Annotated in this window: 47 protein-coding genes, 1 pseudogene and 1 riboswitch (1 of these 49 running past the window's edge); of the genes and pseudogenes, 17 read left to right on the top strand and 31 right to left on the bottom strand. The window is 62.6% G+C overall.

Going from position 1 to position 49,453, the window contains the following annotated elements; genetic code table 11:
- Positions 1 to 200 precede the first annotated feature (200 nt).
- Positions 201 to 965 carry an SDR family oxidoreductase gene (locus IE091_RS08820; RefSeq protein WP_189463444.1) on the top strand — a complete coding sequence of 255 codons (765 nt, stop codon included), beginning with the start codon at positions 201 to 203 and terminating at the stop codon, positions 963 to 965.
- Positions 966 to 1,027: 62 nt separating this feature from the next.
- Here the strand turns inward: IE091_RS08820 and IE091_RS08815 are convergent, their stop codons facing one another.
- Both IE091_RS08815 and IE091_RS08810 read right to left on the bottom strand, forming a co-directional pair.
- Entirely contained in the window at positions 1,028 to 2,092 is a 1,065-nt protein-coding gene (locus IE091_RS08815; RefSeq protein WP_308428123.1) for a 2,3-butanediol dehydrogenase, read from the bottom strand.
- A 15-nt stretch (positions 2,093 to 2,107) separates the two neighbouring features.
- On the bottom strand, positions 2,108 to 3,922 hold the full coding sequence (locus IE091_RS08810) for an NAD(P)/FAD-dependent oxidoreductase (protein WP_189463443.1): 1,815 nt from the start codon (positions 3,920 to 3,922) through the stop codon (positions 2,108 to 2,110).
- Between the two features lie 288 nt (positions 3,923 to 4,210).
- On the opposite strand from IE091_RS08810, the gene IE091_RS08805 reads away from it, so the two are divergent.
- From IE091_RS08805 to IE091_RS08795, 3 genes are all read left to right on the top strand, one after another.
- A complete protein-coding gene (locus IE091_RS08805; RefSeq protein WP_189463442.1) occupies positions 4,211 to 6,184 on the top strand; it encodes a sigma-54-dependent Fis family transcriptional regulator in 1,974 nt (657 codons plus the stop codon).
- 82 nt (positions 6,185 to 6,266) lie between these two features.
- On the top strand, positions 6,267 to 7,121 hold the full coding sequence (locus tag IE091_RS08800) for an AAA family ATPase (protein ID WP_039179688.1): 855 nt from the start codon (positions 6,267 to 6,269) through the stop codon (positions 7,119 to 7,121).
- A gap of 3 nt (positions 7,122 to 7,124) precedes the next feature.
- Positions 7,125 to 8,303 carry a vWA domain-containing protein gene (locus IE091_RS08795; protein ID WP_081138895.1) on the top strand — a complete coding sequence of 393 codons (1,179 nt, stop codon included), beginning with the start codon at positions 7,125 to 7,127 and terminating at the stop codon, positions 8,301 to 8,303.
- 120 nt (positions 8,304 to 8,423) lie between these two features.
- On the opposite strand, the gene IE091_RS08790 is transcribed toward IE091_RS08795, so the two are convergent.
- Together IE091_RS08790 and IE091_RS08785 are read right to left on the bottom strand one after the other, a co-directional pair.
- Positions 8,424 to 8,951, bottom strand: a complete 528-nt coding sequence (locus IE091_RS08790; protein ID WP_081138894.1) for a cytochrome b — start codon at positions 8,949 to 8,951, stop codon at positions 8,424 to 8,426.
- Positions 8,952 to 9,073: 122 nt separating this feature from the next.
- Positions 9,074 to 9,634 carry a hypothetical protein gene (locus IE091_RS08785; protein ID WP_189463441.1) on the bottom strand — a complete coding sequence of 187 codons (561 nt, stop codon included), beginning with the start codon at positions 9,632 to 9,634 and terminating at the stop codon, positions 9,074 to 9,076.
- A gap of 174 nt (positions 9,635 to 9,808) precedes the next feature.
- Here IE091_RS08785 and IE091_RS08780 point away from each other — a divergent pair, with 174 nt between their 5' ends.
- Positions 9,809 to 10,213 (top strand): RidA family protein, encoded by a 405-nt coding sequence (locus IE091_RS08780; protein ID WP_189463440.1) that lies wholly within the window; start codon positions 9,809 to 9,811, stop codon positions 10,211 to 10,213.
- A gap of 10 nt (positions 10,214 to 10,223) precedes the next feature.
- On the opposite strand, the gene IE091_RS08775 is transcribed toward IE091_RS08780, so the two are convergent.
- Positions 10,224 to 11,669, bottom strand: a complete 1,446-nt coding sequence (locus IE091_RS08775; RefSeq protein WP_189463439.1) for a cobyric acid synthase — start codon at positions 11,667 to 11,669, stop codon at positions 10,224 to 10,226.
- 157 nt (positions 11,670 to 11,826) lie between these two features.
- Between IE091_RS08775 and IE091_RS08770 the strand changes: the two genes are divergently transcribed.
- Positions 11,827 to 12,747, top strand: coding sequence for a glutaminase (locus IE091_RS08770; RefSeq protein ID WP_016914137.1), 921 nt, complete (start codon positions 11,827 to 11,829; stop codon positions 12,745 to 12,747).
- Positions 12,748 to 12,781: 34 nt separating this feature from the next.
- On the opposite strand, the gene IE091_RS08765 is transcribed toward IE091_RS08770, so the two are convergent.
- Together IE091_RS08765 and IE091_RS08760 are read right to left on the bottom strand one after the other, a co-directional pair.
- Positions 12,782 to 13,630 carry a bifunctional transcriptional activator/DNA repair enzyme AdaA gene (locus tag IE091_RS08765; RefSeq protein ID WP_100731384.1) on the bottom strand — a complete coding sequence of 283 codons (849 nt, stop codon included), beginning with the start codon at positions 13,628 to 13,630 and terminating at the stop codon, positions 12,782 to 12,784.
- 93 nt (positions 13,631 to 13,723) lie between these two features.
- On the bottom strand, positions 13,724 to 14,182 hold the full coding sequence (locus tag IE091_RS08760; protein ID WP_189463438.1) for a hypothetical protein: 459 nt from the start codon (positions 14,180 to 14,182) through the stop codon (positions 13,724 to 13,726).
- 135 nt (positions 14,183 to 14,317) lie between these two features.
- Between IE091_RS08760 and IE091_RS08755 the strand changes: the two genes are divergently transcribed.
- Positions 14,318 to 14,920 carry a YqaA family protein gene (locus tag IE091_RS08755; RefSeq protein WP_096922798.1) on the top strand — a complete coding sequence of 201 codons (603 nt, stop codon included), beginning with the start codon at positions 14,318 to 14,320 and terminating at the stop codon, positions 14,918 to 14,920.
- A 27-nt stretch (positions 14,921 to 14,947) separates the two neighbouring features.
- On the opposite strand, the gene IE091_RS08750 is transcribed toward IE091_RS08755, so the two are convergent.
- Both IE091_RS08750 and IE091_RS08745 read right to left on the bottom strand, forming a co-directional pair.
- Positions 14,948 to 15,355, bottom strand: coding sequence for a DUF4019 domain-containing protein (locus tag IE091_RS08750; RefSeq protein WP_039179653.1), 408 nt, complete (start codon positions 15,353 to 15,355; stop codon positions 14,948 to 14,950).
- Positions 15,356 to 15,462: 107 nt separating this feature from the next.
- Complete coding sequence (locus IE091_RS08745) at positions 15,463 to 15,876, bottom strand: GNAT family N-acetyltransferase (RefSeq protein ID WP_229800790.1); 414 nt, start codon at positions 15,874 to 15,876, stop codon at positions 15,463 to 15,465.
- Between the two features lie 98 nt (positions 15,877 to 15,974).
- Between IE091_RS08745 and IE091_RS08740 the strand changes: the two genes are divergently transcribed.
- Entirely contained in the window at positions 15,975 to 16,724 is a 750-nt protein-coding gene (locus tag IE091_RS08740) for a class I SAM-dependent DNA methyltransferase (RefSeq protein WP_016914144.1), read from the top strand.
- A 17-nt stretch (positions 16,725 to 16,741) separates the two neighbouring features.
- Here IE091_RS08740 and IE091_RS08735 read toward each other — a convergent pair whose 3' ends face one another.
- Together IE091_RS08735 and IE091_RS08730 are read right to left on the bottom strand one after the other, a co-directional pair.
- Positions 16,742 to 17,212 carry a YehS family protein gene (locus IE091_RS08735; RefSeq protein WP_016914145.1) on the bottom strand — a complete coding sequence of 157 codons (471 nt, stop codon included), beginning with the start codon at positions 17,210 to 17,212 and terminating at the stop codon, positions 16,742 to 16,744.
- A gap of 8 nt (positions 17,213 to 17,220) precedes the next feature.
- Positions 17,221 to 17,643, bottom strand: a complete 423-nt coding sequence (locus IE091_RS08730) for a Replicative DNA helicase (RefSeq protein WP_081138882.1) — start codon at positions 17,641 to 17,643, stop codon at positions 17,221 to 17,223.
- A gap of 195 nt (positions 17,644 to 17,838) precedes the next feature.
- Here IE091_RS08730 and IE091_RS08725 point away from each other — a divergent pair, with 195 nt between their 5' ends.
- Positions 17,839 to 19,035 carry a DEAD/DEAH box helicase gene (locus IE091_RS08725; RefSeq protein WP_189463437.1) on the top strand — a complete coding sequence of 399 codons (1,197 nt, stop codon included), beginning with the start codon at positions 17,839 to 17,841 and terminating at the stop codon, positions 19,033 to 19,035.
- Between the two features lie 49 nt (positions 19,036 to 19,084).
- Here IE091_RS08725 and rho read toward each other — a convergent pair whose 3' ends face one another.
- Together rho and IE091_RS08715 are read right to left on the bottom strand one after the other, a co-directional pair.
- On the bottom strand, positions 19,085 to 20,059 hold the full coding sequence (gene rho, locus IE091_RS08720; RefSeq protein WP_189463436.1) for a transcription termination factor Rho: 975 nt from the start codon (positions 20,057 to 20,059) through the stop codon (positions 19,085 to 19,087).
- 378 nt (positions 20,060 to 20,437) lie between these two features.
- A pseudogene (locus IE091_RS08715) lies at positions 20,438 to 20,647 on the bottom strand (Txe/YoeB family addiction module toxin).
- A 94-nt stretch (positions 20,648 to 20,741) separates the two neighbouring features.
- Here IE091_RS08715 and IE091_RS08710 point away from each other — a divergent pair.
- Positions 20,742 to 20,981 (top strand): type II toxin-antitoxin system ParD family antitoxin, encoded by a 240-nt coding sequence (locus IE091_RS08710; protein ID WP_016914150.1) that lies wholly within the window; start codon positions 20,742 to 20,744, stop codon positions 20,979 to 20,981.
- Positions 20,981 to 21,274, top strand: coding sequence for a type II toxin-antitoxin system RelE/ParE family toxin (locus tag IE091_RS08705; protein WP_189463435.1), 294 nt, complete (start codon positions 20,981 to 20,983; stop codon positions 21,272 to 21,274). The genes IE091_RS08710 and IE091_RS08705 overlap by 1 nt, the downstream gene beginning before the upstream one ends.
- A 69-nt stretch (positions 21,275 to 21,343) precedes the next feature.
- Here IE091_RS08705 and IE091_RS08700 read toward each other — a convergent pair whose 3' ends face one another.
- The 18 genes from IE091_RS08700 to IE091_RS08615 all read right to left on the bottom strand — a co-directional run bounded on the left by IE091_RS08700 (position 21,344) and on the right by IE091_RS08615 (position 40,132).
- Complete coding sequence (locus tag IE091_RS08700; protein WP_189463434.1) at positions 21,344 to 22,579, bottom strand: DUF4365 domain-containing protein; 1,236 nt, start codon at positions 22,577 to 22,579, stop codon at positions 21,344 to 21,346.
- 194 nt (positions 22,580 to 22,773) lie between these two features.
- Positions 22,774 to 24,201, bottom strand: a complete 1,428-nt coding sequence (locus IE091_RS08695) for a hypothetical protein (RefSeq protein WP_189463433.1) — start codon at positions 24,199 to 24,201, stop codon at positions 22,774 to 22,776.
- Position 24,202: 1 nt separating this feature from the next.
- Positions 24,203 to 25,057, bottom strand: a complete 855-nt coding sequence (locus IE091_RS08690) for a hypothetical protein (RefSeq protein WP_189463432.1) — start codon at positions 25,055 to 25,057, stop codon at positions 24,203 to 24,205.
- Positions 25,058 to 25,630: 573 nt separating this feature from the next.
- Entirely contained in the window at positions 25,631 to 26,242 is a 612-nt protein-coding gene (gene cobO / locus IE091_RS08685) for a cob(I)yrinic acid a,c-diamide adenosyltransferase (protein WP_189463431.1), read from the bottom strand.
- A 25-nt stretch (positions 26,243 to 26,267) separates the two neighbouring features.
- A complete protein-coding gene (locus IE091_RS08680) occupies positions 26,268 to 26,708 on the bottom strand; it encodes a YtoQ family protein (RefSeq protein WP_016914164.1) in 441 nt (146 codons plus the stop codon).
- Positions 26,709 to 26,814: 106 nt separating this feature from the next.
- Positions 26,815 to 28,125 (bottom strand): cobyrinic acid a,c-diamide synthase CobB, encoded by a 1,311-nt coding sequence (locus tag IE091_RS08675; RefSeq protein WP_189463430.1) that lies wholly within the window; start codon positions 28,123 to 28,125, stop codon positions 26,815 to 26,817.
- A 14-nt stretch (positions 28,126 to 28,139) separates the two neighbouring features.
- Positions 28,140 to 28,928, bottom strand: coding sequence for an ABC transporter ATP-binding protein (locus tag IE091_RS08670; RefSeq protein WP_081192021.1), 789 nt, complete (start codon positions 28,926 to 28,928; stop codon positions 28,140 to 28,142).
- Entirely contained in the window at positions 28,928 to 29,899 is a 972-nt protein-coding gene (locus IE091_RS08665; protein ID WP_189463429.1) for a FecCD family ABC transporter permease, read from the bottom strand. The genes IE091_RS08670 and IE091_RS08665 overlap by 1 nt, the downstream gene beginning before the upstream one ends.
- Positions 29,899 to 30,816, bottom strand: coding sequence for a cobalamin-binding protein (locus tag IE091_RS08660; protein ID WP_479694286.1), 918 nt, complete (start codon positions 30,814 to 30,816; stop codon positions 29,899 to 29,901). Before IE091_RS08660 ends, IE091_RS08665 begins: the two co-directional genes overlap by 1 nt.
- Entirely contained in the window at positions 30,797 to 32,602 is a 1,806-nt protein-coding gene (locus tag IE091_RS08655; RefSeq protein WP_189463428.1) for a TonB-dependent receptor domain-containing protein, read from the bottom strand. The genes IE091_RS08660 and IE091_RS08655 overlap by 20 nt, the downstream gene beginning before the upstream one ends.
- Before the next feature lie 143 nt (positions 32,603 to 32,745).
- Positions 32,746 to 32,982: riboswitch (cobalamin riboswitch) on the bottom strand.
- 73 nt (positions 32,983 to 33,055) lie between these two features.
- Positions 33,056 to 33,493, bottom strand: coding sequence for a bifunctional adenosylcobinamide kinase/adenosylcobinamide-phosphate guanylyltransferase (locus IE091_RS08650; RefSeq protein ID WP_189463427.1), 438 nt, complete (start codon positions 33,491 to 33,493; stop codon positions 33,056 to 33,058).
- The gene (locus tag IE091_RS08645) at positions 33,445 to 34,098 is read right to left on the bottom strand and encodes a histidine phosphatase family protein (protein ID WP_189463426.1); all 654 of its coding nucleotides are present in this window, start codon (positions 34,096 to 34,098) and stop codon (positions 33,445 to 33,447) included. Before IE091_RS08645 ends, IE091_RS08650 begins: the two co-directional genes overlap by 49 nt.
- On the bottom strand, positions 34,050 to 34,811 hold the full coding sequence (gene cobS, locus IE091_RS08640; RefSeq protein ID WP_189463425.1) for an adenosylcobinamide-GDP ribazoletransferase: 762 nt from the start codon (positions 34,809 to 34,811) through the stop codon (positions 34,050 to 34,052). Before cobS ends, IE091_RS08645 begins: the two co-directional genes overlap by 49 nt.
- Positions 34,808 to 35,356 (bottom strand): bifunctional adenosylcobinamide kinase/adenosylcobinamide-phosphate guanylyltransferase, encoded by a 549-nt coding sequence (locus IE091_RS08635; RefSeq protein WP_189463424.1) that lies wholly within the window; start codon positions 35,354 to 35,356, stop codon positions 34,808 to 34,810. Before IE091_RS08635 ends, cobS begins: the two co-directional genes overlap by 4 nt.
- Positions 35,340 to 36,452 (bottom strand): threonine-phosphate decarboxylase CobD, encoded by a 1,113-nt coding sequence (gene cobD, locus IE091_RS08630; protein ID WP_189463423.1) that lies wholly within the window; start codon positions 36,450 to 36,452, stop codon positions 35,340 to 35,342. The genes IE091_RS08635 and cobD overlap by 17 nt, the downstream gene beginning before the upstream one ends.
- The gene (cbiB, locus tag IE091_RS08625) at positions 36,452 to 37,459 is read right to left on the bottom strand and encodes an adenosylcobinamide-phosphate synthase CbiB (protein WP_189463422.1); all 1,008 of its coding nucleotides are present in this window, start codon (positions 37,457 to 37,459) and stop codon (positions 36,452 to 36,454) included. Before cbiB ends, cobD begins: the two co-directional genes overlap by 1 nt.
- Positions 37,456 to 38,547 (bottom strand): nicotinate-nucleotide--dimethylbenzimidazole phosphoribosyltransferase, encoded by a 1,092-nt coding sequence (cobT, locus tag IE091_RS08620; RefSeq protein WP_189463421.1) that lies wholly within the window; start codon positions 38,545 to 38,547, stop codon positions 37,456 to 37,458. Before cobT ends, cbiB begins: the two co-directional genes overlap by 4 nt.
- A gap of 109 nt (positions 38,548 to 38,656) precedes the next feature.
- A complete protein-coding gene (locus IE091_RS08615) occupies positions 38,657 to 40,132 on the bottom strand; it encodes an efflux transporter outer membrane subunit (protein WP_229800789.1) in 1,476 nt (491 codons plus the stop codon).
- A gap of 148 nt (positions 40,133 to 40,280) precedes the next feature.
- On the opposite strand from IE091_RS08615, the gene IE091_RS08610 reads away from it, so the two are divergent.
- The 6 genes from IE091_RS08610 to IE091_RS08585 form a co-directional block, all read left to right on the top strand.
- Positions 40,281 to 41,357: an efflux RND transporter periplasmic adaptor subunit gene (locus IE091_RS08610; RefSeq protein ID WP_189463419.1), complete on the top strand. Its 1,077-nt coding sequence runs from the start codon at positions 40,281 to 40,283 to the stop codon at positions 41,355 to 41,357.
- Positions 41,358 to 41,365: 8 nt separating this feature from the next.
- Positions 41,366 to 44,491, top strand: a complete 3,126-nt coding sequence (locus tag IE091_RS08605; RefSeq protein ID WP_189463418.1) for an efflux RND transporter permease subunit — start codon at positions 41,366 to 41,368, stop codon at positions 44,489 to 44,491.
- Positions 44,492 to 44,692: 201 nt separating this feature from the next.
- Complete coding sequence (gene edd / locus IE091_RS08600; protein ID WP_189463417.1) at positions 44,693 to 46,594, top strand: phosphogluconate dehydratase; 1,902 nt, start codon at positions 44,693 to 44,695, stop codon at positions 46,592 to 46,594.
- Positions 46,594 to 47,559: a glucokinase gene (gene glk / locus IE091_RS08595; RefSeq protein ID WP_189463416.1), complete on the top strand. Its 966-nt coding sequence runs from the start codon at positions 46,594 to 46,596 to the stop codon at positions 47,557 to 47,559. Before edd ends, glk begins: the two co-directional genes overlap by 1 nt.
- A gap of 17 nt (positions 47,560 to 47,576) precedes the next feature.
- Positions 47,577 to 48,446 (top strand): aldo/keto reductase, encoded by an 870-nt coding sequence (locus IE091_RS08590; RefSeq protein ID WP_189463415.1) that lies wholly within the window; start codon positions 47,577 to 47,579, stop codon positions 48,444 to 48,446.
- A gap of 45 nt (positions 48,447 to 48,491) precedes the next feature.
- Positions 48,492 to 49,453, top strand: partial view of a carbohydrate kinase family protein gene (locus IE091_RS08585; RefSeq protein ID WP_189463414.1) — the 5' portion only. Its footprint extends 4 nt past the window's final position; only the first 962 of its 966 coding nucleotides appear in the window; it begins with the start codon at positions 48,492 to 48,494; its stop codon lies beyond the right edge, outside the window.

Raw genomic sequence — 49,453 nt, 5'->3', positions numbered from 1 at the left:
GTAAAAAGGCCACCTTCCGTGGCCAGAAAGTGACCGTTGACGCGGTGAATATGCCGCCCAGAGTGCTTTAGCCGCTCAGAGACGAATTGATCAGCGGTTCCTTAAAGTAGGTGCTGTCTTTAGCTGTGTAGATATTTTACATTTGGCTCCGCGCACGCACGTTTCCCCCACTCACTAGGCCTTCAGGCAGTAAAATCATCATGATGCAGCGTAAAACAGTGTATGTGACCGGCGGTGCCCAGGGGATTGGTTTGGGCATCGCGGACGAGCTACTCTCCCACGGCCACCAGGTGGCCATCGTCGATATCGATGCAGAAGCGCTGCGCGCTGCGACGCAGCGGTTGAAACAGTACGACCAGCTACTGGCTCTGGAAGCTGACGTCAGCCAAGAGGAACACATTGCCCGCACGCTTGAACGCACCGTGGAACACTTTGGCAGGCTGGATGGTATCGTCCATAACGCGGGCATCGCCGACCCGTTTCATGGCACGATCGAACAGCTGCCACTGGAAACCTGGCAAGCCTACTTGAATACCAACCTCACCGGCGCATTCCTGTGCGCCAAGCATGGAGTGGCGTATTTGCGGCCTCATGGTGGCAGTATCGTGCTGATGGCCTCGTCCCGAGCCCTGCAATCCGAACCCGACACCGAAGCGTATGCGGCCAGCAAAGGTGGCATCGTGGCCCTCACCCATGCGCTTGCCGTGAGCCTTGGCCCGAACATTCGCGTCAACGCTATCAGCCCAGGCTGGATCGAAGTGGGCGACTGGCAAAAGCCCAGCCGCCAGCAGCCGGTGGAGCACCGCGCCATCGATCGTGACCAGCACCCGGCTGGGCGCGTGGGCACGCCCAAAGACATCGCTGCCCTGACGCGCTTTCTGCTATCCGACGAGGCCGGGTTCATCACCGGTCAGAACATCGTGGCCGACGGCGGCATGACCCGCAAAATGATCTACGCCGAGTAGTCAAACCCTCATACCAAAAAAGGCCATCCGAAGATGGCCTTTGCGGGTGACGAAAGGCGGCCCTAGGGCGTGACGATGATTTTCACCTGCGCCTTGTCGCTCAACAGCGCCTCGAAGCCCTCTTCGACGATGTTGGCCAGAGGAATACGCTGGGTGACCATGTCTTCGGCCCGGAAGTAGCCTCGCTGCATCAACGCCATCACCGCCGGATAGACATGCCGATAGGCAATGATGCCTTTCATGGTGCGCTCCTTGATGACCAGGTCATTGGGCTGGAAGCTGGCGTCCCCCTCCCAAATGCTCACCACCACCACTTCGCCGCCTTCGTGGGTACTGTGCAGCGCCTGGTTGAGCACGGCGGGAATGCCGGTGACTTCGAACGTCACATCGACCCCACCCTTACTCAATGCGTGCAGCTTCTCCACGGCGTCTTCTTGCTGTGGGTCGACCACGATGGCTCCCAACGTTTCGGCTTTGGCTTTGCGGGATGGCGCGACTTCTATCGCGTAGATCTGCGCAGCCCCAGCGGCCTTGAGGGCCTCGATGGTCATCAGGCCAATCGGCCCGGCGCCGAACACCGCAGCACTATCCCCAGCCTTCAGGCAGCTCTGGCGCACCGCATGCAGCGCCACGGCGGCGGGTTCTACCAGGGCCCCCTGCTCGAAGCTCAGGTCATCCGGCAGTTTGTGTACCATGTGCTCGCCCATGACGGTGAACTCGGAAAAGCCACCGCCGCCACCGGAAAGGCCGTGGAAGCCGAGCAGCGGCGTCAGGTTGTAGCGCTCCATCTGGTAAGCGCCATCCTTGTTGGGCGAAAGAATAGGCTCGATGGCGACGCGATCCCCCACTTTCACGCGGGTGACTTTTTCACCGACCTCCACCACTTCCCCCGCAAACTCATGGCCCATGATGATCGGCGCCTGTTCGCCGCTGATGGGGTGCGGCTTGCCCACCGGGATGAAAATCGGCCCGGCGGCGTATTCATGCAAATCGCTGCCGCAAATCCCACAGGCGGCCACTTTCACCTTCACCGAGTGAGGGTCGTTAATGGCTGGCACAGGCACCTGCTCCACGCGAAGATCCTTGGCCGCATACCATACCGCTGCTTGCATATTGGTTTGACTCATGACTAGCCCTTCCTATCAAGACACATGATGTACCGGCTGAAGCCCGTACACGGGGGTTTCCAGGCCTTCCATACGCGCTTTCAACTGCAGCGCCAGGTAGTGCGAGTAGTGCCGGGACTGATGCAGGTTGCCACCGTGGAACCACAACGCCTCTTGCTGAGTGGGCTTCCACATGTTGCGCAGCTCGCCTTCCCAGGGGCCGGGGTCCTTGGTGGTGTCGGAGCCCAGCCCCCAGCACTTGCCCACCTTGTCTGCCACCTCCTGAGAGATGAGCCGTGCCGCCCAGCCATTCATCGAACCATAGCCCGTGGCGTATACGATGAGGTCCGCCGGCAGTTCGCTGCCATCGGTCAAGGTAATGGAGTGAGGATTGATGCGCTCGATGCCGACGCCGCTGCGTAGTTTGATATCGCCGTTGGCAACCAGGTCACAGGCCCCCACATCGATGTAGTAGCCCGAGCCACGACGCAGGTACTTCAGGAACAGGCCTGAGTCGTCGTCACCAAAATCGAGCAGAAAGCCTGCGTCTTCCAGCTTCTGATAAAACGCCGCATCACGCTGCTTGATGGCGGCAAAGGCGGGCCGCTGGAAATCGGGCAGCACCTTGTAGGGAATCGATGCAAACAGCAGGTCGGCCTTGTCATGGGTCAGGCCACCCGCCACCGCGTTTTCCGAATAGAGCGGCCCCAGCACCTCTTCCATCAACGAGTCCGACTTGACGATATGCGTCGAAGAGCGCTGAAGCATGGTGACATCGGCATCGTGCTCCCAGAGAGCCGCCGCAATGTCGTGGGCCGAGTTGTTCGACCCCACGATCACGCACTTTTTACCGGCGTAGGCGTCTGGCCCCGGATGCTGGCTGGAGTGCTGTTGCTCGCCTTCGAAACACTCCGCGCCCGGAAATTTGGGGATGTTGGGCATGCCCGACATGCCGGTGGCCATCACCAGCTGTTTCGGACGTAGCGTGATCTGCTCACCGTTGCGCTTGACGTTCACCACCCACTCGCCTGCGGCTTCATCGAAGCGTGCATTGTCGCAGGTGGTGGAACTCCAATAGTTGAGCTCCATCACTTTTGTGTACATTTCCAGCCAGTCGCCCACTTTGTCTTTCGGGGCAAACACCGGCCAGTTGTCGGGAAACGGAATATAGGGCAGGTGGTCGTACCACACCGGGTCATGCAGGCAGAGGGATTTATAGCGCTTGCGCCAGGAGTCCCCCGCGCGTTCGTTACGCTCGATGATGAGGGTAGGCACGCCCATCTGCTTTAGCCGCGCCCCCAGGCCAATGCCGCCTTGTCCTCCTCCGATGATCACGCAGTAGGGCTGGCGCGTGTAACCCAGCTCAGCCTCTTCACGCTCGCGGGCTTCCAGCCAGGTTTCGCGCTGTTTATTGGCGCCATGCTCGGCACCTTTGGGGCGGTGGTGGTTACGCGGTTCGGGAAAATCATCCAGCGCCTGCAGGGTGGTGAGCAGCGTCCAACACTTGCCGTTCTTCAACCGCAGGTAGCCTTTGCCGCTGGCAATGGCCGTTTTAAACGTGAACCACGCCTCCACGGTATCGCCGTTCTCGCTGGCGTCGCCGTCTATCTGCCACTGGCCAGGCCGGGTATTCGCCAGGGTGGCCTCCAGCATCGCCTGAATCTCCTGTTTGCCTTCGCAGGTTTTGAGATTCCAGGTAAAGGATAAAAAGTCGCGCCAATAGCACTCGTCGTTGAACAGCGCTAATACGCGCTGAATATCCTGCGCCTGCAGCGCGTCATCCAGGGCCTGCAGCCATGCCTGAACGGAGGTGGTGGCGTTAGAGGGTGTACTTGCCTCGGTGTGAGTCATCGTGGGTACTCCAGGGTCGTTGTTATTGTTGAGCTGTCGATAAGACACCCACCCCTAAGCACCCGCCGTGCCAAACGCTCAAAACCGGTCATAAATGACTGAAAAACATCATCAATCAAGCATCTTCGAAGCGCTATAAAACCGCGCCAACCGCGTACAGCTGTCACGCCTTGTGTACGCGCCACGTTACAGGTGTAACGCGCGACCAACGGCGTAATACGCCCTCGTTGACACCCACCACAAAGCGCATAGGCTGGAGACACAACAAGAATTTTGTGTGGATACGCCATGCCAACGCCATCACTGCCACCGACCCGCCTGGCCCCGATGCAGCGCCAGCACATCGAACACATCTTTCAGCTCGGCGAAGGGCTGGATGTGCCCCAGCTACCGGCGCAGGCCACTATCCGCCGCTCCTGGCTGCGCTGCTTGAACGAGTATCGGCTCGACCCCACGCAGCCCCGCCCTGCCCGAGTAGTGCCCCAGCAAACACTGCTCGAGCATCGCGAATCCGTCGATGAACTGCTGCACGTTGCCCGAGCCGGGGTCGACCAGCTCTACGGGCAAATCGCCCAGCTCGGCTACGTGCTGTTGCTCACCGACCACCGGGGCATTACCGTCGAGTTTCGCGGCAACCCCAGCCAGGACCAGCAGCTACGCAAGGCGGGCCTCTATTTGGGTGCCGACTGGGACGAGCGCTTCGCGGGCACCTGTGCGGTGGGCACCTGCCTGCACGACCGCCAGGCGATCATTTGCCACCGCCAGGAGCACTTCGACGCCACGCATATTTCACTCACCTGCACCGCTGCCCCCATCGCCGACCCGCAGGGCAACGTCATGGCCGTGCTGGACATTTCAGCGCTCCACTCCCCGGCCCAGCACGAAAGCCAGAACTTCAGCCTCTCGCTGGTCACCCTTTACGCCCGCATGATCGAAGATGCCTACTTCTTGCAGCGCTACCGCGACTGTCTGATGGTGCGCCTGGATACCTCGCGGGAATTCGTGCATGTCAACGGGCGCGGTCTCATCGCCATGGAAGAGAACGGCCAAGTGATTGCCGCCAACGCCGTGGGCCGCGAGCTGATCAGTGCGCACCAGCGCCGCTGGCCGCCCTGGTCAAGCCATCACGCCCCCATGCTGGGTGAACTGTTCGAGTGCGACATGGCCGACGTACTGAGCATCAATGGCGCCAGCGACGACCAACTGCGAGCGTTTCGTGCCCGTGCCAGCAATACCATCTATTTTCTCAGCCTGCTGGAGCCAAAACGGCCCCGCCGAGAGGCAGCAGAGCGTTCCCAGACTCCCTTGGCCGCGCCGTTGGCACGGCTGGGTGGCGACGACCCCGCCATGCGCAAAGTCCAGAAGCTCGCCGATAGGTTGCGCAATGAGGTCAGCGTCAACGTGTTGATCACCGGCGAAACAGGCACCGGCAAGGAAGTCGTGGCGAGAGCCCTGCACGACAGCGGCCACCGGGCCAACGGCCCCTTCGTGGCGGTGAACTGTGCGGCCATTCCCGAAGCTCTGATCGAAAGCGAGCTGTTTGGCTACGAACCCGGCGCCTTTACCGGTGGCCGGGCCAAAGGCATGCGCGGGCTGATCCCCCAGGCCCATGGCGGCACTCTGTTTCTGGATGAGATCGGCGACATGCCGCTGGCGCTGCAAACCCGCCTGCTGCGCGTACTGGCCGAGCGCGAAGTGATGCCGCTGGGGGCGAACAAACCCGAAAAAGTCGATATTCGGGTCATTTCCGCCACCCACCGCCATATCGACGCCATGATTGCCCAGGGCGAGTTCCGCGAAGACCTTTATTACCGCCTGAACGGCGCCCAGCTCAGCCTGCCCGCGCTGCGTGAGCGAGCCGACCGGCTCTTCGTGATTCGTCAGGTGTTCGATGAGGTCGTCAACGAGCGCCAAGGCGCACACACGCCCCGCCTGAGAGCCGATGCCATCAGCGCTCTGCTGGCCTACACCTGGCCTGGCAACATACGTCAGCTCAAGAATGCCCTGGCGTTTGCACTGGCCACTGCCGAAAGCGACGAGATTACCGTGCATGACCTGCCGGAGCAGTGCCTGGGCGCACGCATCACCCGCCGTCGTCTCGACCAGACCCAGCAGGCCAGCCCACAGCACCACCCGCTGGCCGAACTGCTCCACCAGCACCAGTGGAATGTCAGTGCCGTGGCTCGCCATCTGGACGTGTCACGCCCTACCGTGTACCGCCAGATGCATCGTCTTGGGCTGGTACCGCCCAACAAGGCCTGAACCGTGGGCGCTTGGCCGGGAGGGCCAGCCTCACGTACACTTGTTTGAATCTGATCACGCTTTCGACAAGCCGAGGCCCAGCATGGCGTTTGACTCTACCTCTTCGTATATCGCAACCGATGCACTCAAGCAGGCGGTGAATGCCGCCGTGGTACTCCAGCGCCCGCTGCTCATCAAGGGCGAGCCGGGCACCGGCAAGACGCTGCTGGCCGAAGAGCTGGCGGCTTCGCTGGGCACTCGGCTGATCACCTGGCATATCAAGTCCAGCACCAAGGCAGCCCAGGGGCTCTACGAATACGATGCGGTGAGCCGCCTGCGCGACTCGCAGCTGGGCGTGGAAGGCGTCGAGAACGTCGGCAACTACATCAAGCCCGGCAAGCTCTGGGAAGCCTTCACCGCCGGTGAGCGTGTCGTGCTGTTGATCGACGAAATCGACAAGGCAGACATCGAATTCCCCAATGACCTGCTCCAGGAGCTGGATCGCATGGAGTTTCACGTTTATGAAACCGGCGAGACCATCCGTGCCGAGCAGCGTCCGATCATCGTCATCACCTCCAATAATGAAAAAGAGCTGCCGGACGCCTTCCTGCGCCGCTGCTTCTTCCACTACATCGAGTTCCCCGACCGCGAGACCATGCAGGCCATCGTCGACGTTCACTTTCCCGACATTGCTCCCAGGCTCGCCAGCGAGGCGCTGGAGGTCTTTTTCGACCTGCGCAGTGCTCCAGGGCTGAAAAAGAAGCCTTCCACTTCCGAGCTGGTCGATTGGCTCAAGCTGTTGATGGCCGACGAGCTGGCTCAGGAAGCGCTGTATCATCGCGACCCCGCCAAGGCGCTACCGCCCATGGCCGGCGCGCTGGTCAAGAACGAGCAGGATACCCACCTGCTGGAACGCCTGGCGTTCATGATGCGCCGCCAGAAGAACAGCGGGCGCTAAGCCATGTTCATCGGCTTGTTCGAGACCCTCAAACGCGCAGGCGTACCCGTTTCACTGCGGGAGCTTTTGGACCTTCACGCGGTGGTGGAGCGCGGCGTGGTGTTTGCCGATATGGAGGCGTTCTATCAGGTCGCGCGCACGGTCATGGTGAAGGATGAGCGCCACTTCGACCGCTTCGATCGGGCTTTTGCCGCCTGGTTCAAGGGCATCGAGGACATGGACGCCGCCATCGAAGCGCTGATTCCCGACGAGTGGCTGCGCCGCGAATTCGAGAAACAGCTCACCGATGAAGAGAAAGCCAGGATCGAGTCGCTGGGCGGGTTGGAAGAGCTCATCGAGACCTTCAAGAAGCGCCTGGAAGAGCAGAAAGAGCGCCACGCGGGGGGCAACAAGTGGATTGGCACCGGCGGCACCAGCCCCTTTGGGGCCTACGGCTACAACCCGGAAGGCATTCGAATTGGGCAAGACGGCTCCCGCCACCGCCGCGCCACCAAAGTGTGGGACGAGCGACGCTTTCGCGATTACGACGACTCTCTGGAGCTGGGCACCCGCAACATCAAAATGGCCCTGCGACGGCTGCGCAAGTTCGCCCGCCAGGGCGCCAGGGACGAGTTCGATGTGGACGGCACCATTCGCGAAACCGCCCGCGATGCCGGGCTGCTCAATATCCAGATGCGCCCGGAGCGCCACAATGCGGTCAAAGTGCTGCTGTTTCTGGACGTGGGCGGCTCCATGGACGACCACATCCGGGTATGCGAAGAGCTCTTTTCTGCGGCACGCTCCGAGTTCAAGCACCTGGAGCACTACTACTTCCATAACTGCCTCTACGAAGGCGTCTGGAAAAACAACCTGCGCCGTGGCAACGAGCGTATCCCTACCATGGACGTACTGCACACCTACGGCGCGGACTACCAGGTGGTCATCGTCGGCGACGCCGCCATGTCGCCTTACGAGGTCACCCACCGTGGCGGTAGCGTGGAGCACTTCAACGACGAAGCGGGCGGAGTGTGGCTCAAACGGCTGGCCGATAAATTCCCCCGGTTGGCGTGGCTGAACCCCATGCCACCCCGCGCCTGGGAGTACACCTACTCGACCACCCTGATCCGCGAGCTGATCGACGACCGCATGTACCCCATGACCCTGGAGGGGCTGGAAAACGCCATGCGTGACCTGGCCAAGTAGCGGACGTCTATTCACCACGACTATCCGCCTCAACTATTCACCAAAACTGCAGCGCACAAAAAACGGCGTGCCCAGGAGGCACGCCGTTTTTATGGACGCCATGTCGAACGGGCGCGCAGGCTATGCCATGCGGGTCATCAGGCTGTGGCCTGTCAAACGGCGGTGCAACACCGCCATGCCGATATGGCCCAGCACCAGTACCAGCAGTGCCCAGCCAAGCTCACCGTGCAGCAAGCCCCCCAGGTTGATCATCCACTCCACGCGCTCACCGCCTCCCGACATCAGCGGTACGCCGAATACCTCCAGCGGCCGCCCCGAGCCGTACTGACGAATCAGCGCAATGGTGGGTACCGCGATCATCAGGCCATAGAGTGCCAGATGGCCCAGCTTGGCCATGACGCTCACGGCAGGCGGGCGGCGCGAGGCATTGGCCAACGCCCAGAGCGCCCGCAGTACCACCAGCGTCATCAGCAGCACGCCAACGTTTCGATGAGTGCCCCACAAGAAGCTTTCAATGGCCGTATCTTCCAGTAGCACCCGTGCCCCAGCGCCACTGAATTGCCAAACGAACAGCAGGGCCATGCCCCAGTGCAACGCCCGACTCACCAGGCCGTAACGAGACGTCGAATCCATGATCGCAAGCGCCATGATGCAAATTCCTCATAACTATCACTATTGAGGAAGCCATTTTACCCTGAACTTGACGACGCTTCGTGACAACAACGTGCAAACAGGTTCTCAAACATGGAACACGCCGCTCCACCTGAAGGCTACAAAGACGTCGGGAACTGATTCAAGCCCGCCAGGAAGGCTTCCTTGGCCTGGCCGAAAGCGGCCGCGTCGTGCTTGAAACGACGCAGAATCAACGCCTCGTCCAGCTCCAGGGTGGGCGCCAGCTCATCCACATGGCTGGCAGGATGGCGCGCCACGAGCCCAACGCGCTGGCCCTGCGCCGTGGTCCACCAGCGCTTGAACCCGCACTGCTGGTAGAACGCCTCTTCCTGCTCACTGCTCACCTCGACACGTAGCGGCGCCTTCAGGCTCAGTTCGCTCAGCAGGCGGGCCTTGGCCCCTTCCACCAGCTCGCAGGCATGGGTGACGGTCATGCCCTGGCCTTTCTCGTCCAGCACCAGCAGCGCCAGGGCCAGCGGCTTGCCGTTGCCATCCACCCCCGCCAGCAAGCGCGCGCCTTCCTGGGCAAACAGCACGTTCCGAGTACCGGTGAAGACCACCAGCGGCGTCAACCCTGCCGCCTGGCCATAGACTTCAGCACACAATTTGGCCAAACACGCATCCCGCTGGGCACGTTCACTTACATGGACTACCTTCATGACGCCCTCTCGTTGCGTTCATCTACCCCGCCCTTCAATAAGCGCTGGCGGGCTATAAAAGCCCGCCAGCGTAGAGCAAAGCGCGGGGAGACACCAGCCTGTTTCGATGGAACCCAGTGGTTATGGCACAGTCGCACTATGGGCAAGGCATGTTTGTATTGCCAAGGAGAACACATGACACAGTTCATCAACGATCCTACTCTGCCTAAACCCGACTTTCCGGGCAGCCACATGGTAATCGACGACCACTACGCGTTTATCTCTGGCCTTACCGTGGCCGATCTCTCCAATGGCGACGTAGCCCGTGGTGATGTGAAAGAAGAGACCCGTTTGGTGATGCGTGAGCTGGAACGCATGCTGGTGCAGGAAGGCGGTAGCCTCGCGGATGTCGTGAGGGTAGATGTTCACTTGGCGGATCTGAAACAGATTAGCGCTTTGGACAGCGTCTATGCTGACTTCTTTGAACCAGGACGCTACCCCGCACGAACTTGCACCGAATCCCCGCATATCTGCGGTGGCAGCCAGGTAGAAATTACCCTGATGGCCAAGCGGGCACGCAAAGCAAGCCCTGACAAGTAAATGTTTGCCTTCACCTCAGCAAGGCCAGTATTGCTTCGATATCCAGGTGCGCCTCCAGCGTATCGGCCAGGCGGTCCAGCGCCTGTTCACGGTGGGCGGTGTAATCGATACGACTGGCGCTGGCCAGCCCCAACCGTTCCAGCAAGGCCTGACAGGCCTCGGGGTGGTCGAACAACCCGTGCAGGTAGGTGCCCAACACTTGCCCATCCTCGCTGATGGCCCCATCAAAATGGCCGCCCAGGTCGAAGAGCGGGCGCTCCAGCGCCTTGCCCTCACTCACGCCGTGATGGATTTCGTAGCCGCTCACCGCCACCTGGCTACCGGCCAGCACTCCGTGCACGTTGCGCAGTTGCTTGGCCGGGGCCATGCGCGTCGAAAGCGCCAGCCAGCCCAGGCCCGCCACCCGCCCGGCGGTTCCCTCCAGCCCTTCGGGGTCGTCCACCCACTCCCCCAGCATCTGAAAACCGCCGCAAATGCCCAGCACCTTGCCCCCGTAACGCAAGTGCCTGGCAATGGCAGCCTCCCACCCTTGGCGCTTCAGCCAGGCCAGGTCGCTGGCGGTGCTTTTACTGCCCGGCAGGATGATCACATCAGCTGCCGGTATCGGCTGGTCCGGCCCGATAAAGCTCAACGATACCTGCGGGTGCAGGCGCAAGGCGTCGAAGTCGGTGTGGTTACTGATGCGTGGCAAGGCAGGCACGATGACGCTCAGGGTGTCGCGCTGTTTTTCTGCCTGCACCGTGCCAATGCTGTCTTCGGCATCCAACAGCAGCCCGGGCAGATAGGGCAACGTACCCAGTACCGGTTTGCGGGTGCGCGCCGTCAGCCACTCGAGCCCCGGCTCCAGTAGCCCGATATCGCCCCGAAAACGGTTGATGATGAAACCCCTGGTCCGCGCCTGCTCGCTGTCGCTCAGCAGCGCCAGGGTACCCACCAGCTGGGCAAACACCCCGCCACGGTCGATATCGCCCACCAGCAGTACCGGGCAATCCACGGCTTCGGCAAAGCCCATGTTGGCGATATCCCCCTTGCGCAGGTTGATTTCTGCCGGGCTCCCCGCCCCTTCGGCAATGATCACCTCATGGCGCTGGGACAACGCCTGCCAGGCGGCCATCACACTCGCCTGGGCGGTACGTTTGAAGGCGTGATAATCCAGCGCATCCATATGGCCATGTACCTTGCCCCGCAGGATCACCTGGGCACCCCGGTCCGTTTCCGGCTTGAGCAGTACCGGGTTCATGTCGCTGTGCGGCATCACCCCCGCCGCCTGGGCCTGAAGCGCAGTGGAGCGGCCAATCTCTCCGCCATCGATGGTCACGGCGCTGTTGAGCGCCATGTTCTGGGGCTTGAACGGAGCCACCGAGAACCCCCGGCGCTGCAAAACACGGCATAGCCCCGCCACCACGGTACTTTTGCCTGCATCCGAGGTGGTGCCTTGAATCATCAGTGTGGTCATGGCGTCTTCTCGGCCTACGCAGTTGCTGAATATCCGTCCATTAAATCGCGCGTCCTCAGGCTGCACAAGGTGCGGCGTGGAAGGGCCGGATAACGGGCAGACAGACTGCTCGTTTTCCGCTAGGGTAGCGGCTCTTGAAACGAGCGATGACCCCGAGATGCAAACGCTACTGAACGAGATTGCCGACGAGCTATCCCACGCCACCGAGCGCGGCAAGGTGGCCGACTACATTCCCCAGCTGGCCCAGGTCGATCCCAACCAGTTTGCCATCAGCCTGGCCACCGTCGAGGGCGAGCGCTTCTCGGCGGGCTGCGCCACCACGCCGTTCTCGATTCAGAGTATTTCCAAGGTCTTCACCCTGACCATTGCCCTGGGCAAGCTCGGCGATGCGCTGTGGTCCAACGTCGGCCGCGAACCCTCCGGCGACCCCTTCAACTCCATCGTGCAGCTGGAACACGAGAGCGGTAAACCGCGCAACCCGTTCATCAATGCCGGGGCCATTGCGGTGGTAGACGCCATCATGATGGGCCATGCCCCCAAGGAAACCCTGGCCGAAATATTGAGCTTCGTGCGCTATATCGCCGACGACAACAGCATCTGCTTCGACCATCAGGTCGCCGCCTCGGAAATGCAGCACAAGGACCGCAACGCCTCGCTGGCGCACTTCATGAAAGCCTTTGGGCGGCTGCGCCACGACGTGGACAAAGTGCTTGGCACCTACTTTCACCAGTGCGCCATCGCCATGAGCTGCGAGCAACTGGCCCACGCCGGGCTGTTTCTGGCTTCCGACGGCGTCAACCGCCCCAGCAACCTGCGGGTGGTGTCGCCCCAGCGGGCACGCCGAATCAACTCATTGATGATGATGTGTGGCCACTACGATGCCTCGGGGGAGTTTGCTTTCCGCGTGGGCTTGCCGGGCAAGAGCGGCGTGGGCGGCGGCATTCTGGCCATTGCGCCGGGGCGCGGCTCGCTGGCCGTCTGGTCGCCGGGGCTGGATAGCTACGGCAACAGCCTTCTGGGAGTGCGCGCCCTGGAGATGTTCGTGCAGCGCACGGGCTGGTCCATATTTGGACATTAGCTTGCGCTAGCTGGGCTCTAGCCGGTCACTCGCTTCAAGCGCTTTCCGAGGATTCCAGATGCTGGGCCGCTTCCCAGGCCTGCACCTGGCGTTTCACCTCCAGCCCCCAGCGGTAGCCACCCAGGGCGCCGCTTTGCTGAATCACCCGGTGGCAGGGAATCCATAGCGCCACGGGGTTGGCACCCACCGCGTTACCCACCGCCCGAGACGATTTCGGCGCCCCCAGCCACTGGGCGATGTGGGAGTAGCTGGCAAGCTGCCCATCCGGAATCATCAGCAGCGCCCGCCATACGTTGAGCTGAAAGTTGGTGCCCCGCACATGCAGCGAAAGTGCCCCAGGCGCTGCGCGGCGCGGCGGTTCGAACAGCGCCTCGACGGCGTAACGCGTGGCGTCCGGCTGGTGGCGCAAGGTACAGCGCGGCCACTCGGCGGCCAGCTGCGCCAGAATCTCCGCTTCGGGTGTCGCTGCCAGAAAGCCCATGCGGCAAATGCCTCTCGGGGTGGTAGCGACCAGCACCTGGCCAAACGGCGTGGGGTGAACCCCATAAGCAATTTCCACGCCCTCCCCCTGGCGCTTGAACTCCCCCGGCGTGACCGCTTCCAGCGTCACGAAATGATCGTAAAGCCGCGAACCACCGCTCAGCCCCAGCGCCTCGGCGGTGTCGGCAAGGCTCTGGGAAGAAGCAATCAACTGCTTGCCCCGCGCCAGCGTCAACGCTTGTAAAAAGCGCTTCGGACTCACCCCTACATAGCGGCTGAACAGCCGCTGAAAATGGAACGCACTCAAGTGTACCTGCTCGGCCACCGCCTCCAGGCTCGGCTGCTGGGCGGCGTGGGCCACCATGAAGGCCATGGCTTTTTCGATACGGGCGTAGTCGTTCATCGCGTCCATCTCACGGGCAAAGGGGCAAAAAGAGGCTGATGCTCACTAAAGCTTACCCAGTGAAAGGCCCGACACCTACCCGAATCTTGCGCACTACAAATGCCGGTAAATCACCCGCAAGGGTTGCCCCAGGTGGCGTTGCAGCGACTCGGTCTGTTGGGGGCTCATGGCCCCTGTTCTGGGGTTGATGGCCGTGAGCGAAAACCGAGCGAACCCTTGGGGGAAGGAGTAGTCGAGCTGGTGCACGCTGGCAACGCTGCCGCAGCACGGTAGCGTCTGGGGAAGGAGCGCAAAGCCACGCTGCGCGTCGTAATCCTGATCCATCAGGAGATGCCAATCAGGAAGGGTCAGCTCTTGCGCGCACAGATGACAGCGTACGTACTCGAAGTTGCTGCCACAGTCATGAAACATCACATGCTCTGATACCTGCTCGTCTATACTCTCTGCCTCGGGCATCCACTGCCACAACGCAGCCTTGGCCTGGGCTACCTGCTGCGCAGAGGGCAGATAGTGAGGCTCTGCCGGAATGATGACGATATGATGATCACTCATGTGAGTCACTCCGTGTGAGTCGGTCCAAGTGCGTCGGTCAATGAATACGCAACAGTCTACTCTACACGACAACCCCGCACATTCATCATGTGCGCCGCCGCCAGTCGGCCATGCCATTTACGTCAGGAGGACACGATGGCGCTGATCTCTACCCGTACCCAGCACTGGCTGGAGCGTTTGAACGGCTCCAAACACATGCTCTGGCTGATCGCCACCCTCTCGTTTCTGGAAACCATCATACTGCCCGTGCCCATCGAGCTGGTACTGATCCCGTTGATGGCGGTGAACAAACAGCGGATCTGGGCGATTGCCACGGCCACCACGCTGGGCTGCCTGGTGGCGTCGTTGGTGGGCTATAGCGTGGGCATGGTGCTCTACCAATCGGTGGGAACCTGGTTTATCGAGTTCATGGGCATGGAGGAGAGCTATCAGGCGTTCCAGGGCTTCTTCAACCGCTACGGGTTTGCCGCGATTCTAGCCATCGGCATTCTTCCCATCCCCTTCCAGGTGGCCATGATTACCGCCGGGCTCTCCGGTTACCCCATCCTGCTATTCGTGCTGGCGGCGCTGCTCTCACGCGGGCTGCGCTACTACGGGCTGGCCTGGCTGGTGAAACGCTATGGCAAACGGGTTGAAACTCTGTGGAAGCGTCATGCGCTGATGACCAGCCTCGCACTGGGCAGCGCGGTGCTGGTCATCGTGTTGGTCATGCAGGCATTGGCGGGAATGATCGTGTGATGGGCTAGCGGCTGATTGGCCCAGCCCTCACTCGATATAGTAACCACTGACCCGCCAGGTGCCGTTTTCCAGATGTGGGGTTACTACCTCGACCACTCGGGGGCGGTTGGCAAACTGGGTCTGGAAGGTAACGACCTTGAAGTCGCCCCGTTCAGCGCCGGGCATGGAGGTGTACTGCGAAACGCGCACTCGGCGGCGCGATTGCACCGAGCCAAAGTCCTTGCGCGACAGCGCAACGGTGCGTTCAAGCATAGTGGCAGAAAGCGGTGTGCTCAGCAGTGGCGAAGCGGCTTCCCATGCCTGTTCATACTCGCTGTTATCGATCTTCGCCAACCACGCCAGCGCCGCCTCCTCTGCCGCCTGCACAGATGCCTGAGCCGTTGCGGTAAGCATCAACAGGGCAGCGGACAACAACAGAGCACGTAATTTGGGCATGGCAGACTCGTTAGTGGCTAAGAAAAGACGTACCTTTCTATTATCGGAAAATCGCCAGGATTCTTTAGCCCTCCGTCAGGCATAGCCGCATGAAACAACTATTGGGATCAAGCCGGTAGCTGCCGAACGGCCCGCAATACTCGAACCCGAACCGGGCATATAGACGGCGAGCGGGCTCGAAGAAGGCCATCGAGCCCGTCTCCAGATAGACGGTGTGATAGGGTCTCTTCCAGCACGTGCGTCAACAGCCGAGCGCCCACGCCCTGCTGGCGGGCAGCGGGCGTGGTACGCATGGACTTCAGCTCCGCCTGGCCCTCCCCCAGCGCCTTGATTGCCGCGCAGCCCAACAGCTGGCCGTTCTGGCGGGCGCTGTAAAAGGTGATGTTGGCTGCCTTAAGCGCGGTCACATCCAGCGCATGCACGCTTTCTGGCGGCGAGGTGGCGTGCATGTCAGCCAGGTGCTCTTCCAATAGCGCCACCACATCCTGCGCTTCCAGCGTTTCAATTCCGATATGTATCATCGCCCTCTCCGTTGGCTAGCCAAACCCGGCTTCTCAAATACGAAGCGCTCGTATACCATGCGCCACCTCTTTCCTTTAGCGTTCACCGTTAGGCCACCATGTCCGTCAACGCGCTCTACACCGACCTTTCCGGCTATTACGATCTGATGTGCGTCGACATCGACTACCGCGCGCAAAGTAACGCCATTCATCGCCTGCATCAGCTGTTTGGCAACGCGGGCAGCCAGCACCTGGACCTGGCCTGCGGCACCGGCCCCCACGTGCGCCATTTTCTGGATGTGGGTTACACCAGCAGCGGGCTGGACATTCACCAGCCGATGCTGGACCTGGCAGCCACCCGCTGCCCGGAAGCTCACTTTTCGCTGCAAGACATGGGCCAATTCCAGGTGGATGAGCCGGTGGATTTGATCACCTGCTTTTTATACTCCATCCACTACAACGCCAACCTGGAAAAGCTGAGCGCCTGCATCGCCAGCGCCCACCGCGCCCTGCGCACCGGCGGCGTACTGTGCTTCAACAGCGTGGACAAAGAGCGCATCGACAACGCGCTGTTCGTCAAGCACACCGCCCAGCAGGGCGAGGATCGCTTCACGTTTCGTTCGGGTTGGCACTATGCGGGGCAAGGGGAACGGCAAACGCTGCGGCTCAGTATCGAAAAGAGCACGCCTGCGGTCACCCAGGTATGGAATGACGAGCACCCCATGGTGGCGGTCAGCTTTGGCGAACTCATCGCCCTGCTGACGCCCTACTTCGAGGTGCACGTGTTCGAACACGACTACCAGACCATCACCCCGTGGGACAACGCGTCTGGCAATGCCATCTTCGTGTGCGTGAAGCGCGACGGCTAAGGTATTTACCTCAGGCGTCAGCTCTCCTGGCTGGGGCGCTGCTGTTGCTGCACGCCCATCAGGAAGTTGCGCAACATCTGGTCCTTGCACTCGCGGTAATTCTTGTGGCTTGGCTTGCGGAAGAACGCGCTCAGCTCGTGGGGGCTGAGCGGTAGCCCCACCTGTTCGAACACCGCCAGCACGTCTTCGGCCTTCATGTTCAGCGCAATACGCAGCTTCTGGAACACCATGTTGTTGTTCAGCTGGGTTTCCGGCGCAGGCACCGGGCCTTCGCGCTTGCCTCGCTTGAAGCTGATGAAGCCATTCAAAAACGCCGCCAGCTCACGGTTCTTCATGGGTACCAGCGCTTCGTCCTCATCCTTCTTCAGCCAGGCCGTTACCTGGGCAGGCGTCACGTCCACCTCTGCCAGGGCGAAGATATTGACGATGGTGGCTTCCTTCAAATCGAAGGCATAGCGAATACGGCGAAAAATATCGTTATTGGTCAAGGGGACTCCTAACCGTTGGTGAGCGTGGCCAGCAGCTCGTCGATCTCTGCTTTCAGCTCGTTGTCTTCAATCGTTTGGGCGCTGGCCTGGGCGCGCTGCAAGCTTTCGATGGCGGCCTGGGGCTCGCCCAGCTCCACCTGCAGGGTGGCCATGGAAAAGCCAATCGAGGCCAGATGGTCGTTCGACTGCTTGGCCACTGCCTTGTCCAGCGCCTTTTGGTAGATCGGCAGCGCGTCTTCCAGCTCTTCGGTGAAGTCGGCCAGGGTTTCCCACTGCTCGGGGTGGTCTTTCTCGGTGTTCTCATGCTCGGTGCAGATCGCCTGCAGCTCGGCGTAAAGCGCTTCAAAGGTGGCGCGGTCATCCTTGGACGCGGCCTTCATCAGCTTTTCGGCCAGCTCGTACACCGCCTTGTAAATTTTGGTGTTGATCATCAAACCACGACCTTATCGACGTAAAACAGCAGGCTAAAGCACACAGGCTTCGCCGGGAAGGGGGGCATTATACCTTGTGTGAGGCGAGGTACGGTGACGCGGTGGGCAATATTCGAGCAACGGCGGGCCGATTTTACGCTATGCTGCACCACTTTTTACGTTCGACCCACCTACGACTCGCTGTCAGGGCCCCTTATGCCTTTTTCTACACTCGGTTTATCCACTCCCCTCGTTCAGGCGATTACCGAACTCGGTTACCAGACGCCCACGCCCATCCAGAAACAGGCCATTCCCGCCATTCTCTCGGGCAAGGACCTCGTCGCCACCGCCCAAACCGGCACCGGCAAAACCGCCGCCTTCGTGCTGCCACTGCTGGAGCGCTTCAGCAAGGCAGAAGCACTGCGGGCCAAGCGCATCCGCGCGCTGATTCTGGTGCCCACTCGCGAGCTGGCGGTACAGGTCAACGCCAGCGTGGCGCAATACGCCAAGCATACCCAGCTCACCTCGATGGCCGCGTATGGCGGTGTGGATACCGCGCCCCAAAAGGAGCGTTTGATCGAAGGCGTGGACATTCTGGTGGCCACACCGGGCAGGCTGCTGGACCTGGCCCATCAGCGCGCCCTGCACTTCGACGAGCTTCAGGTCATGGTGCTGGACGAAGCGGACAGAATGGTCGACATGGGCTTTGTGGATGATATTCACAAGATCATCGTGCGCCTGCCGGAACAGCGCCAGAACCTGCTGTTCACGGCCACCATGACCCAGGACGTTCGCGCCCTCGCCCGCAGTTTTTCAGACAGCAAGATGACCGACCTGGCCGCCAACATCGCGATCACCCCCAACGTTCGCGCCGCCGACACCATCGAACAGTGGCTGATCACGGTCGACAAGGACACCAAATCCGCCCTGCTCAGCCACCTGATCAACGAACAGGCCTGGGACCAGGCGCTGATCTTCGTCGAGAAGAAGCACAGCGCGGCCAAGCTGGTGGCCCAGCTGGAGAAACGCGGCATCGTCGCGGACTCCATCCATGGCGGCAGAAGCCAGGCCATGCGCGAAAAGATTCTGGCCCAGTTCAAAACCGGTGAGCTCAAGTACCTGGTGGCCACCGGCGTCGCCGCGCGGGGGCTGGATATCGGCGAACTGAGCCGAGTGGTGAACTACGACCTACCCTTCCAGCCGGAAGAGTACATCCACCGCATTGGCCGCACCGGCCGCGCCGGGGCCTCCGGGGAAGCAATCTCGCTGGTGGATATCAGCGACTTCAAGAACCTGTGTGCCATCGAACGGCGCATGAACCAGCTCATCGAGCGCCGGGAAGTGGCGGAATTCCCGGTCAAGAAGGCCGTCCCGGCCTCCAATTTGAAACATGCCAAGAAAGGCAGCCGCTAGAAGTTGTACGCAACATCGGCGAGCGATGGCCCGCAGGCAGGCGCAGGCCTTACCCCTGAGCGGGTGAAAACGCCGCCAGCAGCTCGGCGTTGGTGGGGTACTTCTCCATCAGCGCCAGCAGCTTCTGCGCGCCGTCGGTTGGCTTGAGCGGCGTCAAGGCTCTACGCAGGCTGCGTACCTTCTCGATCTCGTGGGCCTCGATCAATAGCTCTTCTCGGCGGGTACTGCTTTTGGCAATATCGAGCGCCGGGAAGATGCGCTGGCTGGCCACCTCCCGCGACAGCACCAGCTCCATGTTGCCGGTGCCCTTGAACTCCTCGAAGATCACCTGATCCATGCGGCTTCCCGTCTCCACCAGCACGGTGGCCAGAATGGTCAGCGAGCCGCCGTTTTCGATGTTCCGTGCCGCCCCGAACAGTTTGCGGGGGATTTCCAGCGCCCGGGTATCCAACCCGCCCGACATGGTACGGCCACTGCCCCGCTGCCCCGCGTTGTGCACCCGGGAAAGCCGCGTCAATGAGTCGATCACGATCATCACATCGTGCCCTTCCCCGGCTTGCCTGCGCGCCGTTTGCAGCAGGTTATCGGCCACGCGCACATGGTGGGCGTAGCTTTCGTCAGACGACGAAGCGTGCACCTCGGCGGTCACGCTGCGCTTGAAATCGGTCACTTCCTCCGGGCGCTCATCGATCAACAGGGCATACAGCTTGATCTCGGGATACGCCGCCGCCACGGCCTGGCAGATATGCTTCAACAGCGTGGTTTTCCCCGCCCCCGGCGGCGCCACGATCAGCCCGCGCTGCCCCATGCCAATGGGCGTGATCAAATCCATCGCCCGCACGCTGTGCTCATGAACGCCATTGGCCAGATAAAGGCGCGGGGAAGGATGAATGGCGGTGCCGTTGAGAAAGCGCTTTTCGGGGTCGGTGTGTGATTGCTCTTCGGGTGAGGAATCGGCCACTGTGTCGGCGGGCTTGGCCTCTGGGGGCCGTTTCGTTTTGAGGCTTAGGGTTTTGCGGGTCATGGTTGGAGCCGTCTTGTCAAAGTGAGGGTTCGTGGTTGGCCGTGTTCGTGGTGACTCGACGGCGGATGTTAAACGTAGGCATGGTATTCAACGACCTCTCTGACGGCACACAGTGCCCTTTCGAGCTGCTTAATATCTACCGATGCTAGCGCAAGTCGGATGGCATGGGGCACCTGGGCTGCCGTTGAAAAGGGAGCAGCGGTAGACACTGATGCGCTGTTCCAAAAGCGCCACCGTTCCCTCTTGCACCCGTTGGCATGCCATCGCCGTCACCAGTGCTGGCGTATTTCAGGTCGTCGCACGAATCGTGCGCTCTATCTCGGCGACGTCGGGCCGTGAATAAAGGCTAATACATCCGCAACAGCCGTCGGTGATGCATTATTCGTAGTGGCTCCAGGCCTGAGAACTTTCACCACTCGCTCGTCATCGAGCACTTGATACCAGGCGATGCTGAATATTGATGCGGCGTGAATAGGCCCCTGCAAGATCACCCACGAGCTTCTCAAACGGGGGCGGCTTGCGGTATGGGTCTTCCGCTACCAGCGCTAGCCGTCCCTGCGCTTTTGGTTTGAGGCCGCGGTAGGCCAGCTTCGCAGCGGCGCGACTTTATCGCGTCGGCCTGCCTTGCCTTGTTATGGGTGCTTTGCCATGATATACCAATATTTGGTACAGGAGTTTCCCCATGGCTAGAAATACCAGCATTACACTCGGCCCCCACTTTGACGAGTTTATAGCCACTCAGGTTGAAAAGGGCCGCTATGGCTCGGTGAGCGAGGTGGTACGTGCCGGACTGCGTCTGCTTGAAGAAACGGAAAGTAAGCTTGAACGGCTCCAACGCCTCCTGGATGAAGGCGAGCAGAGTGGAATCGCAGAGTATTCCCTTGAAAGCGTTATTACAGAACTGGACAACGAAGCTCACTGATGCGTCCATACCTGCTCACTGCCTCTGCCCGAAAAGACGTTGTCGAGATAGGCCGCTTCACCACCGAAAAGTGGGGAAAGCGCCAACGCGATACGTACCTCAGGCAGCTTGACGATGCTTTCAAGCTGCTCGCTCGCCAACCTGATATTGGCCGCGATGCGGGTGACATAAAACCAGGGTACAAAAAGTTCAGTCAGGGCAGTCATGTTATCTTTTACAGAGCCGGTACGGAATCCAGGATCGTTGTCATCCGAATTCTCCACAACAGTATGGATGTGGAGCAGCATCTTTAACGGCAGAGTTCACCCGCCGTGAGGCGAAGCCGAGCGGTCAGGTGGAACGACTTGTTCTGTCGACAAATGCTATTTCACCTTCTTCAATTCGTAGCCAAAATCAGCCTCGTAGCCTTTCGCGTTCTCAAGCTGTTTCCCAGCAAGGAAGTGTCGCGTTCGTTCATCCCACATTTCCATACCCCTTTCCGAATAATGCAGGGCTACGTTTCCCATGCAAGCGAACAGGGACTGGAGAGGGCCGTCTACCTCGTGACATTCAAATGGAGGAAAATCAAGCCCAGCCATCTCGTCCTGGAGAGTCTCAATGCGACTTCGGTATTCCTTTGACTTGGACATGAATTCATGTTCATTGATGTCACCAGCCAACCTTGCTTGGAGTAAGTCCGTCATGGAGATGCGCAGACGCTTCATTTCCTCAATACGAGGTTCCACGAATCCCAAGTAGTCCTCTTTAGTCTGAGAGCGGGTCGCGGTCAGTTCCCCGATTGCCGAGTACATTTCGTTCCAGTCTGCAATGATTCCGTCACCGATGTTTTCCCCATTGAATCCCATCGGGCGAGCCGCTTCCGGCAAAGACTCGTGAATCCAGATCGAGCGACAGATATGATTGGAATTTGCTTCATCTTCTGCGCTCGGATATACAAATGTCCACACCACGTGCGCGTCGGCGTCGCCCCATGCTCCCTTGAGCAGATGGTTACGATGATAGCGACGTTTCGCACCCTCCGAAGTAACCTGCCGGATGATCGCAGCGATTTCGTCCTTGGAGGCGGTTCCATTTATCAGAACCTTAATTGAGTACCGTTTCGCCAGCCCGTGACTCACATCCGCTGTACTGGCGATCGTGTAACGGTTTTTCGCAACTATTGGCGTAAGTAGGTCACGAAGTTTAGGGAGCGACGCCGCATTCAATATCTGGGATTCTGGGAGGACAACCTTCCAGCCCTTCCCGGTGGACGATACCGTTTCCATTGTCACGGATTGCCAATATGCCACATCATTGTCAACATCGCAGATGCAGACGATTACCGGCAATGCATGGTTGAGCCAGTAGTCGGTATGGTTGGTATCCGTGCGAAACACAATCCCATTACCATTACGTTCCTCTAGGTAGCTTTCCCCTGCTTTGATCTGGATGGCAAGCAATTGACCAGTGGGTTCCTCGTGATTAATTAGTTCCGCGTGAGCGTCTATCCCATAATCGCTTTCAGCCTGCTCCCGGAACGCAAACCCCAAGGATTCGAACGCTGCCATTACAAGGGCAACCCCACGCCGGCCTATGCGATCCGACTCTTTAGCTTTCATGGAACACCTTGGAGTATAAAACGTCGACAGAACGCCTTGCTCACCGGAAAATTGTGAGCGTAGCGAGTAATTTTTCCTCGTGCAGCTACTTGTTATGTGCGCCTACTCCACGAGGCAAGATATTCATGCAAATAAAGTAGCGCCAGCCTTTCAAAGTATCGCGTTCTTTTTACGCTCAGTTAGCTGCAACTAACTCATCCAAGCATGAAATCATCTACATCGCTTACGCTGCGCAAGATTTTCTCTTCGGGAACACCGTAAGCAATGGCAAGATCAACGCTGGCCGATAGGGCAAGCTGGTAGTTCAGGTCGAAGTCAAAGGCTGCATCAGTAAGCTTGCCCAACTTATCGAACTCGGCATTAATCTCATCGACAACACGCTGATAAGTCTTGTCCAGAGAAGCCAGGAAGCTATCCATTTCCGCCTTCAAGGATTCCGTATGCTTGGCATCAAGACCCTGCGCCAGTTGTAACATCATTTTCCCTGAGATTGATCCGATGATGCCGCCAAGCACTGGTATCGGGATAATGGTCTGTCCAGCTGCTGTCGCCAAGCCAACGATGGCTGATTCGGCACACAGACACATGCCTAAATCAAAATACTCCTCGGAACTGATTTCCCCTGCCATGTATTCATTGCTCAGCGTAGCCAGGCCTTTGCCGGCGCTAACCACAGCTGCCGCGAAAGGTGCAGCCATGCCGGCATAGTTGGTCAGGCCATAGATTGCACCACCGGTGACGGCACCAGTACCAAAGCCTTTGGCTCCCGCAAAGCCCACATCCTTCCAGTCGTCAGTTGTGAACTCACCCCGGAAAACGTTCTTACCTTCTCGGGCCTTAGTATATAGCGCCATCCCGGTAGTGATTACACCGCTGACAGCACCGGCCACTGCGGCGGCTTGGGCAGCCCCAGCCCAAGATGGGCCGTGATCTAACCTGATCTGCTCTTGGCGATCAGAATTTATCTCCTCAAGTTCGGCTTCATGGCTGTCAAGTGTGTCATGCGCTACTCCCAACTGGACATCTGAGTAGGTAGATACACTGGGGGTAACTGCCTCTTCAAATTTTTTCCCAGTTAGCTCCTCGATCTTGCCTGCCCACTCCCTGATCGCTCTTTGACTTTTATCAGCAAGCTCAGTTTCTTCCCCATTAAGCACCCGCATGACAGTTTCGTACTTGTCAGACGGAAACATCAGGCCGCCATCCTGGGCCATGTCAGGATACTTCTCTAGGTGCTCGACAAATGCGCGCAACCCTTGCGATATGTTGCCGTAGAATTTCGACTGAAATGCCTGACCATCAACAAAGAAGTCTGCAGCACCAGTACGCGTAGTTCCCTCAAATGTAGCAACAGGATCGTTTCCATCAACGATGGAATAAGCATTGCGAATCTGAACCTCCACTATTTCAGCAAATTCACCATGCTTCGCCCCCTCAGATCCGAGGAGTTTTGAAGGATCTACGAGCCACGCCCGAGCACCATCAACTTGCTCAAATGCCTTTTCTAGCAAAGCTTCTTGAGCATTTAGTGCAGCTTCTTTTGAGGCCTCGCGCACCTCATTGAGGTGCTGCACAGCCACCCCGACAATCTGGTCACGAACGACACTGCTCTTAGAGCCCATATCAGCTCACATCCACCTTTTTGTTCAGCAGCTCGGAGAGTGAGTGAACATGGTTAATCAGTGCTGCGATGCTTTGGCGCATTTCCAGATCAAACTGATCATAGTCTAGCGGTGCCTCCTGCTTCAGCTTGGTCAGCATCTCACGCATACCCTTGGTATGATTATCAGTCTGCTCCAGCATTCGTCCGATTTCCAGGATGGCTGATCGGGTTGTACGCGTATGAACTTCCAGCTCTTTACGGGCAGCATTGGCTTGATCTGCGATTTTTCCGTTCTTGCTTCGGGCAAACAGACCTGCACCAACAACAGCAGTACCGCCAACTGCCCAGCCTACTGGGCCGGCTAGCGCTAACAGGGCCTTACCGCCGGCCATACCCGCACCACCTTTGGCCAAGGCTCCACCACCCAGCCACGCTAAGGCTGCTTTAGAGGCTGCAGCACCAGACAGAGTAGAAATTGCAGTTCCAGTTGATGCGGTACCAAATGTGGTAGCCACTGCCATAGCGGCAGTAGGTGCAAAAGCTGCGGTACCAACTCCTGCTGCTACGCCAACTGCAGCGCCGCCACCTGCCTTGACCTGAGCCTCTTTAGCAGCAAGCTCTAGCTCATGCAGGATACTATTGAAAACTGTGAACTCGGCTTTGTACTCGACAAAGCTCTTGTCGAAATCCTTAGGGCTATTAGCGAGACTGTTGATGTACGCCTCCACCTCGGGAATCAGCTCCAAGCTTGTAGACTGCCTCAGTTTGAAAAGCTCCTCTGCTTTGACCTGCGCTCGTTCGCACAGATCAGCGTAATCAGCTTGCACTTTTTCAAGCGACTTCAATGCCTCTTTCTTCACACCAGTCTTAAACATTCGACGATTCCTTATGTACTACTGCCATGGCGGCATTGGGATTACACATAACAGTGTGATTATACGCTCTTCCACATAACACTTTTGAACGCGCCAGCATGATTATTGATGTTATATAGCCACTCAAACAATCATAAACCACTGTTTCTAATAGACCATGTCTGGCGCATGGCAGCATAACCAAAATTAGCGTGACCGCCGCTTTTTACGATTTAATCATACTCTATTGATAAATTTGGCTTTGGTCACGCAGATTTTTGGAAAAATTGCGCTGGGTCAAGGGATGGGGTGGTTTGGGGAGTGTGAGTGTGGGGATGTGGCGGGGTCGGGGCGGCTGGCGCCGCCTTCGCGGGTGCCTTCCTCGCTCGTTACTCTCGCTCGGGCGTTACGCCGCGCTACGGGGTTGGTGGCGCTTTGGGGGATGTGGCAGGGTCGGGGCGGCTGGTCGCCGCCTTCGCGGGTGCCTTCTTCGCTCGTTGCTCTCGCTCAGGCGTTACGCCGCGCTACGGGGGCCGAAGCCTAACACTCACGAGTCACCAGCCACTCCTCTCCCCTTCCACTTTTCTCCTCACTTCAAAGCTCGATGCCTTTTTGGGCTTTGATGCCTTGGTCTTTGAAGGCGTGTTTGACGACTTTCATTTCGGTGACGGTGTCGGCGAGGTCGATGAGGGGTTGGGGGGCGTAGCGGCCGGTGACGATGGCGTGTTGCATGGGGGGGCGGGCTTGCAGGTCGTCGAGGACCTGGTCCAGGTCGAGGTACTCGTAGCGCAGGGCGATGTTGAGTTCGTCGAGCAGTACCATGTGGTAGCTGTCGTCTTGCAGCATGCGCTTGGCTTGTGCCCAGGCGGCGTTGGCGGCGGCGACGTCGCGTTCGCGGTCCTGAGTGTCCCAGGTGTAGCCTTCGCCCATGACGTGGTAGTCCACGTTGGACAAGTTGCGGAAGAAGGCTTCTTCGCCGGTGCTGAACGCGCCCTTGATGAACTGCACCACGCCTACTTTCATGCCGTGGCCCAGGGCGCGGGCGAGCATGCCAAAACCGGAGCTGCTTTTGCCTTTGCCGGGGCCGGTGAGCACCAGCAAAATGCCCTGCTCTTTGTCGGCGCGGGCAATGCGCTCGTTCATGATTTTTTGCTTGGCCGCCATGCGCTGGGCATGGCGTTCCGGGGTTTTGGCATTTTCGCGCATGGGGGCTCCTTGGGGTGTTCTACATTTACGCTTTCAGTACGTAGCGCAGGGTTTCCACGACCTGATCGGTGGTGGTGCACCAGGCTTGGGCCTGGGCGTCGACTTCTTTCAGCGGGTGAACGATCTCTTCGCTGTGCAGCGTGATGTAGGGCTTGGCCAGGGCTGCGCAGTAGCCTGCATCGAAGGCGGCGTTCCACTGCTTGTACTTGTCGCCGAAGCGCACCACCACCAGATCGGCTTGTTCGATCAGGGTGCGGGTGCGGATGGCGTTCACTTTGGAAGACTGGTGGTCACGCCAGAAGCCGTTGTCCGGCTTGCCCAGGTGGTCGCCAGCGGCATCGGAGGCGTCGTGGTCGGTCACCGGGGCGGTGAAGACCACGTCCAGGCCTGCGGCTTCTGCGCCGCGCTGGATCTCTTCGCGCCAGTCGGTGTGAATCTCGCCGGAAAGGTAGACGTAAAAGCTCATGGTGGCTCCTTGGGGTTGGGGAGTGTGTGTCGCCCTATCATAGCCCACTGGGCTTTATGGAAAAACCTTCCATATTTGATTTGCGGCGACCCGCCTCCCCTGCCCGTTACGGGCTAGGCTGCAGTGCCTGGCCGGTGAAAATGTCCGCCACCAGCCTGGGCGCGGAGGGAAAGTAGCCGTGGAAGTAGCTGGCCACCAGCGCGCCCTCGATGTAAATCGGTTCGGCTTCGCTGCCTGCCAGCTTGCGGGTGCGGGCCAGCGGCTTCAGGGAGGTGTCCAGCAGCGAGTGGTGGTAGGTGTGGCCGCGCAGTTCGCCGCGTTGGGTGTGCAGGCTTTGCAGCCCTAGCGCAGTGAGCTTTCCGGCCATTCTGGCGGTGCCGGGCAGTAGCCCCAGCATGGCGTGGCCGTTGCCGTCGCCATCTACCAGCTGCTCTACGCAGCTCATCAGCCCGCCACACTCGGCCAGTATGGGCTTGCCTGCCCAGTGGTGGGCGCGAATGGCGTCGTGCATGGGCTGGTTGGCGCTGAAGCGGGCGGCATGGAGTTCCGGGTAGCCGCCGGGCAGCCACAGGGCATCGCACTCTGGCAGCACTGTGTCATTGAGCGGCGAGAAGAAGCGCAGCATGGCGCCCATCTCTTCGAGCACGTCGAGATTGGCGCGGTAGAGAAACGCGAAGGCGTCGTCTTTGGCGATGGCGATACGCACGCCGCGCAGATGTGCCGGGGCAGGCGTGGGGGTCTCAGCGCTGAGCGTGACCCGCTTGGGCAGGCGGCCCAGCCCGGCCTCTTCCAGCACGTTCGCGGCGGCATCCAGCTGGGCATCCAGGCCGCCCAGTTCGCTGGCTTGCACCAGGCCCAGGTGGCGGTCGGGGATCTGCATGGCCTCGTGGCGGGGAATGGCCCCCAGCAGGGCAATGCCTTCCGGCATGCTCTCGGCCAGCAGTTTGCCGTGGCCGGGGCTGCCCACGCGGTTGGCGATCACTTCGTGAATGGCGAGATCCGGGTGGTAGTTGGCCAGGCCCTGGGCCACCGCGCCGAAGGTTTGCGCCATGCCCCAGGCATCGATGACCGGCAGCGCGGGAATACCCGCCAGCATGGCCAGGTCCGCGCTGGAGGGCGAGCCATCGAACAGCCCCATGGAGCCTTCCACCAGAATCACATCGGCTTCCTGGGCGGCTTTGGCCAGCCGCCAGCGGCACTCGTGTTCGCCGGTCATCCAGGGGTGAAGCTGGTACATCGGCTGGCCAGAGGCGACTTCTTGCACCATGGGGTCCAGGTAGTCGGGGCCGTGCTTGAACACCCGCACGGTGCGCCCGGCATTGCGGTGCAGCCGGGCCAGTGCCGCCGTCACCATGGATTTGCCCTGGCCGGAGCCGGGGGCGCTGATCAACGCGGCGTGTGCTTCACCTTGCAACATGTGGCTTCCTTGAATCATTCATGATCGGTCAATGGCGCTTGAATGGGCACGAACACCGGCGCGCCATCCACCTCTACCGTGGCCAGCCGCTGGCGGTAGAGCCGCTCTAGGGCGCTGGGTACCAGCATGGTGTCCCGGGGGCCCCAGCAGGCTTCGCCGCTGGGGTATAGCAGCAAAATGTGGTCGCACCAGCGGGCGGCCAGGTTGAGGTCGTGCAGGCACATCATCACCGCGCTGCCCTGGGCGGCCTGTTCGGCCATCAGCGCCATCACCGCACTTTGATGGTGCAAATCCAGATGGTTGGTGGGCTCATCGGCCAGCCAGAGGCTGGGGGCCTGGGTCAGTACCGTGGCCACGGCTACCCGCTGGCGTTCGCCGCCGGAGAGCGTGTTCACCAGGCGGTCGCGCAGGTGGGCCACGTCCAGCGCGGCCAGCGCGGCCTCGGCGCGGGCGTAGTCGTCGGCACCTTCCCGCTGCCACAATGAAAGGTAGGGGTGGCGGCCTATCAGCGCGGTCTCCAGTACCGTAGCGGGAAAGCCGTCCAGCCGCTCCTGAAACACCAGCCCCAGCCGCTGGGCCACTTGTCGCCTGCGTAGCTGGCCAAGTGGCGTGTCGTCCAGCAGCACCTGCCCCGAGCGGGGAGCGTGAAGCCCGGCCAAAGTGTGCAGCAGCGTGGTCTTGCCTGCGCCGTTGGGGCCCAGCACGCCCCACACCTGCCCCGGCTCGATGGTGAGGTTCAGCGCGGTGCCTGAACGGCGCCCCGGCACGTCGATGATCAACTCCTGGGTGGCCAAGCGGGTCATCAGCGGCTCCGGTAGAGCAGAAAGAGGAACGTGGGCACGCCCAGCAGCGCGGTGATTACCCCAACGGGCAGCTGCTCCGGAGCAATCAGGGTGCGGGCCAGGGTGTCGGCCAGCACCAGCAGCGTGCCCCCGGCCAGTGCACAGGCGGGCAGAATCAGCCGCTGGTCGTTGCCCAGCACCAGGCGCAGCATGTGCGGCACGATCAGACCCACGAAGCCGATGCTGCCCGCGCTGGTCACGGCGGCGGCCGTGAGCAGGCTGGCGGCGATGTAGATGCCCCACTCCAGCGGGCGCACATCGACCCCCAGCGCGGCCGCCTGCTGGGGGCCTCGAGCCAGTACGTTCAGGCTGCGCCCCAGCGGCACCAGCACCAGGCAGGTCATCAGCAGCAGGAGCAGCGGCGGCCAGGGGGTGCGGGAGTAGGAAAGGTCGCCCATCAGCCAGTAGAGCATGCCGGGCAGCCGCTCGGCGGGGCTCAGCGCCAGCATCAGGGTAATCACCGCGCCCCATCCGGCGGCCACCACCACGCCGGTCAGCAGCAGCCGGTCAGGAGTCCAGCCGCCCCGGCCATGGGCCAAGCCAAACACCAGCAGCGTCGATACCAGCGCCCCCACGAATGCAGAACCGGACACCAGCAGGCCGCCTAGGCCCGCCAACATGGCCGCCAAAGCACCAATCGAGGCGCCGCCGGAAAGCCCCAGCACGTAGGGGTCGGCCAGCGGGTTACGCAGCAGCACCTGCATCAGCGCCCCGGCCACGGCCAGCAGCCCGCCCACCGCAAAGGCCGAGAGCGCCCTTGGCAGGCGCAGCTCCACCACCAGGGTGCGCGCCAGCGCATCGCCCTGCCCCTGAACCACGCCCCAGAGCTGAGCCACGGAAAGCGAGGCGCTGCCCACCGTCAGCGAAAACAGCAGCGCCGCCACGGCCATCAGGGCCAGCAGGCCAAGGGGTGTCCAGCGGCGCAGCGGCATCAGGCGTCCTCGCGCTTCTGGCGCGCCTGGTCGAGTTTTTCGCACAGCAGCTGTGCGCCTTCCAGCAGCCGCGGGGTGGGCCGCTGGATCAGTGAAGGCGGCACGAAGTAGAGGTTCTCCTTGGCCACCGCATCGAGGTGGGGGTACTGCTCCCAGTGGGTCAGCCAGTGGCGGTTCTCTTCGCCCATGCCGCCCGCGATGATGGCTTCCGGGTTGGCGGCCAGCACAGCTTCGTCATCCAGTCTTGGCACCAGCCGTTCCAGCTCGCCAAACACGTTCTCGCCACCGCACAGGGTCACCACCTGGCCAATCAGATGTTCGTCACTGACGCCCATCAGCGGCTCGTCCCACACCTGGTAGAAGGTGGGTATCGGGTCGCGCTCGCTATAGCGCGCGGTGAGCGCGGCCATGCCGTCTCGGAACTCGCTGGCCGCCTGCCGTCCTATTGGCTCGGTACCGGCCAGCCGGGCGAGTCGTTCGATGGTGTGGGCGACGGCTTCCACGCTGCGCGGCTCGATGTAGAACACCGGCATGCCCAGCGCTTCCAGGGTCTCCATCTGCTCGGCGGGGTTGCCGGTCACCCAGCCGATGACCAGGTCCGGCGCCAGCCCCACCAGCGCTTCCAGGTCGATGCGCGTGTGGCTGCCTACCGAGGCCACCTGCTTGGCTTCCGGGGGGTAGTCGCTGTAGCTCACCACCGCCACCACCTGATCCCCCGCCCCGGCGGCCCAGGTCAGCTCGGTGGCCCCCGGCGAGAGCGTGGCGATACGGTTGGCAGAGGCGTGCAGGCACACCTCCCGGTCACGGTCATCCACCGCGCAGCGCGAATGGTCATCCCCCTGGGCGGCGGCCGCCATGAACGAAAACGCGAGGCCCAGGGCCCCGCGTGTCAGTGTGTCATTGGCCAAAGTGAACACTCAGGAACCCTGCCCGGCCAGCGTTGATGTAGTCGGCACCGTCGAAGGAGCGCGTGGTGGTGTACTCCTGGTCCAGCACGTTCTCCAACGTCACCCGGGCGCTCCACAGCGGCGCAAACTGCCAACCGGCGCGCAGGTTTACCAGGCCGTAGCCACTCAGGCGGTCCTGATTGGCGGCATCCCGGAAGCGGTGGTTCTGGGCCAGCCAGGAGCCGCCCACCGACCACTCGCCCAGCTCACGGTCGACGTCCAGACGCAGGCTTTGGGAAGCGCGGTTTTGCAGGCGCATGCCGGTCAGGCGATTCTCCGGGTCGGTGTAGGTGAGCGCCGCCGCCAGCGTCCAGGCATCGAGTTCGAGCCCGGCGCTCAGCTCGGCTCCCCGAATACGGCTTTCCGGCACGTTGAACTGCAGCCCCTGCCCCGCAATCAGGTTGTCGATGTCGGTCTGGTACAGCGCCGCATCCCAGAACCACTGGGCATACTGGCCGCGCACGCCTACTTCGAGGGTGTCTGAAGTTTCCGCTTCCAGATCGGGATTGCCGAAGCCAGGGAAGTAGAGCTGGTTGTAGGTGGGCGCATTGAACGCCGTGCCGTAGCTGGCGCGCAGGGTGTGCTGGTCGTCCAGCTGGTAGCCCAGCCCCAGGCTGCCGGTCACTTCCTCGCCGTAGGATTCGTTATCGTCGAAGCGCAGGCTCGCCTGTACCAGCAGCGGGGAGAAGTCCAGCAGGGCCTGGGTGAACACGGCGGCATTGCTGCGGCTGGTTTCATCGTAGGCGGTGGTGCTGTCTACCCGGTCTTCGCTGTACTCGGCACCGGCCACCAGCTCATGGGCCCCAGCGGTGAAGGTGTTTTCCCAGCGGGCAGCGCGAATCCTGGTATTAAAGGCAGACTCGCTGAAGCCATCGAAGTTATCGCTTTCATCGCGGGATTCGCTGAGCGTCAGGCGGCTACGCCAGCTGTCTGTCAGCGGCAGCTCGCCATACACCCCGGCCACCTGCTGCACGAAGTCGTTCTCGCCGCCGTCGTATTCGTTGTGGCCACGGGCACGCAGGGCCAGCACGCCCGCTTCGGCACCGTTATCGAAGGTGTGCGATACCCGCGCCAGCGCCGAGGTGTTGTCGTACCCCTTGTCGTCGCCATCGCGGCGCACGGGCTGGCCATCGGTGGTGAAGTGGCTACCGGCAAAGCTGTAGCGGGTGCCGCCTTCTCGGCCGCTGATCCCCGCGCTGAGCCGCTGGGTGTTGAACGAGCCACCGCCTGCGGAAATACGCGGCTGCGGGCCTTCCTCACGCCCTTCGGGGGTAAACAGTTGAATGACGCCGCCCATGGCATCGGCACCGTAGAGGCTGCCACGGGGGCCGCGCACGACTTCGACGCGGTCGAACATGCGTGGTTCCAGGTACTGCCACGCCGCGCCGCCGCTGGTGGCCGAACGTAAGCGAATGCCGTCGATCAGCAGCACGTTCTGGGCGCTGCCGGTGCCGCGCAGAAAGACGCTGCTGTTCTTGCCGAAGCTGCCGTTGCTGGAAACGTCCACGCCCGGCTGGCCACGCAGCAGGTCCGTGATGCTCACCGGGTCCTGGCGGCGAAGCGTCGCTTCATCCAGAACGGTGACCGAAGAGAGACTTTCGTTGGCGGTACGCGGTGCCAGCGCCGCTGTCACGACGACAGGATTGAGCGTATCGTGACTGGCCGAGGCCTGCTGCTGCGCCTGCGCATGAACGGCCATGGGCACGGCGGCCATGGCAAATGCCGCCAGCGTGGCGGTAGGAGATAAACGTTGCATGATGGATCCCTTGCGCACTGTGCTCACCCGCACAGCGTGTTTTTTAGTGGCCGGTGCAGGCGCACACGCAAGGCAGGCAAGCTGCGTTGGCAGCCCACCCTACACCCTGCACATGCCCGCCGCATGCCGGTAATCCGTGGCTTTTCAGCCGTCACTCCTGGGCCGGTCTCCGGGCTGACGAGCGAAAGGAGGCGCTTTTTTCAAGCGCCGACCCTTTCCGAACGACCACCTTCCCATGCCTGAGCACAGTGGCGTCTTGGCCGTTCTTGTCTCGATCACCGTTGCGGGGGCAGCGTTGGATTGACGCAGTTGCGTTCACCAACTTCCCGTTTAACTGAGGGCGAAGGGTCGCCATCAGCACCTAAGAGTGCGCGTAAACTAGCAACTTGCGCTAATCAGGTCAATTTTGGCCAGACGGGGCATGCTGCACTATGTCGGACTTTACGACGTGCTTTATGCCGTGCTTTTCAGCGCTTGCACGAGCCCATGGCGCACGTACCACACATGGCTTGCCTGGGCGGCGGCGTCCTGGGTGAACCAACCGCTGAGGTCCCTCAGGCGGCGCTGGTCCCTTGCCATGGGCACCAGGCCTCGGCCCAGCTCGTTGGCAATCACCACCAGGGTGGCGTGCTGGCCTGCCGCTGCCTCGTCCAGGCGCTGCAGATCTTCGCGCCAGTGGGCGCGCCATTCGTCGCTGCTGAAGTCGGAGTGAATGGCCGCCGAGAGCCATTCGAACAGGCCATGCAGCACCAGCGGAGTGCCGGGGTGCATGACGTGGGACACTTCCTGCAAGCGCTGGCCCGGCGCCAGGCGCCACCAGACCGCGCCGGGAAAGCGCTGTTTTACTGCGTCTCGCTTGCCTGCGCTGGCACCGCCGATGAACAGTTGCATTGCCACTCTCCTTTGCCTGCATCGTTGGGCTGATAGGTCAGCTGCCAGCGACGGCCCTGGGCCTGATGGACGATGCCCGCCCAGAAATCCAGCGTTTCGAACCGGCGGCGCAGCTCACGAATCACCCCGCCGTGGGTCACCACCAGCACCTTGCGGTGGCCCCGTTCGCGCGCCTGTTGCGCCACCTCTTCCAGCCAGCCATCGAGGCGCTCGCGCAGCTGGCCAGACGACTCACCGCCGGGTATCTGCAGCTCGCCCGCGCTGTCTATCCAGGCGCGGTAGTGCGGCAGCTCCTTGAGTTCATCGTAAACCTTTCCTTCGTACTCGCCAAAATCCAGCTCTCGCAAGCGCGGCTCCCGGTACACCGGCATGCCGGGCCTGGCCGCCTGTGACCACGCCAGGGTTTCCTGGCAGCGGCCCAGGTCACTGGCATGAATGGCATCGAAACGCTCGCTTGCCAAGGCGTCACGCAGGGCCAGCAGGCCCGCTTCCGCGTCCGGGAACAGCAGCGGGATATCGCGCTGCCCCTGGTACCGACGCTCCAGATTCCATGACGTTATACCGTGGCGAACTGCCACCAGCTCCACATCAAGACCAGTAGCCAAAGCTCTCCTCCTTCGATAGTGGCACCCACCATGTCACCGTTGATGCCGTGAAATAAACGCAGCAGCGCCTGACGAACCAGCACGACCCACAAGGCCGTGGCTACCAGCCAGACCCACAGCCCAGGCATGAACAGTGCCCCCAGCAGCAGCGGCAGCAGGGCCAGCACCACGTCCCTTCGGCCCAGCGACTGCTGCCAGCTAAAGGCCAGGCCGCTGGGCTGGGCACAGGGCGTCAACACCAGCAGGGCCACCCCCGCCAGCCGACCCAGCGCGGGGGCCACCACCAGCCAGCCAAGCGGCGCCTGATAGTGCACCAGCGCCCATAGCAGCACCCCTTTCCAGGCCAGCAGAAACACCAGCGCCAGCATGCCAAAACTGCCCACCACCGGGTCTTTCATGATCTCCCATCGGCGGGCCACGGGCTGGTTGCTGCCCAGCGCATCGGCCAGGTCCATCACGCCATCCAGGTGCAGGCCACCGGAAATGGCCACCCACAGGCTAAGCAGTACCAGCGCCGTGATGGGCGATGGGGTTTGCCACTGGCCCAACAGCAGGGCGACACAGGCCAGGAGCGCTCCCACCATCAGGCCCACCAGCGGGTAGGCGCGAATGGCCCAGCGCCGGGTGGCCGGTGTCCAGGGGCAGGCAACGGGGATCGGCAGGCGCGTCAGAAACTGCAGCGCCAGCAGCATGCCGTACAGAGCGTGTTTCATGGTGCGCCAGCCGCCTTCCATTCGATGGACTGCCCGGCCACCACCTCCACCACCTGGTCGGCCTGGGCCGCCAGCCAGCGGTGCAACCCTTGCAGGAATTCCACGTAGCGCCACACCTCTGCCGAGGCAGGCAAAGGCGCTTCGTTGAGATCGTTGGAGACCACCACCAGCGTCACCCCCCGGCGGCGGGCATCGTGAAGTGCACGCACCAACAGCGCAAAGGCTTCCGTTTCACTGACCGGGGCGGCGTCCTCCTGAGTATTGAACATCACTTGGCTGGCCCAGAGGGTCAGGCAGTCCAACAGGGCGGCATGGCCGTTGGGCACCTGGGCGACGGCCTGTTCGATGTTGAGCGGAGCTTCCAGGGTGACCCAGTGGTTGGCGCGGCGGGCCTGATGATGGCCTACCCGTTCGGCCATTTCGCTATCGTAGATATCGGCCGTGGCCACGTAGTAACACGTCTTACCGTCGGCGTACTGCTGAACACACTGCTCCGCCACCAGGCTCTTGCCCGACCGAGCCCCTCCACTAACAAAGACAATCATTCAGCACCTTTGACAACCGATCATTGGTCACACCATCGCGCAGTGCCAGCCTTAGCCAACCACCCTTCAGGCCAGCAAAACCATGGGTATGTCGCGCCAGCATACCTTGGTGAAGCAGGCGTTCAAGCAGCACGATACTGGAAATGCCCCGCTGCCGCTGGGCGGCCCCAGGCCGCACCAGATGAAAGCAGCTGTGGCTAGGCACCACCTCCAGCCCCAGCGCGGCCAGGGCAGCGCCCATGCGCGGCTGCTCACGGGCCAACCACTGGTGGGTACGCCGAGCAAAGTCCTCATCCGCCAGCAGCGGCGGCACCAGTTCGGCGGCCAGATGATTGACGCTCCAGGGCGGTTGCTGCGCCTGAAGCTGAGCGATACGCCCCTCATCGGCCAGCACGTAGCCCAGCCGCAGGCCCGGCAGGGTAAAGAATTTGGTCATGGAGCGCAGCAGGATCAACGCCGGGTAGCGTTGGAGCAGCGGAGTCAGCGGTGCAGCTTCCAGCGCCAGGTCGATGAAGGCTTCATCCACCACCAGCGAGGCCCCCGGTTTCAAGGCGTCCAGCAGCGCCTCGATAAGCGCCACGGGCAGCAGCGTGCCGGTGGGGTTGTTGGGGCGACAGACGAACACAACATCAGCGCTGGCCGCCGCCTGCAGCAACGCGGCCGCGGGTGGGTCGAAGGTGCCCGGCAACAGACCAAGCTCGCTGATGCGCACACCGTGGGCGTTGCAGGCCCGGGCGTACTCACCAAAGGTGGGGGTGACGATCAGCGCCTGCTGGCCAGCGTGGTGCGCCGCCGCCAGAAAGATGGCTTCCGCGCCGCCGTTGGTGAGCAGTACCTGCCCCGGCTCCACGCCTGCGTGTTCGGCAATCGCCTGCCTGGCGGCGCGGTAGTCCGGTTCGGGGTAGCGGCCCAGCCCAGCCAGGCGTTGGGCCAGGTAGCCGGTTACCCAGCCGGGTGGGCCCAGCGGGTTCAGGTTGGCGCTGATATCTTCCAGCGGTTGGTTGGCAGGCAAGCCAAAGCGCTGCAGCAGCGCGGCGGCCTGGCCACCGTGGCTTGGCCAATGGTCGAGGGGAAGGTTGCCGGGCTGGTCGCGCATCACCCGGCCACCGTAGCCATCACGAGGCACAGCTGCAGGAAGAACAGCAGCAGGAAGAACATCAACCAAGCCCCGTGCATCAGCCAAATCGTGGTAGTGATGTGGCTGGCTTTCAGTAAATCATGGGCGGTGCCCAGCGTGGCCCGGTGTGATACTTGCCCCTGGTAGACGTTGGTGCCGCCCAACTGGACGCCCAGCAAATTCGCCACCATTGCCTCGGGCCAGCCCGCGTTGGGGCTTGGGTGACGGGGTGCTTCGCGCCAGGTGGCCGCCAGGGCGCCCCGCCAGCGCAGAGGTGAGCGGTGAAACACCCCATACAGCACGCCCGCCAGCCACAGGCACAGGGCAGTCAGCCGGGCAGGCAGCCAGTTGGCCAGGTCGTCCAGCCTGGCCGAGGCGTAGCCGAAGTCGCCGTAGCGTTCGTTCCGGTAGCCCACCATGGAGTCCAGCGTATTGATGGCCTTGTAGGCCAGCGCCAGCGGCGCGCCCCCCAGCAGCGCAAACAGCAGCGGCGAGGTAATGCCATCGACGGTGTTTTCCGCCACGGTTTCCACCGCGCCTCGGGTAATCTCGGCTTCATCCAGGGCCTGGGTATCACGCCCCACCACTCTGGAAAGCGCCTGCCGCGCGCCGGGCAAGTCGCCCTGCCGCAACGGGGCGGCAATGGCCCGCCCGGCATCCGCCAGCCCCTTGATGGCCAGCGTGGTGGCCAGTAGCCACAGCTCGGCGGCCAGCCCCAGCCAGGGGTGCACCCACGACAACAGCGCAAGCCCCAGCCAGGCCACCGAAAAGGTGCCCAGCACCACCACCAGGGTAAGGCACCCGCCCAGCAGCCGCCGCCGCTGGGGGCTGCCGTGGTTCCAGCGGTGCTCCAGGGCGCTAATCGCCTTGCCGATGATCACCACCGGGTGGGGCAGCGCGCGCGGGTCCCCCACGATCAGATCAATGACGATGGCCAGCGCGACCCAGCCGGCCAGAGCGGGCAGGCTCAGCAAGTCGAGGCTCATGGTGCCTTGCCACTCACCCCCGCCTGGGAGAACGTGGCCATGTCACTGAGCATGGCGGCAGCAGCCTGTAGCAGCGGGTAAGCCAGCGCCGCCCCACTGCCCTCGCCCAGGCGCATTTCCAGGGCCAGCAGCGGCTGCACCGCCAGGGCATCCAGCGCCAGGGCGTGGCCCGGCTCCGCCGAACGGTGGCCAAACACCAGGTAGTCGCGCAGTGCTGGGGCCATGCGGCAGGCGGTCAGGGCCGCCACCGTGGCAATGAAGCCATCCACCACCGCCGGCAGGCGTTGGGCCGCCGCCGCCAGGTACGCGCCCGCCATGGCGGCGATTTCCAAGCCGCCCAGCTTGCACAACACCTCCAGCGGGTCGTCAGGGTTTGCCTGGCGATTGGCCAGCGCCCGTTCGATGACCGCCGCCTTGTGGGCCTGCTGGGTGCTGTCAATGCCGGTGCCCGCCCCCACCACCTGGGCGGCAGGCACCCCTAACAAGGCCGCCAGCATCGCGCTGCTGGCGGTGGTGTTGGCGATGCCCATTTCGCCCACGATGAGCCCATTGGCCCCCGCCTGTACGGCCCGCTCGACCGCTGCCATGCCTGCCTGCATGGCCTGGCGCGCGTCGTCCAGCGGCATGGCATCGTGGTTCAGCATGTTGGCCGTGCCCGAACGCACGCGAGCATCGGTGGCTCCCGGCAGCGGTCGCGGCGACGCCACCCCGACATCCACCACGTCCACCCGAGCGCCCAGCTGGCGGGCAAACACGTTGATGGCCGCGCCCTGCTGAACGAAATTGGCGACCATCTGCGCGGTCACCTCCTGGGGAAACGCCGACACGCCTTCAGCGGCCACGCCGTGGTCGGCGGCAAACACCACCACGGCGGGGCTATCCACCCGAGGGCGGGCGCTGCCCGTGATGGCGCTTAGCTGAATCGCCAGCGCTTCGAGCCTGCCCAGGCTGCCGGGCGGCTTGGTCAAGGTATCGAGATAGGCACGGGTGCGCTCAGCGGCGGCGGCATCGACGGGGCCGATGTCGGGCAGCCAGGGGTAAGCGGCAAGGGAGTCAGAAGCGGCAGCAGAGGACGCGCAGGGAGGCATGGCAGCTCCAGTGGCAGCAAAACCAGAGATGAAGTGATCGCAAGCGCAGCATGGTAACAGATGCGGGCGGCCAGCGGAGCCGCCCGGGCTGTGGTTACCGTACCGGCAATCAGTAAACGGGGGTTTCCTGCCAGCCACCGCCCAGCGCCTTGAACAGCGTCGCCGTGGCCGCCAGCTGTTCACGGCGCGCATCGGCCTGGGCCAAACGGGCAGAGAGCAGGTTGCGTTCGGCGTCCAGGCGCTCCAGCTGGCTCACCTGCCCCTGGTCGTACATCAGCACGGCCAGCTCCCGGGTACGGGCAACGGCCTCCAGCTGTTCGTCGATGGCGGCCAGCCGCCGCTCGCTGAAGTCGTAGCTGTAGAGCGCATCGCGCACTTCGTTGAAGGCGGTCAGCACGGTCAGGCGATACTGCGCTTCGGCCTGTTCGGCCAGCGCTTCGGCGCTTTCCACCCCGGACTGGCTACGGCCGAAGTCGAACAGCGGCCCCATCACCGAGGCCCCGACGCCCCAGGTGCGGGCCACATCGCTGAACAGATCACTGGTGCTGGCGGCCGTAGTGCCCAAAAAGGAGCTGAGATTGAGCGACGGCAGGCGGTTGGCCTCGGCCACGCCGATCTGGGCGGTGGCCGCGATCAGCGCCGCTTCTGCCGAGCGAATGTCGGGCCTGCGCTGGAGCATCGCCGACGGCATCACGGCAGGTATGCCCACCGGCTGGGCCAGGTCATCCAGCCGCGACGTGCCGGTGTCCAGGGTGGTCAGCAGCTCATCGGGGGACATGCCCACCAGCGTGCCCAGGGCCCCGCGCAGGGTTTCCACCTGCTGCTTGAGCGACGGCAGCTCTGCCTGCAGGTTGCGCCACTCGGCTTCGGCCTGGCGCAGCTCCAGTTCGCTGATGTCGCCATGCTCGAAGCGCAGCGCCTGAAGGCGATAGGTCTCCTGGTACGCGGCCAGGGTCTCTTCCATCAGCGCTTGCTGGGCTTCGGCACTTTTCAGGCTGACGTAGGTGGTGACCACGTCACCGATCACGCCCAGCTCGGCGGCGTCTCTGGCAAACAGGCTCTCCTGCAGGGCGGCCATGGCCGCAGCGCGCTGGTTGGCCAGCCGCCCCCACAGGTCGATTTCATACTCCAGGCTGGCGGCCAGGGAATACTGGTTGTTGGTGGAGGTCAGCAGCTCCTGCACGGGCTGGAAATCGATGGGCAGCGCCGCCCCCGGGGTGCGCTCACGGTTGGCTTCGGCCTGATAGCCCACGGTGGGAAAGCGCTCCGCATCGGCAAACCCCAGCTGGGCACGGGCCTCGCGGATGCGCCCCAACTGAATCGCCAGTTCGAGATTGTCTTCGCTGGCGCGCTCGACCAGCCGGTTCAGCGCCGGGTCTTCGAAGCGCTGCCACCAGCGGTGCCAGTCGTCACGGGCCTGCTGCTCCAGAGTGATATGGGCAGGCCAGCTCTCCGGCAGCTCGATGTCGGGCGCTTGATACTCCGGGCCGACCGCACAGCCTGCCAGCAGCAAGGCCAGCGCCGAGGCAGCGGTGAACGGTTTGAGGCGGGGTCCCCACGGGCGATTCCTGTGCACGCTGATCATCCTTGCAGTTCGGGTGAATACCGATTTAGGGCGGCGTTAAACCAAACACCTGTTCGAAGTGGCTAAGAGTACCTATTATAGGGGATCAACGAAACAGGGGGATACATCACACCACCGTGATCCCCATTGGCTTGCAGGGAGGCATTGGATGAGGTTCATCCGCAAAGGGAAGTGGCTACCCACTCTGGTCGGGTTGCTGGCATGCGTGACATTATTGGCAGGTTGCGGAGACGACGAAGAGCCCCCCGAGCCTCCGGCTCAGGTGGTCAAACTGTTCGAAACCGGCCAGCAGCAGGCCTTTTCGGGCCGCCGTTTCGTGGGTCGCGTCGATGCCGTGAGCACCGTCAACCTGGCCTTTCAGGTGGGCGGCCGCCTGACCACCTTTCCGGCCGTACAGGGCACCACACTGGCCAAAGGCGAGCTGATCGCCCAGCTCGATCAAACCGATTACGCCCTGCAAGTGCGCGCCGCGGAAGCGGAATTGACCCAGGCCCGCCAGCACCTTCAGCGGCAGGAAAATCTGTATCGCCATAACGCCGTCTCCGCCTCGGTGCTGGAAGCGGCCCGGGCCGATGCCGAGCTGGCCGCCACCCAGCTGGAGAGCGCCCGCCAGGAGCTGGCCTACACCTCGCTGCACGCGCCCTTCGATGCGCTGATTGCCCGCCGCCTGGTGGAAAACCACACCACGCTGCCCCCCAATGCCGAAGTGGTCCGCGTTCAGGACATCTCGGAGCTGCGCATTCGCATCAACGTGCCCGAAGCGCTGATGCGGCATCTCGATGGCGAACACGGTTTCAACGCCGAAGCCGAGATCGCCACGCTGCCCGGCGAGCGCATTGCGCTGGAGTACCGCGAACACATCACCGAGCCCGACGAGGTCGCCCAGACCTATCAGGTGGAGTTCGCGCCCGCCGAAGGCGAGCACCTGGTGGCGCTGCCCGGCACCACGGCCACCGTGTTCATCGAACCCGCCGAGCGGCTGGTGTCCGGGGTGATGATGATTCCGGCCAGCGCCCTGGACACCACCGAGAGCGGTGATTTTCGCGTGTGGGTCTACGACCCCGACGAGGGCACGGTATCGCCCCGGGAGGTCACCGTGGGTGAGCTGAGCGACGACGCCGTGATGCTGGTGGCAGGCGTTCAGCCTGGCGAGTCGATTGCGGCGGCCGGGGTACACCTGCTGCGCGACGGCATGCGCGTCAAACCGCTGGACAACGCCCTCTAGGAGCCGCCATGAACATCGCCAAGCTGTCCATCGAACGGCCTCTCAATACCTGGCTGATCGTGGTGATCTGCCTGTTGGGCGGTATCTGGGGATTCAATACGGTGGGCAAACTCGAAGACCCCGCCTTCACCATCCCCAACGCCATCATCAACACGCCCTACCCCGGCGCCACCGCCGTGGAAGTGGAAGAAGAGGTCACCGAACGTCTAGAGCGCGCCATCCAGGAGATGGAGCAGATCGACGTCATCGAGTCGAAGTCGCTGCCTGGGCGCTCGGAAATCCAGGTGGAAGTCCACGCCAGCTACCGCAGCCACGAACTGCCGCAAATCTGGGACGAGCTGCGCCACAAGATCAACGATGCCCAGGGCGATCTGCCCGACGGGGTGCTGGGCTCCCAGGTCAACGACGATTTCGGTGAAGTGTACGGCCTCTTCTATGCGGTCACGGCCGATGGGTTCACCACGCGTGAGATCCGCGACATCTCGACGTTTCTTCAGCGCGAGCTGCTGGCGGTACCCGGCGTGGCCAGGGTGACCACCGCAGGCGAGCGGGAAGAGACCATCTACATCGACATCTCCAACGAGCGCCTGACCACCCTGGGCATTCCCATCGATCAGGTCATCAACACCATCCAGACCGAAAACGCCGTGGAAGACGCGGGCAGCCTGCGGGTGGGGGAACGCCAGGTGCGGCTGGTGGCGCGTAGCGACATCGACAGCACCGCGCTGATCGAAGCCATTCGCATCGGCCGCCCCGGCACCACCGAGCAGGTGTCGCTGGTGGATATCGCCACCGTCTACCGCGAGCCCAGCGACCAGCCCAACCAGCTGATTCGCTATAACGGCGAAGATGCCTTCACGCTCGGCATTGCGGGCGCCGCCAACGACAATATCATCGAAGTGGGCGAAGCCGTCGAAGCCCGCATGGAAGAGCTAAAAAGCCGCCTGCCGCTGGGCGTAGAGCTGCATCCTCTCTACGAACAGCACCATGTGGTCAACGATGCCATCAACGACTTCCTGCTCAACCTGGCCATGTCGGTGGCCATCGTGATCGGGGTACTGTGCCTGGCCATGGGCTGGCGCATCGGTGTGGTGGTCGGCAGTACCCTGCTGCTCACCGTGCTGGGCACCCTGCTGTTCATGGGGCTGTTGAACATCGAGATGGAGCGTATCTCGCTGGGGGCGCTGATCATCGCCATGGGCATGCTGGTGGATAACGCCATCGTGGTCGCCGAAGGCATGGTCACCAACATCAAGCGCGGCCAGCGCGCCAAGGAGGCCGCCGGCAGCGCCGCCAAGCGTGCCCAGCTGCCGCTGCTGGGCGCCACGGTGATCGGCATCATGGCCTTTGCCGGTATTGGCCTGTCGGACGATGTCACCGGCGAATTTCTCTACTCGCTGTTCATGGTCATTCTGGTGTCCTTGATGCTGAGCTGGCTGCTGGCGATCACCGTCACCCCGCTGTTTGGCTACTACCTGCTGCGCCAGAAAGGCGACGACGAGGAGCAGCCCGCTGACGAGCAGCAAGCAGGCGAGCGCCAGGACGAGAACGAGGAGGAGAACGACGACGAGCCCAGCAAGCGCGAGCTGTACGGCGGCCTGCTCTATCGCGCCTATCGCCGGGTGCTGCTGCTGGCGCTGGGCATGCGCATCGTCACCGTCAGCGCGCTGGTGCTGATCACCGCCGTGTGCCTGTGGGCCTTCAGCCTGATTCCCCAGTCGTTCTTTCCGGACTCCAACACGCCGCTGTTCTTCGTCAATGTGGAGCTGCCCCAGGGCACCGACATTCGCTCGACCGCCGATTACGCCGCCGATATCGAGGCGTATATCCTGGAGCAGGAAGACGTGGTATCGGTGGCCAGCTTCATCGGCCAAGGCGCTACCCGCTTCATGCTTACCTACGCCCCGGAGCAGCCCAACACCGCCTATGCCCAGTTCATCGTGCGCACCGAAGACCTGGACGCCATTCCCGCGCTGGACCAGCGCTTCTACCGAGAGCTGAACGAAGCGTTTCCCAGCGCGCAGGTACGCACCCAGCGGCTGCAATTTGGCCCGGGCGATGGCGCGGACATCGAAGCGCGCTTTCAGGGGCCCTCCCCGGAAGTGCTGCGCTCGCTGGCCGACCAGGCCCAGCGCATCATGGCCGACAGCCCCTACCTGATCGACCAGCGCACCGACTGGCGCCAGCAGGAACTGGTAGTGCGCCCGCGCATCAACGAGGAGCGCGCCCGCATTGCCGGGGTCAGCCGTGAAGACATCACCCAGACCCTGCAGTTTGCCTCGTCGGGCATTCGGGCAGGCACCTACCGTGAAGGCGAGCACCTGCTGCCCATCGTCGCCCGCCCACCGGCGGCCGAGAGGGACGATGTGGCGCTGCTGGAAAACCGCAACGTGTGGAGCGCCGCGCAGCAGCGCTTCGTGCCCATCAGCCAGGTGGTCTCCTCCTTCGATACCGATAGCGAGGAAGCGCTGATTCAACGCCGCAACCGAGTGCGCACGCTGACCGTCGGGGCCGACCCCGCCGAGGGCTACACCGCCGCCCAGGCCTTCGACGGTATTCGCGAAGAGATCGAGGCCATGACGCTGCCACCGGGCTACCAGCTGAACTGGGGAGGTGAACACGAGGATTCCGGCGATGCCCAGGAGGCGCTGGCCCAGCAGCTGCCCATCAGCCTGCTGGTGATGCTGCTGACCTCGATTTTGCTGTTTGGCAAGCTCAAGCAGCCGCTGATCATCTGGCTGGTGGTGCCCATGTCGGTGTGTGGCGTGGTGATTGGCCTGCTGGTGACCGGCCTGCCCTTCTCGTTTACCGCCCTGCTGGGCATGCTCAGCCTGTCGGGCATGCTGATGAAAAACGCCATCGTGCTGGTGGACGAGATCGACGGGCAGATCAAGGAGGGCAAGGCACGCTTTTCTGCACTGGTGGACGCCAGCGTCAGCCGCTTGCGTCCGGTCTTCCTGGCCGCTGGTACCACCATCCTCGGCATGCTGCCGCTTTTGGCCGACGCCTTCTTCAACAGTATGGCCGTGACCATCATGGGCGGCCTGGCGTTTGCCTCGCTGCTGACGCTGATTGCCGTGCCCACCCTGTATGCCATGCTGTTCCATATCAGCAGCGACGAGGTCGACTCCTGAGCAGGCGCGTTCGGCCCATGAGCGCTTTTTGGCTATCATGGGCTGGACGCCGGGATCATCCGGCTCATCCTTTCGGGTAATAAAACTACAACTTAAGCTATAAATCGGCTTTTTATTGCCGTAAGGTCTCTATTATTGGCGCCATAAAATGTAAAATAACTACAAGATACTTTCACCGTCTCTACTCATGCAGAGGTTTCTATGCCTGGTTCAACGTCTGGTTCTACCCCCGCAGCCCTTCATCCCAAGGTCGCGGAAGTCACCCAACGCATTCGTGAACGCTCTGCCGAGCGCCGCGCTCTCTACGAGCGCCGCATGGCCGACCAGCACAAGCGTGGCGTGCATCGTGCCGAGCTCTCCTGCGGCAACCTGGCCCACGGCTTTGCCGCCTGCAGCCCCCAGGAAAAAGATGCCCTGAAGCTGATGAACAGCGCCAACCTGGGCATCATCTCGTCTTACAACGACATGCTGTCGGCCCACCAGCCGTTTGAAACCTTCCCGGAAACCATCAAGGCGGCAGCGCGAGCCATGGGCTCCACTGCGCAGTTTGCGGGCGGCGTACCGGCCATGTGTGACGGCGTGACCCAAGGCCAGCCGGGCATGGAGCTGTCGCTGTTCTCCCGTGACCTGATTGCCATGGCCGCTGCGGTGGGGCTGTCGCACAACATGTTCGACGCCGCCATTTACCTGGGCGTGTGCGACAAGATCGTACCGGGTCTGTTCATCGGTGCCGCACGCTTTGGCCATTTGCCCGCCATGTTCGTGCCCGCAGGCCCCATGCCCAGCGGCCTGCCGAACAAGGAGAAAGCGCGCATTCGCCAGCTGTATGCCGAAGGCAAGGTGGGCCGCGAAGAACTGCTGCAGGCAGAGTCCGACTCTTACCACAGCCCCGGCACCTGCACCTTCTACGGCACCGCCAACTCCAATCAGCTGATGATGGAAGTCATGGGCCTGCACCTTCCGGGCACGTCGTTCGTGAACCCCGGCACCGAGATGCGCGAAGCGCTGACCCGCTACGCCACCGAACAGACCATTCGCAATACCGAAGCGGGCGGCGAGTACCGCCCGTTCTACAAGCAGATCGACGAGCGCGCCATCGTCAATGCCGTGGTCGGCCTGTTGGCCTCCGGCGGCTCGACCAACCACACCATGCACCTGATTGCCATGGCGGCAGCGGCGGGCATCACCCTGAACTGGGACGACTTCACCGACCTCTCGGCGGTGACCCCCAGCCTGATGAAGGTGTACCCCAACGGCCAGGCGGACATCAACCACTTCCAGGCCGCAGGCGGCATGAGCTACCTGTTCCGCGAACTGCTGGGCGCTGGCCTGCTCCACGGCGACATTCCCACCGTCTTCGGCACCGACCTGACCGCCTACACCCAGGAGCCCTTCCTGGAAAATGGCAAAGTGGTCTGGCGCGAAGGCCCGGAGAAGAGCCTGGACGAAGAAGTGCTGCGCCCGGTCGCCACGCCCTTTGCCGCCACCGGCGGCCTGACCGTCATGAAAGGCAACCTGGGCCGAGGCGTGATCAAGGTCTCGGCGGTGGCCGAAGAGCATCGAGTGGTCGAAGCGCCGGTCAAGATCTTCGAAGACCAGAACGAAATGAAAGCCGCCTTCGAATCCGGCGAGCTGGACCGTGACGTGATTGTGGTGGTGCGCTTCCAGGGGCCCAAAGCCAACGGAATGCCCGAGCTGCACAAGCTCACCCCGTTTTTGGGTGTGCTGCAGGACCGTGGCTTCAAGGTCGCGCTGGTCACCGATGGCCGTATGTCCGGCGCGTCGGGCAAAGTGCCTGCGTCCATTCACATGAGCCCGGAAGCGCTGGACGGCGGCCCGCTGGCCAAGCTGCGCGACGGCGACGTGGTGCGGCTGGATGCCAATGCCGGCACCCTGGAAGCCAAGGTGGATGCCGCTACCTGGGCCGAGCGCCCGCTGGCCGTTGCCAATCTCGACCACTACCACGTCGGCCTGGGCCGCGAGCTGTTTGCGGGCTTCCGTCATCTCGCCATGCGCGGTGAAGAGGGAGCCGGTTCGCTGGGGGGCTTCGAAGCCGATGACCTGGCCCGCCAGGAAGGTCAGATCTTTCAAGAGGACGCCTGATGCGACCGGCACTGATCGGTGATATTGGCGGCACCAACGCTCGCCTGGCGCTGGTGACGCCGGGCGAGGTGACGCCCCACGATATCCTCAACCTGCCCTGCGCAGACTACCCCGGCGTGGTCGAGGCGGTTCAGGATTACCTCGCCCGCGTGGGCGCGACCGGGGATAACGCCCCCGAGGAAGCCTGCCTGGCCTTCGCCTGCCCGGTGCACGCCGAGCGGGTGAAAATGACCAACAACCACTGGGACTTCATGAAAAGCGACGTTCAGCAGGCGCTGAACCTGTCGCTGTTCAAGGTCATCAACGACTTCACTGCCCAGGCGCTGGGCGTGCCCCACGTGGGTGAAGACAACCTCGTCGAAGTGCAGCCCGGCGTCGCCCAGTCGCACTCGACTCGCTTGGTCATCGGCCCGGGCACCGGGCTGGGCGTGGCCGGGGTGTTTCCCGGCCAGCACGCCTGGATTCCGCTGCCCACCGAAGGCGGCCACGTCACCTTTGCACCTACCGACACCACCGAGCGCGCACTGCTGGATGTTTTCCTGCAGCGCCATCAGCGGGTCAGCGTCGAGCGCATCCTGTGCGGCCAGGGGCTGCTGGAACTCTACCAGGCCCACTGCGCGCTGGAAGGCCAAGCGCCACGTTGCGAAACCCCGGCCGAGGTGACCCAGGCGGCCAATCAGGGCGACGCCCTGGCCACGGCCACCCTGCTGCGCTTTTTGAAAATCCTCGGCGACGTCTGCGGTGACGCCACCCTGACCATGGGCGCACGCGGCGGCGTGTATCTGTGCGGCGGCATTCTGCCCCGGCTGCTGGCGTGGCTGCCTAAATGCGAGCTGCGCGCCAGCTTCGTCAACAAGGGGCGCATGGGAGCGTACAACGCCGATATTCCGGTGTGGATCGTGACCCACCCGTGGACCGGCCTGCTGGGTGCCGCCGAAGCGCTGCATAACGAAGAAGTCTTTTAAACCGACGGAAATACACCATGGCTGCTGTGACCTTTGACGCGCCGTTCGTACTCGGCATGATGCGCCTGCATGAAGCGCAAGAGATGCACCAGGCGAGCCATTTGGCCGACTGGATCGAAGCCCGCCTGGAACAAGGCCTGCACTGGTTCGACCATGCCGATATCTACGGCAGCGGAGCTTGCGAAGCGCTATTCGGCCAGGCGCTGCGTGCCCGCCCGGCCCTGGCCAAGCGGCTCCACGTGGTCACCAAAGCCAGCATTGCCAACGACAACCCGGCCGCGGGCTCCGGCAAGGTAAAGCACTACAATGCCAGCCCGGCATATCTCGGCCGGGCCATCGACGATGCCTTGAGCCGCCTGGGCGTCGAGCGCCTCGATCATTTTCTGATTCATCGCCCGGACCTGCTGATGGATGCCGAGGCCACCGGCCGTGCGCTGGACGATGCCATCGACGCGGGCAAGATAGGCGCAGCGGGCATTTCCAACCACCTGCCCAGCCAGTGGCGCAGGCTGCAACGCCATATGCACCAGCCGCTGCGGGCCAACCAGATCGAGCTTTCCATTGCCCATAGCGCGCCGCTGTTCGACGGCAGCTTCGACGAGCTGAACGCCGATGGCCATGCGCCCATGGCCTGGTCGCCGCTGGCGGGCGGCCAGTTGATGCAGGGCGAGGTCAGCCGCGTGCTGAACCGTTTGGCAGGCGAGCTTGGCAGCACCCCCGGCGCGCTGGCGCTGGCGTGGCTGCGCACCCTGCCCGGCCGCCCGGCGCCGGTGGTGGGCAGCGTGAAAGCGGAGCGCATTGCCGATATGCTCAATGGCCCGGCAGCCCTGCCCCGAGAAGCCTGGTACGAACTGCTGGAGGCGGCCCGCGGCCACTGCGTCGCGTGACGCGCTTGTTTCACATCCAATGCCAATAATGACAAGGAACGACCTATGACGCCGGTGATTGCTTTCGGTGAAGCCTTGATTGACATGCTCTCCAGCCGCCTGGGCGACGACACGGGGCCAGAGACCTTCACCCCCTACGCAGGCGGTGCGCCAGCCAACGTGGCGGTGGCCTGCGCCCGGTTGAGCGTACCCAGCCAATTTCTGGGCATGGTGGGTGATGATACCTTTGGGCACTTTCTGATCCGTGAGCTGCAAAGCCACGGCGTGGACACCCAAGGCGTGGTGCTGACCCGGGAGGCCCGCACGGCGCTGGCCTTCGTTTCCCGAGACAGCCATGGCGAGCGCACCTTCGACTTCTACCGCCCACCCGCCGCCGACCTGCTCTACCGCCTGGAGCACCTGCCCCACGGCGTGTTCGAGCAGCCTGCCATCGTGCACCTGTGCAGCAACAGCCTGACCGACCCGGAAATCGCCGACACCACCCTGGCCATTGCCGCCATGGCCAAGCGAGCGGGCTGCCTGGTGAGCGTGGATGCCAATCTGCGCCATAACCTGTGGGCGGACGGCTCGGCGGATGTGTGGCGGGTCACCGAGCTGATCGATAGCGCCGAGCTGGTGAAGGTCTCGCTGGAAGAGCTGGACTACCTGCGCGGCGACCATCCTAGGGAGGCGTGGCTCGCCGAGCGCATGGCCGCCGGTGTGAAAGTCATCGTGATCACTGACGGCCCCCATGACGTGGTGCTGAAAGGCGTTGGTATCGAGCAGACCATCACCCCGCCCAGCGTGACGGCCGTGGACACCACCGCCGGTGGCGATGCCTTCATTGGCGGCCTGCTGGCGGAGCTTTCCCGGTTCGGCATCCGCTCCAACTGGCATCAGGACAGCGCGTTTCTCAGCCGCGCGGTGGACATTGCCTGCCGCTGTGGCGCCCATGCCGTAACCCGACCCGGCGCTTACGCCGCCCTGCCCACCCACGCCGATATCGAAGCCCTGCGCGGCTCCGCAGG

It is taken from the genome of Vreelandella hamiltonii, from assembly GCF_014651775.1.
Taxonomy (GTDB): domain Bacteria; phylum Pseudomonadota; class Gammaproteobacteria; order Pseudomonadales; family Halomonadaceae; genus Vreelandella; species Vreelandella hamiltonii.
This window is presented reverse-complemented; position numbering and strand designations above follow the sequence as displayed.

Coding starts and splice junctions, on each gene's coding strand:
- IE091_RS08770 (WP_016914137.1), top strand. CDS start 11,827: ATGCAAACGCTACTGAACGAGATTGCCGACGAGCTATCCCACGCCACC.
- cobS (WP_189463425.1), bottom strand. CDS start 34,811: ATGAAACACGCTCTGTACGGCATGCTGCTGGCGCTGCAGTTTCTGACG.
- IE091_RS08700 (WP_189463434.1), bottom strand. CDS start 22,579: ATGAAAGCTAAAGAGTCGGATCGCATAGGCCGGCGTGGGGTTGCCCTT.
- edd (WP_189463417.1), top strand. CDS start 44,693: ATGCCTGGTTCAACGTCTGGTTCTACCCCCGCAGCCCTTCATCCCAAG.
- IE091_RS08670 (WP_081192021.1), bottom strand. CDS start 28,928: ATGACCCGCTTGGCCACCCAGGAGTTGATCATCGACGTGCCGGGGCGC.
- IE091_RS08730 (WP_081138882.1), bottom strand. CDS start 17,643: ATGATCAACACCAAAATTTACAAGGCGGTGTACGAGCTGGCCGAAAAG.
- IE091_RS08605 (WP_189463418.1), top strand. CDS start 41,366: ATGAACATCGCCAAGCTGTCCATCGAACGGCCTCTCAATACCTGGCTG.
- IE091_RS08785 (WP_189463441.1), bottom strand. CDS start 9,634: ATGAAGGTAGTCCATGTAAGTGAACGTGCCCAGCGGGATGCGTGTTTG.
- IE091_RS08650 (WP_189463427.1), bottom strand. CDS start 33,493: ATGCAACTGTTCATCGGCGGTGCCAGCGCAGGCAAGCGAGACGCAGTA.
- IE091_RS08755 (WP_096922798.1), top strand. CDS start 14,318: ATGGCGCTGATCTCTACCCGTACCCAGCACTGGCTGGAGCGTTTGAAC.
- IE091_RS08790 (WP_081138894.1), bottom strand. CDS start 8,951: ATGGCGCTTGCGATCATGGATTCGACGTCTCGTTACGGCCTGGTGAGT.
- IE091_RS08610 (WP_189463419.1), top strand. CDS start 40,281: ATGAGGTTCATCCGCAAAGGGAAGTGGCTACCCACTCTGGTCGGGTTG.
- IE091_RS08810 (WP_189463443.1), bottom strand. CDS start 3,922: ATGACTCACACCGAGGCAAGTACACCCTCTAACGCCACCACCTCCGTT.
- IE091_RS08680 (WP_016914164.1), bottom strand. CDS start 26,708: ATGAGCTTTTACGTCTACCTTTCCGGCGAGATTCACACCGACTGGCGC.
- IE091_RS08815 (WP_308428123.1), bottom strand. CDS start 2,092: ATGAGTCAAACCAATATGCAAGCAGCGGTATGGTATGCGGCCAAGGAT.
- IE091_RS08615 (WP_229800789.1), bottom strand. CDS start 40,132: ATGATCAGCGTGCACAGGAATCGCCCGTGGGGACCCCGCCTCAAACCG.
- IE091_RS08690 (WP_189463432.1), bottom strand. CDS start 25,057: ATGTTTAAGACTGGTGTGAAGAAAGAGGCATTGAAGTCGCTTGAAAAA.
- IE091_RS08750 (WP_039179653.1), bottom strand. CDS start 15,355: ATGCCCAAATTACGTGCTCTGTTGTTGTCCGCTGCCCTGTTGATGCTT.
- IE091_RS08775 (WP_189463439.1), bottom strand. CDS start 11,669: ATGACCACACTGATGATTCAAGGCACCACCTCGGATGCAGGCAAAAGT.
- IE091_RS08695 (WP_189463433.1), bottom strand. CDS start 24,201: ATGGGCTCTAAGAGCAGTGTCGTTCGTGACCAGATTGTCGGGGTGGCT.
- IE091_RS08745 (WP_229800790.1), bottom strand. CDS start 15,876: ATGATACATATCGGAATTGAAACGCTGGAAGCGCAGGATGTGGTGGCG.
- cobD (WP_189463423.1), bottom strand. CDS start 36,452: ATGCGCGACCAGCCCGGCAACCTTCCCCTCGACCATTGGCCAAGCCAC.
- IE091_RS08805 (WP_189463442.1), top strand. CDS start 4,211: ATGCCAACGCCATCACTGCCACCGACCCGCCTGGCCCCGATGCAGCGC.
- cobT (WP_189463421.1), bottom strand. CDS start 38,547: ATGCCTCCCTGCGCGTCCTCTGCTGCCGCTTCTGACTCCCTTGCCGCT.
- IE091_RS08635 (WP_189463424.1), bottom strand. CDS start 35,356: ATGATTGTCTTTGTTAGTGGAGGGGCTCGGTCGGGCAAGAGCCTGGTG.
- rho (WP_189463436.1), bottom strand. CDS start 20,059: ATGACCCGCAAAACCCTAAGCCTCAAAACGAAACGGCCCCCAGAGGCC.
- IE091_RS08675 (WP_189463430.1), bottom strand. CDS start 28,125: ATGTTGCAAGGTGAAGCACACGCCGCGTTGATCAGCGCCCCCGGCTCC.
- IE091_RS08760 (WP_189463438.1), bottom strand. CDS start 14,182: ATGAGTGATCATCATATCGTCATCATTCCGGCAGAGCCTCACTATCTG.
- IE091_RS08705 (WP_189463435.1), top strand. CDS start 20,981: ATGCGTCCATACCTGCTCACTGCCTCTGCCCGAAAAGACGTTGTCGAG.
- cobO (WP_189463431.1), bottom strand. CDS start 26,242: ATGCGCGAAAATGCCAAAACCCCGGAACGCCATGCCCAGCGCATGGCG.
- glk (WP_189463416.1), top strand. CDS start 46,594: ATGCGACCGGCACTGATCGGTGATATTGGCGGCACCAACGCTCGCCTG.
- IE091_RS08725 (WP_189463437.1), top strand. CDS start 17,839: ATGCCTTTTTCTACACTCGGTTTATCCACTCCCCTCGTTCAGGCGATT.
- IE091_RS08820 (WP_189463444.1), top strand. CDS start 201: ATGATGCAGCGTAAAACAGTGTATGTGACCGGCGGTGCCCAGGGGATT.
- IE091_RS08590 (WP_189463415.1), top strand. CDS start 47,577: ATGGCTGCTGTGACCTTTGACGCGCCGTTCGTACTCGGCATGATGCGC.
- IE091_RS08710 (WP_016914150.1), top strand. CDS start 20,742: ATGGCTAGAAATACCAGCATTACACTCGGCCCCCACTTTGACGAGTTT.
- IE091_RS08795 (WP_081138895.1), top strand. CDS start 7,125: ATGTTCATCGGCTTGTTCGAGACCCTCAAACGCGCAGGCGTACCCGTT.
- IE091_RS08800 (WP_039179688.1), top strand. CDS start 6,267: ATGGCGTTTGACTCTACCTCTTCGTATATCGCAACCGATGCACTCAAG.
- IE091_RS08665 (WP_189463429.1), bottom strand. CDS start 29,899: ATGCCGCTGCGCCGCTGGACACCCCTTGGCCTGCTGGCCCTGATGGCC.
- IE091_RS08655 (WP_189463428.1), bottom strand. CDS start 32,602: ATGCAACGTTTATCTCCTACCGCCACGCTGGCGGCATTTGCCATGGCC.
- IE091_RS08740 (WP_016914144.1), top strand. CDS start 15,975: ATGTCCGTCAACGCGCTCTACACCGACCTTTCCGGCTATTACGATCTG.
- IE091_RS08780 (WP_189463440.1), top strand. CDS start 9,809: ATGACACAGTTCATCAACGATCCTACTCTGCCTAAACCCGACTTTCCG.
- IE091_RS08765 (WP_100731384.1), bottom strand. CDS start 13,630: ATGAACGACTACGCCCGTATCGAAAAAGCCATGGCCTTCATGGTGGCC.
- cbiB (WP_189463422.1), bottom strand. CDS start 37,459: ATGAGCCTCGACTTGCTGAGCCTGCCCGCTCTGGCCGGCTGGGTCGCG.